This window comes from Methanohalophilus euhalobius (genome assembly GCF_900215215.1).
Lineage (GTDB): Archaea > Halobacteriota > Methanosarcinia > Methanosarcinales > Methanosarcinaceae > Methanohalophilus > Methanohalophilus euhalobius.
This window is the reverse complement of record NZ_OBDR01000002.1, coordinates 1-57,523: the sequence shown is the minus strand read 5'-3', so window position 1 is coordinate 57,523 and position 57,523 is coordinate 1. Positions and strand designations below refer to the sequence as shown.

60 protein-coding genes, 2 pseudogenes and 1 CRISPR repeat array (1 of these 63 cut by a window edge) are annotated in these 57,523 nt (G+C 40.0%); of the genes and pseudogenes, 29 read left to right on the top strand and 33 right to left on the bottom strand.

Going from position 1 to position 57,523, the window contains the following annotated elements; genetic code table 11:
• From CP947_RS02495 to CP947_RS10480, 3 genes are all read right to left on the bottom strand, one after another.
• On the bottom strand, positions 1–635 hold the 5' portion of the coding sequence (locus CP947_RS02495; RefSeq protein WP_096711676.1) for an archaeosine biosynthesis radical SAM protein RaSEA. 406 nt of this gene lie to the left of the window's left edge; the window shows 635 of its 1,041 coding nt (coding positions 1–635); it begins with the start codon at positions 633–635; the stop codon falls past the left edge of the window.
• Positions 632–1,546, bottom strand: coding sequence for a glutamine-hydrolyzing GMP synthase (gene guaA, locus CP947_RS02490; RefSeq protein WP_096711675.1), 915 nt, complete (start codon positions 1,544–1,546; stop codon positions 632–634). The genes CP947_RS02495 and guaA overlap by 4 nt, the downstream gene beginning before the upstream one ends.
• A gap of 643 nt (positions 1,547–2,189) precedes the next feature.
• Positions 2,190–2,348 carry a hypothetical protein gene (locus CP947_RS10480; protein ID WP_165868997.1) on the bottom strand — a complete coding sequence of 53 codons (159 nt, stop codon included), beginning with the start codon at positions 2,346–2,348 and terminating at the stop codon, positions 2,190–2,192.
• A gap of 131 nt (positions 2,349–2,479) precedes the next feature.
• Here CP947_RS10480 and recQ point away from each other — a divergent pair, with 131 nt between their 5' ends.
• Positions 2,480–4,279: a DNA helicase RecQ gene (gene recQ, locus CP947_RS02480; protein WP_096711673.1), complete on the top strand. Its 1,800-nt coding sequence runs from the start codon at positions 2,480–2,482 to the stop codon at positions 4,277–4,279.
• Positions 4,280–4,290: 11 nt separating this feature from the next.
• Here the strand turns inward: recQ and CP947_RS02475 are convergent, their stop codons facing one another.
• Positions 4,291–5,058: an A24 family peptidase C-terminal domain-containing protein gene (locus CP947_RS02475; RefSeq protein ID WP_096711910.1), complete on the bottom strand. Its 768-nt coding sequence runs from the start codon at positions 5,056–5,058 to the stop codon at positions 4,291–4,293.
• Positions 5,055–6,326 carry a 3-hexulose-6-phosphate synthase gene (hxlA, locus tag CP947_RS02470; RefSeq protein ID WP_342764919.1) on the bottom strand — a complete coding sequence of 424 codons (1,272 nt, stop codon included), beginning with the start codon at positions 6,324–6,326 and terminating at the stop codon, positions 5,055–5,057. The genes CP947_RS02475 and hxlA overlap by 4 nt, the downstream gene beginning before the upstream one ends.
• A 291-nt stretch (positions 6,327–6,617) precedes the next feature.
• Here hxlA and pyrB point away from each other — a divergent pair, with 291 nt between their 5' ends.
• Entirely contained in the window at positions 6,618–7,544 is a 927-nt protein-coding gene (gene pyrB, locus CP947_RS02465; RefSeq protein WP_096711671.1) for an aspartate carbamoyltransferase, read from the top strand.
• Positions 7,541–8,014, top strand: coding sequence for an aspartate carbamoyltransferase regulatory subunit (pyrI, locus tag CP947_RS02460; RefSeq protein WP_096711670.1), 474 nt, complete (start codon positions 7,541–7,543; stop codon positions 8,012–8,014). The genes pyrB and pyrI overlap by 4 nt, the downstream gene beginning before the upstream one ends.
• Before the next feature lies 1 nt (position 8,015).
• Here pyrI and dapB read toward each other — a convergent pair whose 3' ends face one another.
• The 4 genes from dapB to CP947_RS02440 all read right to left on the bottom strand — a co-directional run bounded on the left by dapB (position 8,016) and on the right by CP947_RS02440 (position 10,288).
• On the bottom strand, positions 8,016–8,807 hold the full coding sequence (dapB, locus tag CP947_RS02455) for a 4-hydroxy-tetrahydrodipicolinate reductase (protein ID WP_096711669.1): 792 nt from the start codon (positions 8,805–8,807) through the stop codon (positions 8,016–8,018).
• Entirely contained in the window at positions 8,804–9,679 is an 876-nt protein-coding gene (gene dapA, locus CP947_RS02450) for a 4-hydroxy-tetrahydrodipicolinate synthase (RefSeq protein ID WP_096711909.1), read from the bottom strand. Before dapA ends, dapB begins: the two co-directional genes overlap by 4 nt.
• Before the next feature lie 19 nt (positions 9,680–9,698).
• Complete coding sequence (locus CP947_RS02445) at positions 9,699–9,893, bottom strand: 30S ribosomal protein S17e (protein WP_013037663.1); 195 nt, start codon at positions 9,891–9,893, stop codon at positions 9,699–9,701.
• Between the two features lie 101 nt (positions 9,894–9,994).
• Entirely contained in the window at positions 9,995–10,288 is a 294-nt protein-coding gene (locus CP947_RS02440; RefSeq protein ID WP_096711668.1) for a hypothetical protein, read from the bottom strand.
• Between the two features lie 137 nt (positions 10,289–10,425).
• Between CP947_RS02440 and CP947_RS02435 the strand changes: the two genes are divergently transcribed.
• The 10 genes from CP947_RS02435 (at position 10,426) to ftsY (ending at position 16,215) form a co-directional block, all read left to right on the top strand.
• A complete protein-coding gene (locus CP947_RS02435; protein ID WP_096711908.1) occupies positions 10,426–11,697 on the top strand; it encodes an adenylosuccinate synthase in 1,272 nt (423 codons plus the stop codon).
• A gap of 147 nt (positions 11,698–11,844) precedes the next feature.
• Positions 11,845–12,294 (top strand): 30S ribosomal protein S19e, encoded by a 450-nt coding sequence (locus CP947_RS02430; protein ID WP_096711667.1) that lies wholly within the window; start codon positions 11,845–11,847, stop codon positions 12,292–12,294.
• 58 nt (positions 12,295–12,352) lie between these two features.
• A complete protein-coding gene (locus CP947_RS02425) occupies positions 12,353–12,703 on the top strand; it encodes a DNA-binding protein (RefSeq protein WP_096711666.1) in 351 nt (116 codons plus the stop codon).
• 6 nt (positions 12,704–12,709) lie between these two features.
• Entirely contained in the window at positions 12,710–13,321 is a 612-nt protein-coding gene (locus CP947_RS02420) for a DUF7411 family protein (RefSeq protein ID WP_096711665.1), read from the top strand.
• Positions 13,322–13,385: 64 nt separating this feature from the next.
• Complete coding sequence (locus tag CP947_RS02415; protein ID WP_048902271.1) at positions 13,386–13,541, top strand: 50S ribosomal protein L39e; 156 nt, start codon at positions 13,386–13,388, stop codon at positions 13,539–13,541.
• A gap of 10 nt (positions 13,542–13,551) precedes the next feature.
• Positions 13,552–13,818, top strand: coding sequence for a 50S ribosomal protein L31e (locus tag CP947_RS02410; RefSeq protein ID WP_096711907.1), 267 nt, complete (start codon positions 13,552–13,554; stop codon positions 13,816–13,818).
• Positions 13,819–13,855: 37 nt separating this feature from the next.
• On the top strand, positions 13,856–14,506 hold the full coding sequence (locus CP947_RS02405) for a translation initiation factor IF-6 (RefSeq protein ID WP_096711664.1): 651 nt from the start codon (positions 13,856–13,858) through the stop codon (positions 14,504–14,506).
• A gap of 25 nt (positions 14,507–14,531) precedes the next feature.
• Entirely contained in the window at positions 14,532–14,708 is a 177-nt protein-coding gene (gene rpl18a / locus CP947_RS02400) for a 50S ribosomal protein L18Ae (protein ID WP_013037654.1), read from the top strand.
• Between the two features lie 4 nt (positions 14,709–14,712).
• Positions 14,713–15,138, top strand: a complete 426-nt coding sequence (gene pfdA, locus CP947_RS02395) for a prefoldin subunit alpha (RefSeq protein ID WP_096711663.1) — start codon at positions 14,713–14,715, stop codon at positions 15,136–15,138.
• Between the two features lie 18 nt (positions 15,139–15,156).
• Positions 15,157–16,215, top strand: a complete 1,059-nt coding sequence (ftsY, locus tag CP947_RS02390) for a signal recognition particle-docking protein FtsY (protein WP_096711662.1) — start codon at positions 15,157–15,159, stop codon at positions 16,213–16,215.
• Between the two features lie 4 nt (positions 16,216–16,219).
• Here the strand turns inward: ftsY and trpA are convergent, their stop codons facing one another.
• From trpA to CP947_RS02375, 3 genes are read right to left on the bottom strand one after another with little or no spacing between them, the layout of a single operon-like run.
• Positions 16,220–16,993 carry a tryptophan synthase subunit alpha gene (gene trpA, locus CP947_RS02385; protein ID WP_096711661.1) on the bottom strand — a complete coding sequence of 258 codons (774 nt, stop codon included), beginning with the start codon at positions 16,991–16,993 and terminating at the stop codon, positions 16,220–16,222.
• A 2-nt stretch (positions 16,994–16,995) separates the two neighbouring features.
• Positions 16,996–18,168: a tryptophan synthase subunit beta gene (trpB, locus tag CP947_RS02380; protein ID WP_096711660.1), complete on the bottom strand. Its 1,173-nt coding sequence runs from the start codon at positions 18,166–18,168 to the stop codon at positions 16,996–16,998.
• A complete protein-coding gene (locus CP947_RS02375; protein WP_096711659.1) occupies positions 18,165–18,965 on the bottom strand; it encodes an indole-3-glycerol-phosphate synthase in 801 nt (266 codons plus the stop codon). The genes trpB and CP947_RS02375 overlap by 4 nt, the downstream gene beginning before the upstream one ends.
• Before the next feature lie 244 nt (positions 18,966–19,209).
• Here CP947_RS02375 and CP947_RS02370 point away from each other — a divergent pair, with 244 nt between their 5' ends.
• The 5 genes from CP947_RS02370 (at position 19,210) to CP947_RS02350 (ending at position 23,771) form a co-directional block, all read left to right on the top strand.
• The gene (locus tag CP947_RS02370; protein WP_096711658.1) at positions 19,210–19,452 is read left to right on the top strand and encodes a thioredoxin family protein; all 243 of its coding nucleotides are present in this window, start codon (positions 19,210–19,212) and stop codon (positions 19,450–19,452) included.
• A gap of 21 nt (positions 19,453–19,473) precedes the next feature.
• Positions 19,474–20,376: a thioredoxin-disulfide reductase gene (trxB, locus tag CP947_RS02365; protein WP_096711657.1), complete on the top strand. Its 903-nt coding sequence runs from the start codon at positions 19,474–19,476 to the stop codon at positions 20,374–20,376.
• Between the two features lie 70 nt (positions 20,377–20,446).
• Positions 20,447–20,839 (top strand): DUF2111 domain-containing protein, encoded by a 393-nt coding sequence (locus CP947_RS02360; RefSeq protein WP_096711656.1) that lies wholly within the window; start codon positions 20,447–20,449, stop codon positions 20,837–20,839.
• A gap of 23 nt (positions 20,840–20,862) precedes the next feature.
• A complete protein-coding gene (locus CP947_RS02355) occupies positions 20,863–21,768 on the top strand; it encodes a serine/threonine-protein kinase RIO2 (RefSeq protein ID WP_096711655.1) in 906 nt (301 codons plus the stop codon).
• Between the two features lie 20 nt (positions 21,769–21,788).
• Complete coding sequence (locus CP947_RS02350; protein WP_096711654.1) at positions 21,789–23,771, top strand: DUF460 domain-containing protein; 1,983 nt, start codon at positions 21,789–21,791, stop codon at positions 23,769–23,771.
• Positions 23,772–23,774: 3 nt separating this feature from the next.
• Here CP947_RS02350 and CP947_RS02345 read toward each other — a convergent pair whose 3' ends face one another.
• Positions 23,775–24,326: a ferredoxin domain-containing protein gene (locus CP947_RS02345; protein WP_096711653.1), complete on the bottom strand. Its 552-nt coding sequence runs from the start codon at positions 24,324–24,326 to the stop codon at positions 23,775–23,777.
• A gap of 42 nt (positions 24,327–24,368) precedes the next feature.
• On the opposite strand from CP947_RS02345, the gene mobA reads away from it, so the two are divergent.
• Positions 24,369–25,028 (top strand): molybdenum cofactor guanylyltransferase, encoded by a 660-nt coding sequence (gene mobA / locus CP947_RS02340; RefSeq protein ID WP_096711652.1) that lies wholly within the window; start codon positions 24,369–24,371, stop codon positions 25,026–25,028.
• Here mobA and CP947_RS02335 read toward each other — a convergent pair.
• The 5 genes from CP947_RS02335 to CP947_RS02315 form a co-directional block, all read right to left on the bottom strand.
• A complete protein-coding gene (locus tag CP947_RS02335; RefSeq protein ID WP_096711906.1) occupies positions 25,015–26,256 on the bottom strand; it encodes an MBL fold metallo-hydrolase in 1,242 nt (413 codons plus the stop codon). The two genes, mobA and CP947_RS02335, sit on opposite strands and share 14 nt — an antisense overlap.
• Before the next feature lie 13 nt (positions 26,257–26,269).
• Positions 26,270–28,483, bottom strand: coding sequence for a DNA topoisomerase I (locus CP947_RS02330; RefSeq protein WP_096711651.1), 2,214 nt, complete (start codon positions 28,481–28,483; stop codon positions 26,270–26,272).
• Between the two features lie 104 nt (positions 28,484–28,587).
• Positions 28,588–29,040, bottom strand: coding sequence for a TIGR00725 family protein (locus CP947_RS02325; RefSeq protein WP_096711650.1), 453 nt, complete (start codon positions 29,038–29,040; stop codon positions 28,588–28,590).
• A 14-nt stretch (positions 29,041–29,054) separates the two neighbouring features.
• Positions 29,055–29,561: a DUF367 family protein gene (locus CP947_RS02320; protein WP_096711649.1), complete on the bottom strand. Its 507-nt coding sequence runs from the start codon at positions 29,559–29,561 to the stop codon at positions 29,055–29,057.
• A gap of 286 nt (positions 29,562–29,847) precedes the next feature.
• Positions 29,848–30,660 (bottom strand): metallophosphoesterase, encoded by an 813-nt coding sequence (locus CP947_RS02315; RefSeq protein ID WP_096711648.1) that lies wholly within the window; start codon positions 30,658–30,660, stop codon positions 29,848–29,850.
• Positions 30,661–30,741: 81 nt separating this feature from the next.
• Here CP947_RS02315 and CP947_RS02310 point away from each other — a divergent pair, with 81 nt between their 5' ends.
• The 4 genes from CP947_RS02310 (at position 30,742) to CP947_RS02295 (ending at position 33,488) form a co-directional block, all read left to right on the top strand.
• Complete coding sequence (locus CP947_RS02310; protein WP_096711647.1) at positions 30,742–31,086, top strand: DUF5518 domain-containing protein; 345 nt, start codon at positions 30,742–30,744, stop codon at positions 31,084–31,086.
• Between the two features lie 26 nt (positions 31,087–31,112).
• Positions 31,113–31,835, top strand: a complete 723-nt coding sequence (sfsA, locus tag CP947_RS02305) for a DNA/RNA nuclease SfsA (protein ID WP_096711905.1) — start codon at positions 31,113–31,115, stop codon at positions 31,833–31,835.
• A gap of 210 nt (positions 31,836–32,045) precedes the next feature.
• A complete protein-coding gene (locus CP947_RS02300; protein WP_096711646.1) occupies positions 32,046–32,678 on the top strand; it encodes an ABC transporter ATP-binding protein in 633 nt (210 codons plus the stop codon).
• Positions 32,679–32,687: 9 nt separating this feature from the next.
• Entirely contained in the window at positions 32,688–33,488 is an 801-nt protein-coding gene (locus CP947_RS02295) for an ABC transporter permease (protein ID WP_096711645.1), read from the top strand.
• Here the strand turns inward: CP947_RS02295 and CP947_RS02290 are convergent.
• Positions 33,452–33,691 (bottom strand): annotated as a pseudogene (locus tag CP947_RS02290) (IS5/IS1182 family transposase); the annotation flags it as partial. The gene CP947_RS02295 and the pseudogene CP947_RS02290 sit on opposite strands and share 37 nt — an antisense overlap.
• Before the next feature lie 413 nt (positions 33,692–34,104).
• On the opposite strand from CP947_RS02290, the gene wrbA reads away from it, so the two are divergent.
• Both wrbA and CP947_RS02280 read left to right on the top strand, forming a co-directional pair.
• On the top strand, positions 34,105–34,722 hold the full coding sequence (wrbA, locus tag CP947_RS02285; RefSeq protein WP_096711904.1) for an NAD(P)H:quinone oxidoreductase: 618 nt from the start codon (positions 34,105–34,107) through the stop codon (positions 34,720–34,722).
• Between the two features lie 188 nt (positions 34,723–34,910).
• Positions 34,911–35,078: a hypothetical protein gene (locus tag CP947_RS02280; protein ID WP_375363017.1), complete on the top strand. Its 168-nt coding sequence runs from the start codon at positions 34,911–34,913 to the stop codon at positions 35,076–35,078.
• Positions 35,079–35,190: 112 nt separating this feature from the next.
• On the opposite strand, the gene CP947_RS10475 is transcribed toward CP947_RS02280, so the two are convergent.
• Positions 35,191–35,328: a hypothetical protein gene (locus CP947_RS10475; RefSeq protein WP_164909054.1), complete on the bottom strand. Its 138-nt coding sequence runs from the start codon at positions 35,326–35,328 to the stop codon at positions 35,191–35,193.
• A 264-nt stretch (positions 35,329–35,592) separates the two neighbouring features.
• Between CP947_RS10475 and CP947_RS02275 the strand changes: the two genes are divergently transcribed.
• On the top strand, positions 35,593–35,910 hold the full coding sequence (locus tag CP947_RS02275) for a PHP domain-containing protein (RefSeq protein WP_096711644.1): 318 nt from the start codon (positions 35,593–35,595) through the stop codon (positions 35,908–35,910).
• Positions 35,911–35,939: 29 nt separating this feature from the next.
• On the opposite strand, the gene CP947_RS02270 is transcribed toward CP947_RS02275, so the two are convergent.
• The 4 genes from CP947_RS02270 to CP947_RS02255 all read right to left on the bottom strand — a co-directional run bounded on the left by CP947_RS02270 (position 35,940) and on the right by CP947_RS02255 (position 39,225).
• The gene (locus tag CP947_RS02270) at positions 35,940–36,452 is read right to left on the bottom strand and encodes a TIGR00295 family protein (protein WP_096711643.1); all 513 of its coding nucleotides are present in this window, start codon (positions 36,450–36,452) and stop codon (positions 35,940–35,942) included.
• Between the two features lie 3 nt (positions 36,453–36,455).
• Positions 36,456–36,950 carry a transcription factor gene (locus CP947_RS02265; RefSeq protein WP_096711642.1) on the bottom strand — a complete coding sequence of 165 codons (495 nt, stop codon included), beginning with the start codon at positions 36,948–36,950 and terminating at the stop codon, positions 36,456–36,458.
• Between the two features lie 83 nt (positions 36,951–37,033).
• Complete coding sequence (locus CP947_RS02260) at positions 37,034–38,173, bottom strand: ATP-grasp domain-containing protein (RefSeq protein ID WP_096711641.1); 1,140 nt, start codon at positions 38,171–38,173, stop codon at positions 37,034–37,036.
• Complete coding sequence (locus CP947_RS02255) at positions 38,170–39,225, bottom strand: 60S ribosomal export protein NMD3 (RefSeq protein WP_164909053.1); 1,056 nt, start codon at positions 39,223–39,225, stop codon at positions 38,170–38,172. Before CP947_RS02255 ends, CP947_RS02260 begins: the two co-directional genes overlap by 4 nt.
• 240 nt (positions 39,226–39,465) lie before the next feature.
• On the opposite strand from CP947_RS02255, the gene CP947_RS02250 reads away from it, so the two are divergent.
• Together CP947_RS02250 and CP947_RS11100 are read left to right on the top strand one after the other, a co-directional pair.
• On the top strand, positions 39,466–40,413 hold the full coding sequence (locus tag CP947_RS02250) for an IS5 family transposase (RefSeq protein ID WP_096711639.1): 948 nt from the start codon (positions 39,466–39,468) through the stop codon (positions 40,411–40,413).
• A 399-nt stretch (positions 40,414–40,812) separates the two neighbouring features.
• Positions 40,813–40,905, top strand: a pseudogene (locus CP947_RS11100) (IS5/IS1182 family transposase); the annotation flags it as partial.
• Positions 40,906–41,013: 108 nt separating this feature from the next.
• Here CP947_RS11100 and cas3 read toward each other — a convergent pair.
• From cas3 to cas6, 9 genes are all read right to left on the bottom strand, one after another.
• On the bottom strand, positions 41,014–42,570 hold the full coding sequence (gene cas3 / locus CP947_RS02240) for a CRISPR-associated helicase Cas3' (protein WP_096711637.1): 1,557 nt from the start codon (positions 42,568–42,570) through the stop codon (positions 41,014–41,016).
• Positions 42,571–42,771: 201 nt separating this feature from the next.
• A complete protein-coding gene (locus CP947_RS02235; RefSeq protein WP_096711636.1) occupies positions 42,772–43,224 on the bottom strand; it encodes a CRISPR-associated endonuclease Cas3'' in 453 nt (150 codons plus the stop codon).
• Positions 43,196–43,849, bottom strand: coding sequence for a type I-B CRISPR-associated protein Cas5b (cas5b, locus tag CP947_RS02230; protein WP_096711635.1), 654 nt, complete (start codon positions 43,847–43,849; stop codon positions 43,196–43,198). The genes CP947_RS02235 and cas5b overlap by 29 nt, the downstream gene beginning before the upstream one ends.
• A gap of 2 nt (positions 43,850–43,851) precedes the next feature.
• Entirely contained in the window at positions 43,852–44,877 is a 1,026-nt protein-coding gene (cas7i, locus tag CP947_RS02225) for a type I-B CRISPR-associated protein Cas7/Cst2/DevR (protein WP_096711634.1), read from the bottom strand.
• On the bottom strand, positions 44,874–46,250 hold the full coding sequence (cas8a1, locus tag CP947_RS02220; protein WP_096711633.1) for a type I-B CRISPR-associated protein Cas8b1/Cst1: 1,377 nt from the start codon (positions 46,248–46,250) through the stop codon (positions 44,874–44,876). The genes cas7i and cas8a1 overlap by 4 nt, the downstream gene beginning before the upstream one ends.
• Before the next feature lie 157 nt (positions 46,251–46,407).
• A CRISPR array of direct repeats spans positions 46,408–54,174; the repeat unit is 30 nt; unit sequence ATTTCAATCCCTCTAAGGTCTGATTATAAC.
• Between the two features lie 213 nt (positions 54,175–54,387).
• Positions 54,388–54,651: a CRISPR-associated endonuclease Cas2 gene (cas2, locus tag CP947_RS02215; RefSeq protein ID WP_096711632.1), complete on the bottom strand. Its 264-nt coding sequence runs from the start codon at positions 54,649–54,651 to the stop codon at positions 54,388–54,390.
• A gap of 1 nt (position 54,652) precedes the next feature.
• On the bottom strand, positions 54,653–55,630 hold the full coding sequence (gene cas1b / locus CP947_RS02210; protein ID WP_279387839.1) for a type I-B CRISPR-associated endonuclease Cas1b: 978 nt from the start codon (positions 55,628–55,630) through the stop codon (positions 54,653–54,655).
• Between the two features lie 33 nt (positions 55,631–55,663).
• Entirely contained in the window at positions 55,664–56,257 is a 594-nt protein-coding gene (gene cas4, locus CP947_RS02205; protein WP_096711903.1) for a CRISPR-associated protein Cas4, read from the bottom strand.
• A 19-nt stretch (positions 56,258–56,276) separates the two neighbouring features.
• Complete coding sequence (gene cas6 / locus CP947_RS02200) at positions 56,277–57,005, bottom strand: CRISPR-associated endoribonuclease Cas6 (RefSeq protein WP_096711630.1); 729 nt, start codon at positions 57,003–57,005, stop codon at positions 56,277–56,279.
• A gap of 114 nt (positions 57,006–57,119) precedes the next feature.
• Here cas6 and CP947_RS02195 point away from each other — a divergent pair.
• Positions 57,120–57,523 (top strand): cupin domain-containing protein (locus CP947_RS02195; protein ID WP_096711902.1); only part of this gene is annotated, 404 nt, incomplete at its 3' end.

Sequence of the window (57,523 nt, the reverse complement as noted above, 5' to 3'; positions counted from 1 at the left end):
TCTGACAAAAAGGGTGGTTTGAGAAGCAGGTATGCCTTAACAGTAACACCTTTCTCATGAGCAAGTTGTGCCGCACGGGAAAAACCTGCATAGGTAAAACCCTTGTTTATGGAACGTTTGCGTATTAAATCACTGCTTGTCTCAAGACCAATAGCGATTTCAAATCCGGTGTTTTTTAGCACTTCTGTGCAGGAAGCAAGGGTATCTTCTGTTACAAATTCGGGCCGGGTTTCTACAATTACTTTCTTGATCCTTTCGTCTGCTTCCATTTTATTCAGTAGGGTTTCTCTGACTTGTGCATCAATTTCCTTTTCATCCAGGAAACTGCCGGATGTGAATATTTTTACTATGAATTCCTGCAATCCGGAAGAACGCTCAAGTGCTTTTTCGTACTGCTGCAATAGGTCTTCAGCTGATGGAGGTGTGGAGGCTCTGTCATAAACAAAACCACACATTGTACACCCTCCTTTTATCCCCCACCAGCATCCACAGGTCTTGAAAATAAGGGTTAGGGTATCTGTTATTTCTCCTTGAAGAAGATCTTTGCCTGTCCAGACAGCAGCAGGCTCATTGTTTGGAGCCTTTTTTATGCGTTGCTGCTGTCTAATTTCCAGTATTCTATCATTAAGATTCATTCGAACTCGATAGTAGCAGGTGGTTTTGGTGTTATGTCATAGACAACTCTTGCTGCTGTGGGGATTTCCCCGGTTATGCGCGAGCTGATTTTTCTGAGGGTATCCCAGGGTAAATCCAGGGCCTCTGCGGTCATACCATCTCTTGAACCTACTGCGCGCACTGCAACGATCCAGCCATGTACCCTTAGGTCGCCTTTTACGCCGGTCCCTTTGCCCAAAACTGCCGCGAATGTTTGCCAGGGGAAGAACTGTTCAAGCAGTTCTTCTTCCACAATCGCATTTGCTTCTCTGACAACTTCGATCTTTTCTCTTGTAACTTCTCCGATTATCCTTACTGAAAGTCCCGGTCCCGGGAAAGGCATTCTTTCACAGATTTCTTCTGGCAGTTCGAGCGCATGAGCGACTTCCCTTACCTCGTCCTTGTAGAGGTCATCAATAGGTTCTATAATATGTTTGAAATTGATATGTTCGGGCAGGCCGCCTACGTTGTGATGAGACTTGATACCACCATCGGATTCAATCTTATCCGGGTATATGGTCCCCTGGATCAGACATTCTGCCTCAACACCGAGTGCTTCTTCTTCAAAGACACGAATGAAAGTCTCACCGACAGCTTTTCTTTTTTCTTCTGGGTCCTTGATTCCCACCAGGCTGTCAAGGAAACGATCCTTTGCATCGATGATTTGGAGATTCATGTCACCGAATATTCCCTTTATTCGTTCGGTTTCACCTTTTCTCATAAGACCCGTGTCTATATAGATCGGTATCAGATTATCACCAATTGCACGGTGTGCAAGGATTGCACATACGGAACTGTCAACACCTCCCGAGAGGGCGATGATCGTTTTGCCCTGCGCTTTGGCTTTTATTTTCTCGATTGCTTTTGGAATGAATTTTTCGGTTTTTACCATGAAAGGAAACTCCATATGGTTTATGATGATTTGTGCTTACTAGGGATTTGTATGACTTAATCGTACCGATGCAATTTTTAATTTATATAGATATGTTTTCCGGTCGGTAACTTGGTACTGTTCAGTAAAAGCATCTTTCCCATTGATAAGGCGTATATGAGTTTAGATTTTGATAATTTCTGATGTAATTATGATTAAACATCTGTATCCAGTTATTAATATGCTGAACAAGTCCCTCTTTATGTGGGAAATATTTATCGAACATCTTAATCCTCCTTTTAAAAGATTTGACCATCGCTCGATATAATTTCTGATATCCCCGGATATTACAGTTCTCTGAATCCCGGGTTTCGCTGTAGCAGTGTACCATGGCCCCCATCCACAACTGCCCTCTTTGGCATTTCTCCATATATTCGTTTCAAATCCTTAAAGAAAGATTTTGTAGTTAGGTAGTTCCTTGTAGGGTATATCTTGGCATAGATTATTCTTTTAGAATCGGGATTTATAGCCGCGTATAAGAACCAGTACTGGCTTGCAAACTGTACTTTCAACTACTATGGTGTCTGGTAATTTACCAGCATAAAGCTGTACGCACCGGCTGAATTTCTGTACCCGGTAATGTACTCCCCTGTAACTTATCGATTCACCAGGATATGATAATAGTTCTGAGGTTTTTCTCAAACTTAAGTCCCTGCTGGTACACAAGTATGGATAATGCTATGGTTTTTAAATCCCTTCTTTTCCTTTGCACGAAAGATTTAAGGTCTACCGGTATTAGATTTAATAATGCATTCTGTTCCATTTTCATCTCCTTTAAATAGGGGATGAATCCCCCTATTTATTTCTTAACTGTAACAGTGCCGGTAACTTTTAACATAATACTTTCAACCCGCTATTTACAGCTTTATATGCATTCAGCACCATCTATGTAACATGCGGCAAACCCTCTATGACTATTTCGGTTATGAAAATTTTCGTCCCCTTCAGGAAAATATTATTCAGGATGTGCTGGACAAGAAAGATGTATTTGTATTGATGCCAACCGGGGGTGGGAAATCTTTGTGTTACCAGTTGCCTTCCCTGCTTATGGAGGGTGTTACTGTTGTTGTGTCCCCTTTGATATCCCTCATGAAAGATCAGGTGGACAGATTGCTTTCACGTGGCATTGCCGCTGCCTATATGAACAGTACACTTGACAATTCCGAAATGAGCCATGTTAAGGATTCTCTAATAAGGGGAAAACTCGATCTTCTATATGTGGCCCCCGAAAGACTGGCTATGCCGTCTACTCTTAAATTGCTTGCAAAAGCAAATGTCAACCTTTTTGCCGTTGATGAAGCACATTGTATATCCCAGTGGGGGCATGATTTCAGACCTGAATACAGGAAATTAGGTGCCCTGCGCTCTGGTTTCCCAGATATTCCTCTAATAGCACTTACAGCTACTGCTACCCCTGCAGTTGCCCGTGATATAACAAAACAACTCAATATGGTCAGTTCTGAGAAGTATGTAGCAAGTTTTAATCGGACCAACCTTTATTATGAGGTTAAATCCGGGGAGAATGCAGACCAACAGATCACATCATACCTGCGCTCTCATCCTGATTCATGTGGAATTATTTATTGCCAGACACGAAAATCCGTAGAAGGACTTGCTGGCAGACTGAAAAAATTAGGAGTCAATGCGGCATTCTATCATGCCGGGATGTCAGATGAACTGAGACACCGTGCTCAGGAAAAGTTCCTGAATGGTACTATAAGGGTAATTGTGGCAACAGTTGCATTTGGGATGGGGATTGATAAGTCCAATGTACGTTTTGTTATGCATTATGACCTGCCAGCGGATCTGGAAAGTTACTATCAACAAACCGGCAGGGGTGGCAGGGACGGGCAACCATGTGATTGTATTCTTTTTTTCAAAAGAGGAGATTGGTATAAACATCAATACTTCATTGAACAGATGTCTTCTAAAAAAGAACGTGAAATTGCTCATTCCAAGTTACGCCACATGATGGATTACTGTGAAACAGTCACCTGTAGAAGGAAAATTTTACTCGAATACTTCGGAGAATCTACCGAAAAAGATTGTGGACATTGTGACGTTTGCCTTAACCCGCCACAGCAGATGGATATTACAGAAGATGCGTTAATTATTTTTAAGTGCATAAAGGAGTTGAACCAGAAATTCGGGGCAACCCATGTTGCATCGGTAATTGCAGGTTCAAAGGCTAAAAAAATTGTGTCATGTGGTCACCACCGACTACATTGCCATGGTAATGGTTCCCACAATCCGCAAGATTACTGGAAAGACCTTTCTCATCGGCTTTCCTCTCTGGGATTCCTGGAAGTGAAAGGCGGAAGATATCCGGTCTTAAAGTTAAATGAGAAAAGCCGGGCGGCTCTCAATGATGGTGCTAATGTAATTATACCTCAATTATCTGCTGCAACAGCTTCAAAGAAAAAATTATCCGGGCAAAGCAAAGTTTCTTCGAAGTCATCTTCTGTTGATTGTGAATATTCTAAGTTATTTGAAAAACTGCGCAGACTCCGGTTGCAATTTGCAAAAAGGGATAATGTGCCACCTTACATTGTCTTTGCAGATACCAGTTTGAAGCAGATGGCCTCCAGTAAACCGCAAACTGCAAACCAGATGCTCACCATAACAGGAGTCGGGAAATGCAAACTTGAAAAATATGGTGATGCATTTTTGTCAGAGATCAAAAGTTTTTGTTGAATGCTTGTTTTTCAGGCCATGAAGTATAAGGTGAGTTTAAAGACCAGGTCACCGTAAAATACAGCCGCTAAAAAACCGGCGGTTATAGGGACTATAAAAGGCAAACCCGGGGTAACCCACACCATATTGTCGATAATTCCCTTCTTTGAATATGCTTTTAATTCCTCAAGGGTTTCCCTGTCTATTTCTTTGCCATTTCTCCTGAAATAGGTCCGAATGATGCCATTTTTATCTTTTTCGTACTGCTGCATAAGTTTTACATGCCTGTTTTCAAGCTTTCCTATCGGTGCCCTGTAGCCTATAAACATAAAATAGGGTTTTTTGAGGGTAGTTTTAACGTCAGGCCGGCTCAGGTTATAGATAAAAAGCCCTAGGGGTACAATTATTGTCAGCAGTATTGAATTACCAAATACTGTAAAAGTAAAAAAGTTCATGATCGGAACACCTTCTGTGGGGAAATAGGTCCCTCCCATAGTAAATGCCGGGTAGAAAGGAAACACAATGGACATTACCATCAACAATTTGGCGTCTGCACCTCCGAATGCTCCCAGATAGAACAGGACGTAGGAAAAAACAAAAATTAATCCAAAGGAGATAGCTATTTGCATAATATATGTAACCGGGCTGGATGAAGTTGCAAGTTCATAAATTATAAAGGGGGAAAAGGCTGCCAGCATAATTAGCCATACGCTGTTGCCTACCCTGCGCTCCTTCATGTCCCTATAGGAGGCATAGGAGAGAAATGCCAGGCATAGCATTATTTTGGCAATAACTATCATTTTTGCTTCTCCCATTTTTTGAGTTTAAGGATTTCGGAAAGTGTTCCTCCCCTGCGGATTTCATCAAATAATCTCTCTTCAGTTTTTTGTACTTCCTTTGCTCGCCTTGCAATCTCGTATGCTCTTTCTGCAGGTACTACAACAACCCCGTTTTCATCACCGATTATGTAATCGCCGGGTTTGACCTTTTGCCCTCCACAGTTAATCAGTGCATTAACTTCCCCAAAACCCTTGGGATCGCCTGCATTTGGTACATTGGAAGTGGCAAATATCGGAAGTCCGATTTTGCGTATCTCTTCTATGTCTCTTACCGCTCCATCGACCACAACGCCTGCGATACCACGGTTTAGGCTGCTCAGGGTTGCCAGTCCTCCCCACGGTGCGATATGAGAACTTCCGTTATAAATTACTATTACATTGCCTTCCTTTGCTTTGTCTATCGCTTCCACAGTTTTGGCCCAATCGCCCTCGAATGTCTGCACCGTTATAGCCGGTCCTACCATTTTGGTATCATTTAGCATGGGTTTGATGTTTTTCATTGCACCCTGCCGGTGCATGGCATCTGAAATATTAGGGGTGGAAATTTCCATGAACAATTTGCGCATCTCCTCGTCCATATCGAGTTTTTTTGCCTGATTCAATTGTGGATTATCTACACTACGGCGAATTTTTTTGGTAGCTTCTGTTACATTATCCGTGTGAATTATATTACCGCCCACAATGACAATATCAGCACCTGCTTCTACAGACCGGGCTGCAGTTTGCTCATCCAGTCCACCTGCTACAGCAATATCAGCCCTGATTTTGGAAGCAATCTCAAAAACAAGATCTACCGGTGTTTTCCCGGTCATCTGCTGGTCTATTCCCATGTGGATATTGATGATGTCCACACCTATCCTGTCCAATTCTACAGCCCTTTGAACAGGTTTTGGGGTGCTAATGAGATCTGCCATGAGCCGAACTCCATATTTTTGCGCAGCCTGGAGCGCATCTTTAATCGTTGAATCATCGGCTGTTGCCATAACCATAACAATATCTGCACCGGCTTTTGCAGCCATTTCAACTTCAAGGCTGCCGGTATCTGCAATTTTCATATCTGCCACGATGGTGTGTTCAGGAAAGTTTTCTCTGAGAGTACGAATGGCGTCCATGCCCTCACTTTTTATGAAGGGAGTTCCGATTTCTATCCAGTCGATACCTCCCTCAACTGCTTCCTTTGCAATCTGCACAGCTCTATCGATCTCCAGTATATCAAGAGCAAGCTGAATTATGGTTTTAATAGGATCACCCTGCTAATTCTTATTTGTAATTATCGATTATGATTTCTCCAGGCTGAAGGATAGAAGTGAACCACTATAAAGTTTTCCAGATTAATCTTTGATGCTGCCTTGAGCACTATATCATGAGGTCATCGGAAAGAGTCAATTATAAAAGAACATAGTAATTGGCAATAAGTTTATACGCTATCCGCAAATAATCGCATAGGAATAAAAAACGCCTGCGGTTGATTATTATGAAACTAATCCCTAAAGCTTTAATCTGCAAGGAGCTGTATTTTGATGTCATTTGAGCATATGCATATCATTTCTATGAAGGAATTCACACGTGATATGATTGACCATGTTCTGGAAGTCGCCGAAGAAATGGAACCAATTGCCAGGTCAAAGTCAGGTTCAGACCTCTTAAAAGGCAAGGTGCTTGGTGTCCTGTTCTTTGAGCCCAGTACCCGTACAAGGATGTCTTTTGAGGCTGCCATGATGAGACTTGGGGGAGAAGTGTTAAGTCTCGGTTCGGTTGATGCAAGTTCTGTTGCAAAGGGTGAAACCCTTGCTGATACCATAAGGGTTGTAGCCGGTTACAGTAATGCCATTGTCCTTCGCCATCCTATGGAAGGTGCTGCTCGGCTGGCTTCGGAATTTTCGACAGTGCCTATACTCAATGCAGGCGATGGTGCTGGCCATCATCCTACACAGACCTTTCTCGATCTCTACACTATCAAGCGCGAAAGCCATCTTGAAGGCTTAAAAATAGCTCTTGCAGGCGATCTCAAATATGGCAGAACTGTACATTCGCTTTGCTATGCCCTTTCCTTTTATGGTGCCGAGATAACCCTGGTGTCCCCACCGGAACTTTCAATGCCTTCAGAGATTATAGAGGATCTTAAAAAGAAAAATATTAAAGTAATAGAGGCTGATTCCATTGAAGATGCCATACAGTATGTGGAGGTACTTTATATGACGCGGATACAGAAAGAACGTTTTCCTGATCCGGCAGAATATCAGAAAGTCGCTAATCGCCTCCAGATTACACCGGAAGTATTGAAAAATGCAAAGGAAAACCTGCGGATTATGCACCCTCTTCCCCGGACCAATGAAATCACCCCTCGAGTGGACGAGACTCCCCATGCTTCATACTTCGACCAATCATTTTATGGTGTTCCAATAAGGATGGCTTTGCTTTGTCTTGTTATGGGGGTGTTTGAATGAGTGAGGTAGCAAAAAAAGAAATTCGTGTTCAACCCATATGTTCAGGCACAGTCATTGACCATATTACAGCCGGTCAGGCTCTCAATGTTCTCAAGATTCTGGGTATAACCGGCACTTCCTGGGGAATTGTCAGTATCCTGATTAATGCGCCCAGTTCATATGGAAAAAAAGATGTGGTCAAGATAGAAGGACGTGAACTTGTGAGCAGTGAAGTGGATAAAATATCTCTCATTTCTCCTGGTGCCACCATCAATATAATCCGGGATTATGATGTGCAGGAAAAGAATCAGGTGGGTATCCCCTCGCATGTAGAAGGTGTTGTAAAATGTATCAATCCAAATTGCATTTCCAACAGCAATGAACCCATAGAATCTAAATTTGATGTGAATACCCGGGAAGGCAAAATCGAATTACGCTGTGGTTATTGTGAAAGAGTGATCTGTGAAAATATTGCAGATCATCTCCTTTAATTTATAGTCCCAGGATATCTTCCATGGAATAAATGCCGGATTTTTTATCTTTTAACCAAATTGCGGCTTTTACAGCACCTGCGGCGAATGCATCGCGAGAATGCGCCTGGTGTTTAATTTCAATCCTTTCGCCTTCTCCGGCAAAAAGAATCGTGTGGTCACCGGCAATATCTCCTCCACGGATTGCATGAATACCAATCTCATTTTTACGAGGTGCGTTGCCCTGGCGGCCAAATATGTATTCTTCACGCCCAACAGCTTTACCGATAACCTCTGCAGCCCTCATTGCAGTTCCACTGGGTGCGTCCTGTTTCCGGTTATGGTGTGCTTCAATAACCTCTATGTCGTAATCGGGAAGGTATTTGGCCGCTTCCTCAATAATCTTGAAAAATACATTGACTCCAACCGCATAATTTGGAGCAATAACGGCTGATACACCGTTTTTTAGGATACTCTCTTCGATTGCTTCCCTTTGTTCTTCACTAAAACCGGTAGTCCCGATAATAAGGTTTACACCACTTGCAGCGACGATTGGTGCATTGGAAGCAGTTGCTCCTGCAATGGTAAAATCAATTAGGACGTCGGTTTTGCTTTCTTTGAGAACTTTTCCAAGGTCTTCTACACTGGTAATTGATACATCGAGCTTTCCTGCACCGGCCACATCTCCCGCATCTTCACCGATTTTATTCAGGTCAAATGCAGAGGACAGTTCAATACCTTCGCTTCTGGTGATGCTCTGTATTATCAGGCCACCCATTTTCCCGGAGGCTCCGATCACTCCTGCCCGTATCATTTGAGACACCCGATCCCTTTTAATGCCTCTTCAAGTATCCTTTCATTCTCCGGCATGATAGGCGCCAGGGGTGCTCTCAGCGGACCTGCGGGCATACCTATCATTTCCATTGCACGCTTGACAGGTATAGGATTGGTTTCAGTAAACAGGGCGCGTGTGAGGGGTGCAAGTTCATAATGCTTTTTCCTGGCAGCTGCCATATCGCCTTTAAGAGCAGCTTCTACCATATCGGACACTGTCTTTGGAACTACATTTGCAACAACGGAAATTACTCCTACTCCGCCCAGGGCAACAACAGGGAATGTAAGGTCATCCTCTCCAGAAATCACGCTGAAATCTTCATCCGTCGTGTTTTCAATTATTTCTGAGATTTTTGGGATACTTCCGCTTGCTTCCTTGATCGCAACTATGTTGTCAATCATGGCAAGTTCGACAATTACTTCCAGTGGGATGTCCTGTCCGGTTCTGGAAGGTACATTGTATAATATGATGGGAATGTCTGCTGCTTCTGCGACTGCGGTGAAGTGGCGGATCAGTCCTGCATTATTGGGCTTGTTGTAGTATGGGGATATAATGAGTGCTCCCCCTGCTCCGGCATCAGCAGCATGTTTTGTAAGTTCTACGGCTTCAACTGTATTGTTTGATCCGGTACCCGCAATCACCGGCACATTGGCACATTCCACCGCGGTATTGATCACTTTTTTGTGTTCAACTGTAGAAAGGGTGGCGGATTCACCTGTAGTTCCACAAGCTACAACTCCACTGACACCTCCCTCTTCAGCGTATCTTATATTTCGTTTAAGACCACTGATGTCAATGGTATTGTCTTTTGTGAAAGGGGTTATAAGAGCCGGTAGAACTCCTTCAAACATAAAAAAACCAGCTCCGGTTTCACTCATGTCTCTTGTGATTGATCTTTCTTGTCACGTAGCCTGCAACACGATTTCTTATTACTTTACTCTCGATTGTGGTGTATTTCGCAACAAGAAGCTTGTTATCATCGAAATTAGATGTGAATACATTTCCGTGGTTGGTAAGCAGGCGTGAGGTTATGTTCTTAATATTGTTCTGTCTAATATTTCCCATAATTGATAACTCCATATAATTGGATAGGTAGTAGTTAATTCTTCTTTTTTGAACCAGCTTTAGGTATTTATAACTTTTGGATATTGTAGTGTGTTATAAGTTCACTGCTGCAGGTCGGTTTTACCCAGCATTCTTTCGGTTGCATTTGCATCATTGAACACTTTTTCCCTTGTACCTTTCTTATTCAGGAACATGCCAACAAGCACTAACAAAAGCCCTGCATTTGGATTTAAGGGTGTGATAACAGCTCCTATCAATACGATAGTGGATGCGACAATTCCTTTCATAGCTCCTTTTCGGTATGATTGGAAGCGAGTGCGGCGATAGATTCTTATGTCCCGCAATGTCAGGAATAATACCACGAAATATGCTGCAATTGCAATATATACATACATGTGGTACATAGATTGTATTTTTTGATTATAAATCTTCTTAAAAGGATTGATTTGCTTTTGTTCTGCATTTATACATTTTCTATTACATGGCTTCCCAGACAAAACATTATTATGGATATAATACAATCCTGTCAACCATGTTCACGATTATTACCGGTGCCCAATTCGGTGATGAGGGTAAAGGCAAGGTAGTAGACCTGATGGCAGGTGACTATGACATTGTTGCCAGGTTTCAAGGCGGCGATAATGCAGGTCACACTGTCAAGGTTAAGGATGAGATATATAAATTACATCTAATCCCCTCTGGCTTTCTTCTTGACAGCCGGGTGCTCATTGGGCCGGGTACGGTCCTGAATCCGGAAGTTATGGTAGAAGAGATACGGATGCTGGAAGAGGCCGGTGTAAAAGTATCTGCTGAAAAACTGGGTATTGATGGCAAGACAAGCATAATCATGCCTTATCACATAGAACTCGATGGTCTCAGGGAAGCTACCCGCTCGGAAAAGATCGGTACCACGAAAAGGGGTATTGGATTTGCCTATATTGATAAGATTGCAAGGGATGAAGTTAATTTTTCCGACCTGATCGATGAAAAACGCCTTCAGCAACGTCTTTCAAATCTTGCTTCCCAGAAGGAAGGGGAAATTAAGGCAATGGGTGGTGATCCTTCCATTGTAACTGAAAGTTCTCTTGTGGACAGGTATATTTCCCTGGGCAGGGAACTAGCTCCTTATCTTGCCGATGTTTCCTATGAGATTAATACTGCGCTGGATGAAGGTAAAAATGTACTTGCTGAAGGGGCACAGGGTAGTCATCTGGATGTAATTCACGGCACTCAAAAATTTGTAACTTCTTCAAGTACCATTGCGGGATCCGCATGTGCCAATCTTGGTGTAGGTCCGACTCGTGTGAATGAAGTACTTGCCATCGTTAAATCTTATATTACACGTGTGGGAGCAGGTCCGCTTCCTACTGAACAGGAAGGTGACGCAGGCCAGCACCTGCATGATGTAGGCCATGAATTTGGTACCACTACAGGCAGATCAAGGCGGTGTGGCTGGTTTGATATGCCTCTTGCCAAAAAGTCAGTCTACCTTAATGGTTATACTTCCTTAGCTCTTACAAAATTGGATGTACTGACAGGTCTTGACCCTGTAAAAATAGGTGTTGGCTATGAATTGGATGGAAACGTAATTGATTATCCGCCGGAAGATACTTCAAAACTTGCAAGATGTGTGCCTGTTTATGAAGATATGGAAGGCTGGGATACAGATTTAACCTCTGTATCTGGTTATGAGGACCTGCCCAAAAAAGCCCGGAAATATGTCGAACGCCTTGAAGAATTGATGGGAATCCCGGTCAAATATATCTCTGTGGGGCCGGGAAGGGAACAAACTTTCATGAAATGAAGGTTTGCAACGCTTTCGATCCAAAAACCATATATATGAACCGGTAGATTTAAGAGTCTTATTCCAGTGCATATACAGACGCGTTTCAAAGTGAATGTCAGTCGTAAACGTTATGCCTGATGCTATCTTTATTTGAAGGAGGATAGAATGACTACAGCATATGATGTCCCTGCTAATGATATTATCAAAAAGACAGCAGAGAAACTTAAAGAAAATGAGAAGATCCAACCTCCGGAATGGGCAGCCTATGTGAAGACCGGTGCACACAGAGAACTTCCTCCAGTGGAAGATGACTGGTGGTATACTCGCTGTGCTGCGGTCCTCAGAAGGATATATACTGACGGTCCGGTAGGTATACAGAGGCTTCGTTCCATATACGGAGGAAAGAAAGCAAAGCGTGTAACCCCTGCAAAGAAAGCAAAGGGTAGCGGTGCAGTTGCCCGTACAATAGCCCAACAGCTTGAAGATGCCGGTTTTGTAAAGAAACAGAAGGCAGGTAGGGTTGCATCTCCAGCAGGAAAGTCTTTGCTTGACAATACAGCTAATGAAATCAAGAAGGAACTGGTTTCTGAAATTCCCGAGATGCAAAAATATTAAATGTAATTAATCCGGGTTGGCTAATAAAGCCAGTCTTCCTTAAAAGGGGTTTTATACCATGGCAGATGATCTCGAAGCAATCCGCAGGAAAAGGCTTGAAGAAATGCAGAGGCAGCAAGCCGCCCAGCAAGACAACAATCCACAGGCTGCATACCAGCAGGAACAGGCACAGGCAGAAAGGGAAGCAAAGATTCATGCTGTCCTTCGCCAGGTCACGACACCCGATGCAAGAGAACGCCTTACAAGGTTGAAAATGTCTCGCAAAGAACTGGCAGAACAGGTCGAATCCCAGATTGTGGGACTAGCTCAGAGTGGCCGGTTGCAATCTACCATTGACGATGAGAAAATGAAAGCCTTGCTTACCCGGATGCAACCCAAAAAACATGACCCCAAGATCACAAGACTGTAATCGGATATGAAAGCAAGGGTGATGTTTAGTGGCGGGAAGGATAGTGCCCTATCCGCCATTTTACTGGAACCATATTTTGACGTTGAACTTGTAACGTGCACTTTTTCCCTCGTCGATGTAGGAAACATTGCACGTAAAGTGGCTGATGAATTGGGTTTTGCTCATTCGGTTGTAGAACTTGAGCGTTCAGTTCTGGATGATGCCCTTGAGATGGCAGTTGAAGACAATTTCCCAAATAATGCGATAAATCATATTCATTCACATGCCCTCGAAAAAATAGCGGCATGTGGTAGTGTTGATATGATCGTTGATGGGATAAGACGTGATGACCGGGTGCCCAGGATGGATATATCCAGACTACGCAGCATTGAGGATCGGTATGGGGTGCATTGTGCGTCCCCTCTGCAAGGATTTGGCCGTGCTGCGGTTGATTTAATGGTTTGTGAACATCTTGAAGTTGAAGAAGGATTGAGTGACAGAATTTCCAAGGCGGATTATGAAACTGAATTAAGGTATTTGATTCGACAGGAATATGATGATGAAAAGGTCCTTTCCATATTTCCCGAACACGTTCAATCGAGAGTGTTGAGGAAAATTAAGGAAAAGGCTACCAATTAAAATTTTATATCATTAATTGATTTATAAATATAAATTTGAGAGCAACGTGGATCAGGTGAGACAAGTGAGCCATAACACGAAAGGACAGAAAATGAGATTGGCAAAGGCCCACGTCCAGAACCAGAGGGTTCCTACATGGGCAATTATCAAGTCAAACAGAAAGGTTGTCAGTCATCCCAAGAGAAGGCACTGGAGAAGGAACAGCCTTAAAGTGAAATGAGGTAATGGCAATGGTAGATGATATCGTAAAAGAACAGGTTTATACCATTCCGCTCAGGGATGCAAAACTGGCCCCTAAATGGAAACGTACAACTCGTGCGATGACCCTGGTAAAGAAATACCTGGTCAGGCACATGAGGGCGTCTCCTGAACAGGTCAAAATTGATAGCAGTATCAATGAATTGGTCTGGAATCGCGGAGCCGAGAAGCCACCTTCCTCAATCCGGATACGGGCAGCAATGTTCGAAGATGGTGAGGTTCAGGCAGAATTGGCATAATTTGAATGCCGATACAATTCCAAGTTCGAAATAATTTATGATCCGAACCCTAAACATATATGAAAATCCCGTAATAGGGGTATTTGCAACCTGTACAGAGGATTTCGCCCTTGTGCCTCCGGGTACGAACGATAAGACATCTGGTATGCTGGAAGATATACTTGAGGTGGAAGTAGTTTCCACTCTTGTAAATGGGAGTGTAGTCGTGGGTTCCCTCTCAAAAGGGAATTCCTCAGGATTCCTTGTGCCGAAAGGCTCAGGTCCCCTTCCTAAAAAAATAGACCTTCCAGTAGCCGAGGTTCCAGATAATCTATCGGCAATAGGAAACATAGTGCTTGCCAATGATTCAGCAGCTCTTGTCCATCCGGATATCTCTGACAAAGCAATTGAGATAATCGAAAAGACTCTTTCAGTTGATGTCAGAAGAGGCACGATTGCCGGTATCAAAACTGTGGGAATGGCGGGTGTGGTTACCAATCATGGATTGCTTGCCCATCCAATGATAAAACAGGAAGAAGTTTCCATTCTTGAGAATCTTTTTGGACTTAATGTGGAAATAGGTACTGTAAATTACGGATCCCAGGTAGTAGGTTCCGGTGTGCTTGCTAATTCTTCTGGATATGTTGCAGGTTCGGAAACCACAGGTCATGAACTTGGAAGAATTGAAGATGCATTGATGTTTGATTGATTTAACATATTATGCGGGTGATTTTATGAGCGACTTTGTTGTAAAAGGCACATTCAAAGCGGGTCATATCTGGGAAAAATTCACAAAAAATGTGGAAAGCCAGAATGAAAAGAACGCAGTTGAGAAAGTTTATTCCCTTTTTGGAAGCAAGAACGGTATCAAGCGCTACTTGATAAAGATAGACAGTGTCGAAGAGGCATGATTATATGGCAGAAGAAGGTCAGCAGAATATCCAGAACCTGGCCCTTCAGCACAGGGAGCTCCAGAAACGTGCCCAGACCATACAGCAGCAGACAAATATGTTGCAGATGTCCATTGATGACTGTGGGCGGGCAATAACGACTCTTGAGGATCTCCAATCATTTTCCAAAAATCCCGATACTCTTGTTCCTATAGGTGCGGGTTCGTTTATAAATGCACATATAGCCAATGACAACAAAGTTGTTGTTGAGGTCGGTGCCGGGATTAGTGTCGAAAAGGATGTTGATGGAGCCAAAATCACTCTTAATAAGCGCAAAGAAGATTTGCAGAAGGTACTGGAACAGATGAATCAGAACCTTGAACAGATCAATCAGCGCATCCAGTCCATCGAGTCTATGGCAAAACAACAGCAACAACAGCCACAGCAATAATTTTTATGGAGCATAACCTTGTTTAATAAGCTTAAGAACAAACTTTCAGGATTTAAGCAAAATTTCAGTTCCAAAATTGAAGATAAAGCCACTCCGGTGGAAGAATCATCCGCTACTGAGCCTGAAGCTGCAGCAGAAGGTGGTAGATTTGAGGAAAAAGAGGCTGTAACTGGGACTAAGGATGAAAATAAAACAGGGTTTGCACATAAAGCCAAAGCTTTGGTTTTTGAAAGGGAGTTTATTCTTGACGAAGCGGACGTCGAAGATATCCTCTGGGAATTGGAGATGTCTCTTCTGGAAAGTGATATTGCAATTTCGGTTTCTGAAAAGATTGTTACTGATGTAAAACAAGAACTTGTAGGCAGCCGTAAGAAGATAGGTGGCAACACAAGCAAGATCGTAGAAGATGCATTGAAAAAGTCAATCAATGATGTCATGTCTGCTAATGTATTCGATTTTGATGAATTCATCGATAATCATGAGAAACCTGTAAATATTGTTTTTGTTGGTATTAATGGAACAGGGAAGACGACTTCTATTGCCAAGATTGCTCATCGCCTTAAAGCCATGAATAAGTCTGTCGTAATTGCAGCAGGGGATACATTCCGTGCAGGGGCTATTGACCAGATTGCGGTACATGCTGAGCGCATCGGTGTAAAACTGATTAAACATCAGGAAGGAGGCGATCCTGCAGCTGTTGTTTATGATGCTGTACAGTATGCAAAAGCTCATGATAGTGATGTAGTTTTGTCTGATACTGCAGGCAGGATGCATACCAATGTAAATCTGATGGCACAGCTCCAGAAGATATGCCGTGTAAGTGCTCCGGATCTTGTGCTTTTTGTAGACGAGGCGGTTGCAGGTAATGATGCTGTCGAAAGGGCTGAACAGTTCAATGAGGCAGTGCCAGTTGATGGCTCCATCCTTACTAAAACAGATGCCGATTCAAAAGGCGGAGCTGCAATTTCCATTGCATACGTAACCGGTAAACCCATTGTATTCCTCGGTATGGGACAGGATTATGAGGACCTGATAAAATTCGATCCTCACTGGTTTGTTGACCAAATTTTCAGTTAAAATCTTATCGGCACCCTTCTTTCAAATCCTTTGTTATTTCCTTTAAGCGGGATATTACATTATCTTTGCTGGCTATTATATTTACAAAGGCAGAACCCACGATTACCGCATCAGCTCCTGCAGCGACCATTTCTTCTACATGTTTTCTGTTTGATATTCCAAAACCTACGGCTTTTGGAAGGTCTGAATTGATTTTATCCAGAAGGCCTGCTACATTGGACGAGATGTTTTTTCCTTCTCCGGTAACCCCTAGTTTGGATACTATATATATAAAACCCGAACTTTTGCTGCTAATTGCATCCAGTCTCTGATCGCTTGTATTTGGTGCGACAAGAAATATATTATCAATTCCTTCCTCTTTGCATATCTCGATCAGTTCATCTGCTTCATGCAATGGCAGATCGGGTATAATCAATCCTGAAATTCCCGCATCAGCGCACTTCTTCACGAAATTTTCACTACCCTGGCGATATATGAGGTTGTAATAGGTCATACAAATGAGAGGAACATTTACTTCCAGGCCTTTTATCATCTCAAAATAGCTCTCTGTGTTCATGCCGGCCTCAATTGCACGGCAGGTTGCGGCCTGTATGGTTGGCCCGTCTGCTACAGGATCGGAGAAAGGCAGACCCAGTTCTATTATATCCGCGCCGGCTTCAACAAGCGCATTTACAATAGAAGGTGTGGTATCCGGATCGGGGTCCCCTGCACAGACATAGGCGATCAGTGCTTTTTCATTTTTGTCCTTAAGTTCTTCAAATTTTTGACTGATGCGCATATTCACTCCTCCATATCCATAATAGTCTGGAGATCTTTATCGCCCCTTCCGGAGAGATTTATAACTACTGTATCACCCAGTATGCCATGATCTGCCATTTTCCTTACATATGCAATGGCATGTGCAGATTCCAGTGCAGGGATTATTCCTTCCAGCCTGCTAAGCTCATGGAATGCCTCAAGGGCTTCCATGTCAGTTATGTAACAGGGTTTCACCCGGCCGGTTTCTGAGAGCCGGGCAAGTTCGGGTCCCACGCCTGCATAATCCAGGCCGGCTGCTACTGATGTGGATTCCAGTATCTGTCCATCCCTGTTCTGCAGGACCTTAGTTCTGGCACCATGCAGTATACCTTCCTTCCCTGTTGCCAGGGATGCTGAATGATAGGCGATTTTATCGTCTTCCCTGAGTTTTTCACCGCCTGCTTCTACTGCAAAAAGATTCACTTCATCATCCAGGAAGGGGTAGAAAATACCCATTGCATTACTTCCGCCGCCTGCACAGGCCACGATAGAATCCGGGTATCTTCCCTCCACTTTCATGACTTGCTCCTTTACTTCCCTGCCGATAACACTCTGGAAATCCCTCACAATCTTCGGGAACGGGTGTGGGCCGACTACCGATCCAATGAGGTAGTGTGTATCCCCGACATTTGTTACCCAGTCCCTTAATGCTTCATTTATTGCATCTTTCATTGTCTTTGAACCGGTATCAACTGATACTACCTCAGTACCCATCAGTTTCATACGGTAGACATTTGGAAGCTGTCTCTTTACATCTTTTGATCCCATGTATACCATGGTTTCAAATCCCAGTTTTGCTCCCACCATGGCAGTTGCGGTGCCGTGCTGGCCGGCTCCTGTCTCTGCGATTAACCTTTTTTTGCCCATGAATTTTGCAAGAAGGGCCTGTCCCAGGGTATTGTTGAGTTTATGTGCTCCTCCATGTACGAGGTCTTCCCGCTTGAGGTAGATTTTTATGCCGTATTTAGCACTCATGTTCTTTGCATAATATAGGGGCGTACTTCTTCCGGCATAATTTTCAAGGTAGTCATTAAGCTGGGAGGTAAACTCCGGGTCTGCCTTGTATTGCTCATACGCTTCTTCAAGTTCTTGAAGTGGCGGCATCAATATTTCCGGTACGTATTGTCCACCGTAGTCTCCATAATAATGGTTCATACTATCTCCTGATTCTTATTTGCTTCAATAAGTTGTTTCATTTTTTCTTTAAGATTGCCTTCCATAAGGTAGGTTCCAACAAGCAAAGCGTCAGCCCCTGCCTTGATCATCCTTGCCGCATCATCTGTGCTCTTGACTCCACTTTCCCCTATTATCAGGTGTTGCTGGTTGTATTTACGGTCATGTTCTTTCACGAGGGGAATGAGTTTTTCAGCTGTTTCCAGATCGATTTCAAGGGTTTCAAAACTGCGGTTATTTATCCCTATGAGGATTGTGTCACATTCAAGTGCATAATCAAGCTCTTTTTTATTGTGTACTTCTACAAGAGGCTCGATGTTCCTTCTCCGGGCGATTTCTATGAATTCCGGTAGCCTTTTACCCAATATCCCTGCAATCAGCAATATAACATCACTGCTTGCTTCATGCATCTGGTTTTTGTCCACAATAAAATCTTTGCGCAAAACAGGTATGGAAGTATGTTTCCTTGCACTTTCAAGGTTTTCTATACTTCCCTCAAAGTAACAGGGTTCCGTAAGGACAGATAAGGCTACAGCTCCCGCATTTTCCATGTCACAGGCAATTTGTGAGGCCATTTCCGGGTTTACATCAGCAAATTTTCCTGTTGGTGAAGCAGGTTTTACTTCGGCAATTATGGGTATGTGTCCTCTGCTACGGGCAAGCCCGATTGATTCGAAAATATCCCTTATATCATTATGTCTGGTGTATGTGTTACTTTCAGAAAGTGCGTCTGCCCTTTCTTTTGATTTTTGGATTATTTGTTCGATCTTCGGATGCATCTGGACACCTATGTACTTTGATGTATTTGTATGTACATTAATGTCATCACATTTAAATTTATTGTCAGGGCATACGATCTATCATTGCCAGTGTCTTCTTTGCTTTGAAATAAAATTCCGTTCTATTAATGGAGATAATCAGCTGCTATAACTCTTCCTTGATATCTGAAAATTCATTAAACCTCAATTAAATTGATATATTCTGAAACCAACCTTAATCAGTGAATAAATTAAGAGGGATTATATGACAAAAGTAATTCTTTTATATGCAAGCTGGTGTCACAATTGTCCAAAGGCTGAAAAGATCTGGAGAGACCTCAAAGAGGAACATGATTTTGAATATGAAGAGATCGATGTAGAATCTGATGAGGGGCAAAAGATAGCTCAGGAATATTCTGTGATGGCTGTGCCAACGACTGTGATCGATGGAGAGGTGGCCTTTATAGGTATTCCTTCCAAAGATGAAGCTCTTGAAAGTATCAAGTAATCTTTAAATGTCGGGATATTGATGTATGATTTAATAATTCTGGGTGCCGGACCCGCAGGAGTTACGGCTGCAATCTATGCAGTCAGATATGGACTGGATACTTTGCTTGTTGATAAGGACAGCATGAGTGGTTTGATAAGCACTGCAAAAACGATCGAAAACTATACAGGTTTTCCCTCGATCGGTGGAATGGAACTGATGGGAAAATTCCTTGACCATGCAGAACAGGCCGGGGTCACTTTTAAAGTCATGGAACTCAACTCCGTGACTGAAGAAGGTGGACATTTTATTGTTTCTTCCAGTGAGGAAGAAATAAAAAGTAAATCACTCATTGTCGCAACAGGTTCTTCTCCCAGGGAACTGGATGTACCGGGTGAAAAGGAATTCCTGGGCAGAGGTGTTTCTTACTGTGCCACCTGTGACGGTCCCTTTTTCTCCGGCAAAGAAGTAGCGGTGATCGGTGGCGGGGAATCGGCTATTGAAGATGCTATATTCCTTTCAGATATTGCTTCAAAGGTGTACGTAGTTCATCATCGCGATAAATTGAGAGCATCACAAATCCTGCAGGACAGGGCATTTGACCGTCCAAATATTGAACTTGTATGGGATAGTGTTGTGGATGCAATAGAAGGAAAAGATATTGTTGAATCCCTGCAGGTACATAATGTAATTACTGAAGAAACAAAAAAACTTCCTGTAAACGGTGCTTTTATCCATATAGGCCTGAATCCCAACACCGATCTTGTTAATGTTAAAAAGAACGATAAAGGTTTCATAATCACTGATGAATCGATGGCAACATCTGCCAGAGGCATATTTGCCGCCGGTGATTGCAGGCAATCTCCCCTTTACCAAGTAATTACTGCAGCCTCGGACGGAGCCATTGCGGCTTATTCTGCTTTCAAGTACATCGAAGGCATCTAAAGAGATGTTTTTCTTTGTTTTTCGATAAGTATTATATTTTTTGAAGCCTATTAGTATGTAAGGTGGAATTATGATATGCTTGAAAATATGTAAAGACTCTACTGCAGAGGACCTGGAGCCAATTGCATCTGCGGTTCACTCTCTTCTGGGCATACCGACTACCATGCGCAGTGTAAACTGTAAGGGTATCCGAATGGAAAGGGGGGAAGTTGTAGATTGGGATTATACAGGTCCTGTACTTGAAAAAGTCCTGGAGGACAAGGCCACCATCCGCACAGTTCCCAAAGAAGGTGTGTATAAAGGGAAGGCGGTTGCAGTGACTCCGATAATGACCCCTGACGGAGAATTAGTTGGTTCAATAGGGGTTGTGGACCTTGTGGCAGCTCTGGATATACTTTCTGTTTTCCGGGAATATCCCGATATAATAGATGAAGTGGAAGAGGCCAAAAAGAGGCACTCTTAATTATCCTTTTATTCTGTGATACAATGATTGCCGATGTACTCAGGTTATTTCCTGGTATAACCTCCAGGGACTTTCGTATTCTAACAGGTATTGAAGTAGGCATGCAAGACCATGAATGGGTGCCTTTTGATGAACTTGTGAAATATACACGTATAGACCATCAGAATCTGGCTTATCTGTTAGGTGAATTGATCGAAAAAGAGCTTGTTGTGGCAACAACAAGACCTTATGAAGGCTACAGGCTGTATTTCAATGGTTATGATGCTCTGGCTATCAATGCACTGGTAAAACGGGGTAGTATCTGTGCCCTTGGGGATGAAATCGGTGTGGGCAAGGAATCGGTTGTTCATGAAGGTATGAAAGAACCTGAATTGCCCATAGGTGATCCGGAAACGGTGATAGTCAAATTCCACAGGGAAGGGCGCACCAGTTTCAGGGATGTCAAAAGGGTCCGTGGACACCTTGTTAATAAAGAACATTTCTCCTGGATATATGCCGCCCGGCTTGCGGCGGGTCGTGAATATGAAATAATGTCCCGTCTGTATCCTGATATAAGCATTCCCAAACCTATTGACCGTAACAGGCATGCTATAGTAATGGAACCTGCCAAAGGAGAACTTTTGTTCAAGGTCAGACTGGAAGATCCCGAAATCTTTTTTGATATGATAATGGAGCAGGTCGAAAATATCTATTGCCATAATGTAATTCATGCCGATCTGAGTGAGTACAATATTTTTGTCAATCCCAAAGGTGTGCAGATTATCGATTGGCCTCAGTATGTAACTCCGTCTCATCCTCATGCAGAGGAGCTCCTAATGCGTGATATTTCGAACATAGCTGCTCATTTCAAGAAAAAATATAATCTGAAAAGAGATGTCGACGCATTATATGGACAGATAGTATCCAGTACCGATAATATTAAAGATTAATACAAACAAAAATACAGATAATGACATCAAATGCCATTTATGGTATAGACGTTGCCGGGGGGTCGCCGCGTTCCGGTCAGGTTCCACGTTATGCAGTTGCTATTCTGAAAGACGGTTCGGTTTACAGGCATTCGATGTTGAAAATACATCGTATTTTCAGGATGATAAAAGATGATCATCCAATGATAATAGCTGTAGATAATATCTATGAACTGGCAAAAGATAAGAAGGAATTGATTCATTTCCTGGAAAAACTCCCTTCTGGTGTGAAACTCGTACAGGTCACAGGTGGATTGAAGCAGGTTTCCCTGCCCTTTCTTGCCCACAAGTATGATATTTCAATAAATCCCCGTGATCCCGGGGATGAAGCAGAAGCCTGTGCAAGACTGGCTGAAATGGGAGTAGGGGTGGAAGTATCCCTTTTTGAGGATAAAACAAAAATAAAGGTAAGCAGGGCACGTTCTCTTGGCAGGGGAGGTTGGAGTCAGAATCGTTATTGTCGTAAGGTTCACGGAGCTGTGAAAGTCAAAAGCCGTGAGATTGAATCGATACTTAAAGGAGCGGCAAAGGAGCGCAACTTCAATTACACAAGCAAAGTCGTCAAGGGCTTTGGAGGATATGTCAGGTGTGAATTTACCGTTAATGCACGCAAGTGCGATGTACCCATCCATCCCTCATCCGGTTCGGATGTGCAGGTAAATGTCAGGAGTTTTGTGAGGGATAAGATACAGTATATACCTTTGAAAAGCAAAGAACGCAGGCCTACTATTGTGGGTGTTGATCCGGGCACGACTGTTGGCCTCTCCATACTTTCTCTTGAAGGTGATGTTCTACATTGCGCCAGTTATCGGGGTATTTCCCATGATGAAGTGGTGAAACTTATTTCTGAATACGGCAAACCTGCAATAGTGGCGACCGATGTATACCCGATGCCTGCAGCAGTGGAAAAAATCAGGCGTAGTTTCAGTGCTGTCAGTTATTCCCCCGGTGGTCCCATTCCATCGGATGAAAAGATTGAACTGGCTAAACCCCATGGCTATTCCAATGACCATGAAAGGGATTCCCTTTCCGCTGCCATATCAGCTTATAAAAAATACAGACAGCTTTTCCTGAAGATTGAAAGCAAGTATCCTCCTTACATGGATATCGATAAAATAAAAGTCGAAGTCATCAAAGGTTCATCCATAGAAGAGGCCATTAATTCTTTGAAAGAACACAAGCAAGCAACTAAGGCCCAAAAAAGTGTAGCAGAAACTTCTGGCTCTTCTTCTGATGATATTGATGATGAAACCTACCGTAAAATGACAGAAAAACTTAAACGCAGGGATTTGGAGATCGCTGAATTACAGGAATATGTGAAAGAGCTCGTTGGTCAACGCAGGTCAAGGGATAGTACAATCTCCAACCTGGAATCAAAAATTCGGCAAATGCGTGAAACTGAACGCATTAAACTGCAGAAGGAAAAAGAGATTTCAATTCGTAATAAGAAAATTGCGAACCTTAAAAGGGATATCAAACGTCTGAATAAGAGGCTTCATAATTCCAGGGCTCAGGTAAATCGCCTTAAACGTATAAAAAAGATGGAAAGCAGGGGGGAAGGCATTCCTGTAAAGGTCATTTCCTCTTTTAGCCGTGAAGCCATCCTGAATGTAGCAGATGTATATGGCTTAAAAAAAGGTGATGTCGTTTATTTCCAGGACCCCAGTGGAGGAAGCGCTTCAACTGCTGGCCTGCTTGCAGATTATTCACCAAAAGCACTGATCGTACCTGCAGAAATATCTTATGCGGCAAAAGAGGTATTTTTCGAGAAAAGCATTCCTGTAATTGAAGGTCTGGAAATACAAAAGGAGGGTGATTTTGCAGTTGTATCTCCTAAAACTTTGAAAATTGCAATTGAAAACTGGTTTGGCAAAGCTGATCACTGGAAAAAAGAAAAAGAGCAAGAGAAATTAAAATCCCTTGTGGATGAATATAGAAGTGAGCGCCGTCGTGGTATAACCTGATATTCAGGGCCATTTCCTGTCAAAGAAAGGGCTTTTTCCTGAAACGCTTAATGGAATTCCCATAACGACATCCGCTTCAACCAAACCCAGTGAACGTGCGGCGTTTCCTGCTGAGTACATTATGCGGTTATCTATGCACAGGTCTTTTGCTTTAGCCACAGCAGATCCAATAGCAATTCCGAGATCTATGTTCTTGAAAGCACAGTTAGGACCCGCATAATCTCCTTCTATTATTTTTTGAGCTTTCATTTCTGTACATGTTGCAAAGCCGCAGGCAGCACAGTTCAATTTAAGCGGCTCGGCATGCTTGACTCCTATAGCTATAAAGGCATCCGCCTGCCTGACATTTGCTGCATCCCTTTTCAGGAACTGGAATCCATCACTCTTTTCATCAGCGATATTTTCCATCTCGGTTGCGATATCTTCCATATCTTTTCTATCGGCCAGGGCAGTTACTATATCATCAATTCCTTTACCCTTTGGAGCAGTTCTGGCTGCTGCTAATACGATCCTCGCCATTTCTGCTACTTCTTTTTTTTCAGGATTTTGTTCCATGCATAACGGATTGATAATACTGGTCTTTAATTGTTTCGGATATTGTGCGAAAGTGTAATATTTAATGTCGGGATTGTTGGCACTATGCCACGTTCGGCCCTGATACTTGCAGGAGGAAAAGGAAAACGTTTTGGTTATAAAGAAAAGGCCCTGATAGAGATAGAAGGGATGCCTGTAATCAGTCGGATAATCAGCACACTTGAGCCGCTTGTGGATGAAATAATAATATCCCTGCGGGATAAACACCAATATGATTTACTTGCTCCAGTTACGGGAGAATTACCAACGGCTTTTGACGAGTATGAAGGGGTAGGTCCCCTTGCGGGCATATTGGCAGGATTGAAAGCTGCCTCCTATGAATATATTTTTGTCACAGCCTGTGATATGCCTTTTCCTGACCCGAAAATAGTTGAGTTGCTCTTCTCAAAAGCAAAAGGCCATAATTGCGCTCTCATAAAAAGAAAAAATGACAGTTATGAGCCTCTCTGTGCAGTTTACAGGGTTTGCCTGCTGATTCCCCTCATTGAAAAGTCGATACGGGATAACAGGTATTTCATTCTGTCACCCGTATTTGAAATGAATGACATGGTTGAAGTGGACATAGCGGAAATAGAAAAAATGGATCCACTCCTTGCATGCCTCCAAAATATTAATACTCTGGATGACCTCAGGTCAGTCAGGAATGATTTCATCGGGTCATAAGGGTTTCACCGGTTGCAGGAGCATAGGCCTCAACACCGATTTCATCCATTATCCATTGTGCGAACCCCTCCGCATCATCCCCGTGCATTGTGTACACGGTTTCAGTTCCCCTGTCGCAAAAGTCCCTTACAAGTTCTTTCAACTCTTTATCCCCGCAATGGGCCGAAAAATCGTATTGCTCCAGTTTGCACCTCAGATGTTGTATTCGGTCATTTATTTCGAGAAAACCACTGTCAAGAGCAAGTCTGCCGTTTGTTCCTTCGACCTGATATCCTGTAAGCATTACTTTTGTTTTCGGATCGTCAGCTTTCTTATCCAGATAATAGAGTACAGGGCCTCCATTAAGCATTCCCGCAGTTGTTACTATGACCGAACCTTCCAGAGGAATTCTATTTCTCTTGTTTCCTTTTACAGTAGTAGCAAAACCAAATGCCTTTTCCAGTTTTTTTGGATATTTTAGGTATTCTGGATGATTCAGCATCTCATCTGTCATTGCCACTCCCATGCCATCCACAAAACAGGGAATCTTTTCTGAATGGAGTAACATCATAATTTCCTGTGTCCGTCCAATGGCAAAAGCAGGGATAATGACCGTACCACCGATATCAATTGTATCAATAACAGACTCAATAAATGCTTTCTCGGTTTCCTTTCGGGGTGGGTGGTCTTCTCCAAAGTATGTGCTTTCTGTAATCAATACATCTACATCAGGCAATGTGTCAGCTTTTGATACAAGCCTGGAATCACTGGTACTTATATCACCGGTATAAAGCAGGCTTTCCCCTTTATTGTCCTCGAGGTATATCGATGATGCACCCGGTATGTGCCCTGCACTATATATCCTGGCAAGATAGTCGTTTGTCCTGACCTCTTCTCCAAAGTGCTTTCTTCTTGTAATCTGGGAAAGTTTCTGCAAATCTTCTTCATCATACGGTTCTGGTAATCCTCTTCTTTCTGATATTTTGAGTGTGTCCCTGCCCAGGATTTCAGTAAACCTGGAGGTCATATGTGTCATGTACACCTCTGGACTCAGGTCCATGAGGTTGGGAACCGCTCCGCAATGGTCAAGATGGCCGTGGGAAACAAAAATGCTTTTCGGAAAAATACCATCAACTGGATAGTCGGGTCGGTCTCCCGGCTTGATGCCGTAATCTATCAGAATCTCTTCATTCACCAGAATTGCAGATCGCCCTACCTCCCTGCAACCCCCTTTAAAATCAATACGCATAGTTTTCTCCCTCTTAATATGCAACTGCTTCCTGCCATCGGATTATTTTACCCAGAGGTATATTTGTAGTTTTTGAAATTTCGTTTGCATCTGAATTTTCAAGTTCATCGACAGTTGAAATGCCTGCAGAATTTAGTTTTTCTTCGGTAACTTTCCCGATACCCGGAATATCACTGATCTTTTCCGGTCGCGGAGTTGCAGCTTTTTCTTTCTTTTGTTCTTCTTTCCATTCAAGGTAGTTACAATAAGGACACCCCAGATCCCATGCTCTTTTCTTCTGCCCCTTTACTTTTATGTGGTACAGGCTGTGTTTGTCACATGTCTTGTCGGTAACAAGTATATGTCCGCTTTTTGGAAGGGGCAGGGAAAATGTGCAGTCAGGGTATCCTTCGCATCCGATAAATCTTGACCCCCGGCGTGAGCGGCGTACGATCAGGTCACAACCACAATCCGGGCATTTGCCTATGATCTTATCTTTTCTCAGGCCTTCCCTGAGGGATTCGGATATTTTCTCACGGTTCTCTTCCAGTTCCTTAAAGACATCTTTCAGCATGTCCCTGGATTGCTGCAGTACCTTTTCTTCAGATATATTACCCTCTGCAATGCGGTCCATGTCTTCTTCGAGAGTACTGGTCATGTCTGGTCTGGTAATTGTGGGGGCATAATTTTCCAGCCCTTCTACCACCGCATATGCAGTCTGGGTAGGCTGGAGGGGATTGCCATGCACGTATGCTCTTGAGTAAAGTTTGCTTATAATTTCATGACGTGTGGCTTTTGTTCCCAGCGCCATGTCTTCCATCATTTTGATGAGTCTTCCCTGACCATATCTGCCCGGGGGGTTCGTTTCCTTATCAAGCATTTCTTTATCATTAACAGGAAGTATCTCCCCTTCTTCCAAAGCAGGGAACAATCGATCTTCCGGAGCATTGTAGGGGTAATACCATCTCCATCCTGGCTTTACAAGCCGGGAACCATTTGCCCTGAATTCCTCTTCATTGATGTCAAAACTGACCTTCATGGTTTCCCATTCTGCATTTTCGGCAAAAGTGGCAAAGAACCGCCTGACTACAAGTTCATACACTTTCCATTCATCTTCCTTAAGCTGGGATTTCTTCGCAACTGATGCAGGAAAGATTGGCGGATGGTCTGTAGTTTCTTTCTTTCCCTTTGTGGGTTTGAGCTCTTTTTTTGCCAACAGTTTTTTTGCATATTCACTGAAATGGCCTTTAGAGAACATTTCTATCTGTTCTCTCAGGTCAATTGTTGAGGGATAGACAGTATTGTCGGTTCTGGGGTATGAAATATAACCGTTGGTATAGAGGGATTCTGCTATTCTCATGGCATTGGCCGGGGTAAATCCAATCGAGTTGGCAGCCCTTATGAATTCGGTTGTATTGAACGGCATGGGTGTCTTGTCTTCTTTAGTGGAAGTTTCCAGGGAGGAAACCAGTGCTTCATCACCAATAACTCCAAATACCCTGTCTGCTTCTTCCTTTTCCCAGAAGCGGGTTTTCTTATGCCTGATCTTGAAATTTTCTCCGTTTTTAACCAGGTCTACATATATTTCCCAGTAAGGCGCAGGTACAAAAACCTCTCTCTCTTTTTCCCTGTCCACAATAAGGGCAAGGGTTGGTGATTGTACACGTCCGACCGATAGGAATTGCTTTCCAAGTCTTCTGGAGGCCAGGGAAATAAAACGTGTGAGACTGGCACCCCATACCAGATCAATTACCTGTCTGGAATGTCCTGCATCTGCGAGATTGAAATCGATTTTTGTAGTGTTTTCGAATGCTTCCTTGATAGCTGCAGGTGTGATTGCACTGTATACTGCCCTTTCATACTCGATGTTTTCGTTTACTCCTTTTACGATATTGAGAGCTTCAACACCAATAAGTTCACCTTCCCTGTCGTAGTCAGTGGCAATAGTAACCTTTGTTGCCTTTTTACCGAGTTTTTTCAGGGCGCTCACAATTTTTGCGTGGGTAGGTGTAATAATAAGTTCGGCGTCTACGAGTTCTTTTGCTTCAACCTTCTGCCAGTTATTGTATGCGGGAGGGAAATCGAGCTGGACTATATGTCCGCTAAGCCCGATAACTATGGTTTTCTCATCGTTCCCAAACTCATAGGAGTCAATACCGCTAATCCTTTTTTTCTGCGGCTTTTTTGGACTGAGAATAGATGCAATTCGTCTTGCTGCAATTTGTTTTTCGGCTATTATCAGATGCATTGAGGATCACGTTATAAGTTGTTTTTTCTATTTTCTATAAATATTTCTGTCAAAAGAGTCATTGCATATAAATGTATCTTTCAGCAAATATCAATAATGTAGTCTCAATTTATTTTTTTGAATACCATATCTACCGCTTCTTTTGCCGAATGGGCAGGGATTGTTCCTTCAATATCCCACTTTGAACAAAGTCTGATGGCTGGTTTGCCGTTTTTAATAGACAATGCAATCTCTGATAATGTACCATATTCCCCACCAACTGCTATAGCCGCATCGCATGAAGCCGCAATGATTGCATTTCTTGCGTGTCCCATGTCCGTTACTATGGCGATGTCAACATAAGGGTTTGCTTGTTTTGCAGAAGACCCGGGAAGTATTCCAACAGTTTTGCCACCTTCTTTTTTACATCCCCTGCAGGCAGCTTCCATAACACCTTCCATGCCACCACAAAGAAGGTATGCTCCCCTTTTTGCAATCTCTCTTCCCACCTCTTCTGCAAGGCTGTCGATTTCACTGTCGCAGGACCCGGCCCCGATAACTCCAATTTGTATCTCCATATTTTACCTCCTACTCAGATGTATTCATTTTGGATTTGTATAATGTCCTCACTATTGTTCGCTTTACTATAATCTTCCAGAGGTTGTCTGTTAAGTTCCAGAAAAGTATGTCCCCATCTAAACTTTGACAGGATTTTTTCTGCCTGCTCTTTATTTCCCAGAATATACAAAGCTGCGGCAAAAGCTTCTACAGAATTCAATTTAAAAGGTTTGCCAAAATTCACCGGATTTGAAGCTAGCAGATAGGGCAATGCACGATGCTGTAACTTGCGGCGCAACAGTTTAGGAAAAATTTCTTCCACGGTATTCCAGGAACAATCAAGGACAATAATGTTTGAAATCTCACTGTCTGCAGGCGAAAGGGCTTTTTCTGCCAGTGGGTCCAGTAAGATGGATCCCTTTGGGAGTGAATGTATTTTTTCATGCAGTCGGACCAGATCAAATTTTTTGAGTCTTTTACCTGTGCATTTTTTAGGATCACATTGCCGGGCATGATAAATATGGAGTCTGAAGTCTTTCATTCAGGCTATATTATTCATTAATAATACATATTGTTTGTTCAAAAAAGCTTGTGATCCGGCCGGTTTCGTGCCGGCCAGAATCAACAAAGGTGGTTGTATGATATTTGCTCCCGGACTGTGCGGGGGCCGGGCAGACTTGCTAATCTGTCCCACTATAAAATGAGGGTTGTTCTACTATTTAAATGTTAACGGCGAATACTTTGTATAATTCCATTTCCTTTTTTGCATATTTGGGATGTCTGTCTAATATAATTAGGACTTTTTCGGATGCCAGGGTATTTTACAATCAAAGATCATGCCTGGTTTTGTCAATAATCCTTGCACCATCTCCCGTTTTTCCATATGTGTATATGTCCAGTTGATCCTTTTTTATAAGGCATACAGCACCCTTTACGGGTGTCCCATGCTTATTCAGCGTGGAATGTATTGATAGCAATTTATTTCCAAACCACCATTTATATCCTGTATCCAGTGAACTATGGGCACGAATAATCATTTGGAGGTCATTAAGGCGCAGGAATCCTTCCACAATATCGGGGCCAAAGGTCCGTATGCTTCTTCCTCTTATGGAGAAGTTCAGGCCCGGTATCTCTGAGGGGTCATTCCAGAGATAATTAAATGAATCTTGTTTTGTGATCGTTGTTGTTTTTCTGATATCCTCGATACCGCCGTGGACACAGAATATTTTTTTATTTATTACAGCTGCTACAGGCATTTCTTCAAACACGATATTAGCAAAATTGAACAGCTCACTATCTTTCAGCTCATCAAAGAATCCCCTTTTCTCGTTCATCTGCTTTGTTTCATGATTCCCTCTCAGGAGGAAGACATTTTTCGGTGAGGCAATCTTTAATTTCAATAATCTTGAAAGGACTTCTGCAGAATTTCTTCCCCGGTCTACATAATCTCCCAGGAATATTATATTTGCAGGTTCTAACTCTTCTTTAATTGAAATTACCATGTTCAGGGCTTCAAGGTCTCCATGCAAATCCCCGATTATCATTGTGGGAAGTTCTTTTATTCTTATTACTGCATCTTCTTCCCTGAACAAGATTCTCGCATCTGCTAGATTGGCCTGAAATTGTTCGTTTTGGTTCATATCCACTCTCTTTGAGACTTCTGTATAGGAATATTTAAATTAATTATGGTTGATATGGGCTTATATTGATGGAGGCGAAAAATGGGTTTGATCAAAGGTGCCGTTATAGGCTTGATAGTTACATTTGTACTTTATTTAGTTCCGTTTGTAAACATGCTTTCTCCATTTATAGGTGGCTTTGCAGGAGCCTATTCCGAGGTGCGTTCTGCATGGGATGGCTTCTTAGTAGGCACATTAATGTTCATATTGATGGTGATTCCCGGTTTTATTCTGGCAGGCTTTGTGGGTTCCCTTTTTCACAATATACCGGGTTTGATGGCAATTGTTACAGGACTGGGTGCAGGCATGTTCGTCCTGATTATGTTGCATACCGGCATAATTGGTATTATTGGAGCAGTTCTCGGTGGACTGCTGGCTCATGATTAAAAGGATGTCAGATTATTGGTATGTATATGGCTGAATCAGAAAAACGGGTAATGCATATTGGATGGGATGCTGAAGCCGTCTTCATTAGCCGTCCCAACCGATTTGTTGCGATTGTAGATATTCTGTCATCTGGTAAGCAAAATGTGGCTGTCCATGTTCATGACCCCGGAAGGCTGGTTGATCTGCTTTACAGGGGAAACGGGTTACTACTGAAAAAGGCGACAAATCCCCATCGTAAAACAAAATGGGACCTCATTGCTGCAAAAAAGGATGCTGAATGGATACTTGTAAATTCTGCATATCATCGCAAGATTGCTGAGTGGGTATTATCGTGTCCTGACATTAGTCCCCTGGGGCGGGTGGATTCAATTTTGCCTGAGCAAAAACTTGGTGACAGCAGACTGGATTTTCTTGTTTTCAAAGGGGACAAACGTATCTGGGTAGAGATTAAAGGGTGTACCCTTGTTAGGGATGAAGTAGCCCTTTTTCCCGATGCTCCTACAATAAGGGGCAAACGTCACCTTGATGAACTTATACTGGCAAAGAAAAACGGGGACAATGCAGCGGTTCTATTTCTGGTTTTCAGGGCTGATGTAAAATATTTTTCCCCTAATCGGCTAATGGACCCGGGTTTCTATTGGTCATATCAAAAGGCTAGGGAGGCAGGAGTGGATTTTTATCCGCTTCTGTTTACCTTCCGGCAAGGAAATATTTATTTTAATAAGATACTTCCTTCACATGAAATTTGAATTGGCTACATGCCATATTGGATAAAAATTGGTAATGTGCAAGTTGTATGTTCTTTTCAACACACTCAAGAATAAGCATATACAGAACCAATTACTTATTTGAGGTTGATTATGTATATGCCAATAATGAGTATATATTTTATGTATAACAAACCATAAATATGGTGTTTACTTTTCTACTTTCTGCTATATGGGAATCTGTTGGTGTATATGGGTAAAAATATTATTGAATACAGGGACCTTAGCATTATTCATTCGCATCAGAAGGTTCTGGAGAATTTCAACCTTATAATTAAAGAAGGTGAAAAAGTTCTAATCCGGGGGAAATCCGGGACCGGTAAATCCACCCTTTTTTTGTGTTTGCTGGGATTGATGCGCCCTTCAAAGGGGGATGTTTATTTTAAGGATTTGCCGGTTAATGGTAATTCTGTTTCTGTTGTGCGTACAAAAATAGCCTATGTTCCCCAGGATGTTGATGTTGGAAGAGATAGTGTAAATGAGTTCTTTGACACTATATTCTCCTATAATGCCGTTGGGTTTACTCCGGATTTTGAAAAAATCCAAAGATTGCTTGAATGGTTTGAACTTGATGATTCCATTCTCAAAAAAGAATTCAAATCTCTCTCTGGAGGGGAAAAACAACGTATTATACTCATTTTGTCTCTACTTCTGGAAAGAAATGTATTTTTGCTTGATGAACCCACTTCTTCCCTCGATTCTTCATTAAAATCAAAGGTAGTTGACTATTTTGTCAATGACCCTTCATTAACAGTAGTTGTCATTTCACACGATCCCCAGTGGGAAAGAGAAGGTTTGCGTGTTGTGGATATTCCGAACAAATGAGGTGCATAGATGGCAGAAATTAACTTAATTCAAAATATCGGGGTCTCCGGATTTATATTCTGCGCCTTGTTGCTTATTCTTCCCTTTATGGTAAGTTATTATTTCAAATTGGGTATCATAAAGAAAAGTGTCATTATCGTATCGCGGATGTCTTTCCAGTTATTCCTGACAGGGCTTCTGCTTACCGTAGTTTTTGATATTAATAACCCGCTTATTAACGTTTTATGGGTATTTGTAATGCTGTTCTTTGCAACATATACCATACTCGAAGGAACGGATTTCAAGACAGGACCTTTTCTTCCCACAATGCTAATCCTTTTTTCCATTGCAAACATACTGGTTCTGTTTTATTTTACCGGTTTTATCATAAAACTTGATGATATCTTTGAGGCTCGCTATCTCATACCCATTGCAGGTATGCTTATGGGCAACTCATTGCGTGCAAATATTGTTGCATTGAATGATTTTTATCAAGATGTAAAGAACAATGAACAACGTTACCTGTACAGGCTTTGTGTTGGTGCATCCAAGAAAGAAGCCTTATTTCCCTACATGCAAAGGAGTATGCTATCTTCTCTCAAACCAACTCTTGCCAACATGGCAACTATGGGTATAGTATTCCTGCCGGGCATGATGACCGGTCAGATATTGGGGGGAGTGGATCCCATACTGGCTATCAAATACCAGATAACCATAATGGTAGCGATTTTTGTAACTACTGTGCTGGGTGTCCTGATTTGTGTAATTGTAGTCGTGGAAAAAGGCTTTGATGATTATGACCTGATGGTCGAAGATATTAAAAAAGTATAATTCCTCATTTGAATAATTACTGAAATAGAAGTTGTCCTGTCTCTATTATAACTTAATAATTTGAACTTGACCACTTTCACCTGATTTCTGTATTTTGTTGCCTTCAGTTCTTCCCCATATCTCCTTTTTAAAACAGAAAACATCGTCTCTACCAGCTTTCTGTAATGATAGATGTCTTCAGCAAATTCATTTCTCATTTCTCGACCGCATACCATAAAGTCACAGATTTAATGGGAGTTCCAGTTCTCAATCTGTAACAAAACACATTCATCTCCATTGTGCTTTTTATAGCCACAATCACATTGGGGACTTCTTATAAAAATGATAATGTACTAGTGGAATTTAAAGGGAAGGTTTTCTACAGACCCCCTCATTCATTGTTGTATTGTATTGAGTGTTTGGTATATAGGAGGACTGATTGTGGCAAAATACAGGAAAATTGTGGCTTCATGGAATAAGGAAAGGAGAAAACACTTAAAATTTCCTCTGTGAAATCAGTGGTTACATTTGTTCTCTTATGAAAATATTAACAGAACCAAAACTTATTTGTCATTTAAAACGAATCTATCATAGGTTACATATTATTATGGAAATAGAAGCCAAGGTAGTGGGGACAATGAAAATAAACGTTGTATTTTACAGTCTCTACGGGCACGTTTACAGGATTGCGGAAGCAATTGCCGAGGGTGCCCGGGAAGTAGAAGGTGCGGAAGTCGGAATTTATCAGGTAGCGGAGACTCTTAGTCCTGAGATTCTGGAGAAAATGGGGGCGTTAGTGTCCAAAAAGAGTTTCGGGCATATACCTGTTGTAAGTATAGACAATCTTGTGGAAGCTGATGCTATCATCTTCGGGACTCCGACTCGCTATGGGATGATGACTGCCCAGATGCGAACATTCCTTGACAGCACTGGCAGTATCTGGGCGCAAGGTGCACTTATCGGTAAAGTTGGCAGTGTCTTCACATCCAGTGCTACCCAGCATGGGGGTCAGGAATCGACCATACTCAGCTTCCACACAACTTTACTGCATCACGGGATGGTGATTGTGGGTGTTCCTTATTCAGAGGTAAGACAAACAACCCTTGATGAAATATCAGGTGGCAGTCCTTATGGAGCTTCAACTATTGCGGGCAACGGGCCTGATACTAGGCATCCGAGCGAGAATGAGCTTGGAATTGCACGTTTCCAGGGTCGGCATGTGGCAGAGATTACACGAAAGCTTATAGGTGAATGATTTCTGCAAACTCAAAGCTATGCCGGTATTGTGATACTGAAGTCTTTACGTAAAAATATTCGAATTCAACAGCAAGGATGAGTCAGGTAGCATAAGTGAAACTACATGTGAATACTATGGAGATATCTACAAAATTTCCGAAAAACCACTTGAAGTAATAAAGAAGTGCAGACCCGGAATTCTTCGCTCTGCTGGAGAACACCCGTCAGACAGCACTTTCAGATGGCAGCGTCCCGATGAAATACAAATTTCTCATTGCAAGGTCCCTTGGTGCCGCTGCCGGTGCGATCAATGGGGTACAGGGCCTTGTAATAGGGGCAATGAATAAAGGAGCAACAAAAAAAGAAGTCATATAAGCTCTACGTATAACGCAATATACTTCCGGGCTCGGGAGTATAAGCACGGCGGCAAACTCTTTGAAGGATGGATTGTAAATTAATAATCATACGTCAAAAAAGTGAAAGGAAGTTATTTTCCTTTCCTTTTTTCCTTGGCAAGTTTCTTTTTGGCATCTTTGTTGCCGCTGGCTGCTAATTCTTCCAGTTTTGCCAGTTTTTCTCTCTTTGCACCTTTTTTTCTGTCTATATCTTTTTTCGACATTGCCATAATCAAATACCTTCGTTGTATTTCCCTTATGCAGCAGTATAATTCGGTTTAAACACTATTTATGAGTTTCTAAAAAATTGGCTTTGTAGAAAATCTATACTATGTGGTTACATTTGTATTCTCATGAGTATTTCTACAAAGCCAATGAATATTAAGTATATATTAAACGTCTTATATATACAATTCTGGCATAAATTATATATGGATTATGAGTTTATCTGAGGTCCGGGTATATTTGATTCTATAAGGGGCAAAATAAGATTATTGACATGCATACACATTCTTTCTATTCCGAGGGGTACACTTTCACCTGACGGACTGGTTAAGGAAGCTTCTGAAGTGGGACTGAAATCTATATGTCTTATGGATCATGATACACTGGATAGTGTTCTTTCTGTTGGTGACACTACGTCAAGATATGGCGTTGAATTTATACTGGGTATGGGTATTGATGTTGGGAATGCTAAACTAAAAACTGTGCTTGCAAAGATGCCAGGTGAAAGGTTTGAGAGGGCAAAAGAGATATCTTCTCTTATGGATTTAGTTATGATCAGGAGAAAGTGTTGCAGAGTTTCCAGATAAGATCATTGCTTTCCTGCATCCCATAAAATTTAAAGTTGCCAAATTCCAAGTTCTTCTGCAAGGGCACGAACTCTTTCGATGGCCTTTTTCCCGATACCTTTTTTCTTCATAAGGTTGATGCGCTCCTCTGTGGATATGCGTTTTGTTCCTTTCACAAGGTTATCCGCATGAGCAACTATTTTCTCTTCCATGGAGAGGGGCATATAATCCTGTGGTGGAAGTCCCATTTCTTTTGCTTCATCTTTAGGGATACCTGCACCAATATGGTTCCTTATAATATCTATTAGTTTTTCGTCAAGGCCCAGTTCAGTAGCACGCCGGCTACCAGCATCTGCATGCATAATGCCGTGTGTGGTACCTCTTCCGATATCATGTAAAAGCCCGCCGATTCTGACGAGTTCTATATCAACATCGTAGCCCCTTCTTTGAAGCCTTTCTGCAATCTCTTCGGATGCCCTTGATACTTCAATGCAGTGCTGGATTACTTTTTCAGAACACCCTTCGTTTTTGAGTAGCAGTATTGCATCCCTGTAAGAGATCATTGCTCAACTTTCCTGCAGGGCAGTAAGTCTTTCTTTTAGTGTCTCAACCATTTCCGTATTTTCCTGGAAGGTCAGGTCTTCACCACATACCGGACAAAGAAAATGGCACTCAGCTGCATTGTTGAACAGAATCCTTATGCATCCTTCCGGGCAGACATAAAATACGTTATCCTCTTCAAAATCCAGACGTGCCTGAAGGTTCTTAACGAGTTTTTTCTTCTCTTTTGTCAGCTGGGTATCTATGTCATCCATGTCAAGTTGCCAGAGGTATGTCAACCAGCCGCTGCTTGAATCCCTTTCCCGGCGACATACAGCAAGTTTATTCTCGTTCATTATGAATAGGTTTCTTCGAACAATATTCAATAACACACCCGTAGCTTCTGCTATTTCCTCGTCGGTGACTTCACCTTCGGGCATATTCTCAATCATTGTGATTCCTTCTTCTCCAAGCAGCTGTATCAGGTATCCTCGTACTACAGGGTCATTTAAATCTATCAATTGATCGCCTCATGGAAAGGAATTAGTAATAAGTAGAGTTTACGCTTTCTACCTTTCATGCTATTTATAGTTATGGGGTTGCATTACATTATCTTATGCAGCATTTTCGCCTGTTCTTTCATATATCCAATTACATCGCTTCTGGAATTACCCTCTGCCAGTATAGAAACAACCGGCTCATCCGGGAATGCCTCATATCCGGATTTCGGGATGTCTGCAAAACGCCCCCTTCCAAAGACTTCAGATATTTGTTTGCGGACAGTAACCGGTTTTTCAGAAGCATACAGTATAGTTCTCCCACCCCACCGCTGGTATTTCGGTTTTTCTGGCAACATCCCCTTAAATGCATCTACATGAGCCTGAAACAGATTGATTCCTGTTGCAATTTCCACACTATCCAGGCTTCCCTGGAACCTGGCATTTATTTCCAGTATCAATGGCCCCTTCTCTGTAATTATGAAATCCATTCCATTGGAGCCTTTCAGTTCGAAGTGTTTACATAATTTTTTGCAGATTTCAATCATTTCCTTTTCATGGGCTGTCTGCATGGGAGTGATATTTCCACAATAGGCAAACGGCATGTTAGTAAGCCAGGCAATTCCAATAAGTTGCTCATTAACAGCAATTGTAGTAGCCTGTTTTCCATCACTTATCATGGAAACACTTGCTGCAGTGCCGGGTATGACTTCCTGCAGAATAAGTTCATCCGGTTTGAAATTTCCGGCTTTGCATATATTGTCAATCTGATATTCCAGTTCATCTGCACTGGTTACTATTTTATTGAAAATTCCTCCGCCCCCGATTGCTGGTTTGAGTATCATAGGGGTGTTTATTTGAGGCGGATTAGTAGCTACGTGGGTTTCAGGATGGGGGATCCCAAGTTTTTGTAATTCTTCTGCAAAACATTTTTTATCCGATACAGTTCTCATTTGTCTCACAGAATTATTCAGGACTGGGCAGTCAAAGATTTCCCTCTCAAGATTTTCAAACCCCGAACCCAGGACTACTCCGTCAAAATCCGTTTCGAAATTATCCATTATCCGGACAATTTCTTCCCGATCCACTTTATGGATGTCTTCTTCCATCAAAGCATGGCATTTGCAGGTATTATATTCCAGATCCCGGTCACAAAAAGCATCAATTGCATATACATTATATCCTGCATCCATGGCAGAACAGGCAATATTCCTGCTGCTGTACCCGATTATCAGGATATTTTTCATGCTTCTATCTCTTCGGGGATGGGTATTATTCCATATTCGGTTTTAAGTACCGGAATTTCCTCTCCCTCTCTGGCAGTCAGGAAAAAGGGTTTTTTGAGGGTCACTGTCTGGTAGTTTGTGGGATCAAGGACCATTATGGCATTGTCTTCAATTGCCACCAGCACAGCCAGTATTGAATCATTGTATACACCCAGGAATTCGGCCTTTTCGATATCTTCTATGGATGCAATAACTTTCTTGCCGGTTTGCAGGTCTATACATTTGGCTTTTTTATCACAATTTTTTATTTGCAATACCTGATTATTAAAATAGAGAATATTTCCGGGAACATATTTTGGCAGGCGTACGGCATATGATACTCGATAGAGCTCCTTACCATCTCGCTGGCTGAACAGGGACGGGGATTCCTGATGTTCTCCTCCAAGTTTGGATGTTATAATTTTACAGATCTGCCTGCAGGCTCCGGATGAGCCAATATAGTAATCTGTCCCTTCCTTTGATGAAGACATGTTTGAAATAAAAGCCAGTCTGTCCCCTTTTTTCTCCATCCTGCTCAGGGTATCGCGGACCAGGTGGTCACATTTTTTCTTTTCTTCATCTGTAGGATTCCTGTTACTTGCCCTAAGCTGGATGATTCCTTCATAGTAACCGGCAGCTATCCTGCTGCATGCATCACAGACACTGCGCTGGACACGGACCTCAGTTGTAAGTTTTTCTTCCAGAGGCATGCCGTAGATTTCTGCCTGAATGTAAATATTAACAATATACTGGTAGGGAGTCAGTTTTTGAGGTTCAAATCCAAGTTCAATTATGTCTGCATTTTCATGAAGCAACAGTTCGCTTTCAACTTTCTCAAGTACTGTATTTGTATCGTGTTTTGTATCTGTCCACTGCCCCCTTTCGTACTTGGAGCCACATCTGGCACAGATCTGGGTGCTTATGACCGGGTCTAATTCGGCAAGTTTAAACTGCTTTAAAAAACAGTTCTTGCACACATTTTCATAAAGATTGTGAGTAGGATTGCCACATTTAGGGCATATGAGTTCTTTCATTAGACGCTGCATTTGATATTGTGTTGTATATTAGTCTTTTGGACATATTGTTGGGATTTCTGTTTCAATACGTCCTTGATAATCCATTTTTATATTAATTGCCTCAAGACCAGTTTCTTTTTCCAATCTATGTTACCCAAATGGGTTACACATGTTATTCTATAGAGATTTCTGATTAACTCCTCTTCTCACCCAAACTAAACAACAATATTTATATCTAATCAAGATAAATTTAGTTATATGAGTACTTTCATTAATTTCACCCTGAAACAGGAATATGACCGTTTGATAGCTGCTGGTGACAAACTATCTGAAATAGACAAGCTAATCGACTGGAAACCATTTCGTCCCATACTGGAATCAATGTATATCAACAGGACAGACAAAGGTGGTCGACCTGAAAATGATGTTGTAATGATGTTCAAAATGCTTGTATTACAACAATGGCATGGTCTTTCAGATCCAGAACTTGAACGACAATGTATTGATCGTATTTCATTCAGAAAATTCCTGGGGTTTCCAAAGCGAATACCTGATGACACAACTGTATGGTCATTCAGGGAGAGGATTGCAAAATTGGGACTGGAAGAACAAATATGGGGAGAACTACAAAGACAGATTGATTGTAGAGGATTGGAAATTAAAAAGGGAATGATTCAGGATGCAACCTTTATTGTTGCAGAACCTGGACATGCCAATCAGGAGAAAATGAGAGGTGATGAGGCAAAAACAAGAAGAAGCAGGGATGGAAATTGGTCAAAAAAAGGTGGCAAATCATATTTTGGGTACAAACTGCATACGATTATTGATAAGGAGAATGAGTTGATTCGAAGGTTTAAAACGACTGTGGCATCAGTACATGATTCACAGGTGGATCTGTCAAAAAAAGGAGAAGTGGTGTATAGGGATAAGGGATATTTTGGAGTGGAGGCAAAGGGATTTGCGGCAACGATGCAAAGAGCGGTAAGAGGAAAGCCACTAAATATCAAACAGATTATGCGTAATGACAGGATTAGTGTACAGAGGATGCCCTGTGAAAGGGTGTATGCGGTGACAAAAGGCGTATTCAAAGCGGGAAAGGTGATGGTTACGACGGTTAAAAGAGTAAATCTAAAAATGATGGTTACGGCGTTTTGTTTCAATTTGCATCAAATGAGGACGTTAAAAAGAAAAGGGGTGATGGCCTGAGAGCGGAAGCTATCTATAAATAAGCAGATATTTCAGAATAATTGCCTGGGAAACAGGCAAATGGAACAATAATAAGAACAATTTTTATAGAAGTTCTGGAAGAGGAACGTTAATCTGAATCCTCTTTTATTATCCCTACTGTATCCCTGTATAGTACAGCTTATTTTCAAATGTTGCTATTGAAGGTGGTTATATGGAAGGCTTGACATCAGTTATGAGAAAAAGGGCTCTGTAGAAATCCTTCCCTCTACCTTCCATTAATAAATTATCATTTTTAGATGAAAGGTCCCCAATGTGATTCTGGATAGGCAAAAACACATTGGTGATGAATGTGTTTTGTTCCAGATTGAAAATCTGGAACTCTCATTAAATCTGTAATTTAGTGGTATACCGTCGTAAAAATACAGAAATCAGGTCAAAGAGGTCAAGTTCAAATATATAGACAGGGCAACTTCTATTTCAGTAATTTTCCAAATGAGGATTTCTACAGAGCCTTTATTTCTTACAGATTCAGGGCACACGATAATATGTCTATATAACTTCAAAAATCACAATAATTCCATTTATTGCAAAATATGCAGGATAAACGCAATTAATCAATCACAAAATATTATTTTCAAAATATGGTTCGTCGATCAACAAACCCATTACACGCAAATATTTGGCGTCAATAAATAATTGCCTGCAATCAACATCATAATCAACTCTATCCTCACCTAGTAACCTGTAATATTGTCCGGTAGTTAATTGAAGGGTATATTGCATTGAATCAAAAATTCTTCCTTCATTAATGCATTTTTGGTATTCTGATTTGAAATTAGATGGAACGGCCTCTATAGAATTAAATAGATTATAAAAATCAGACTCCTTGAAATGAGAACCTTTAAAAGGAGCGATATTATCGATTATTTCTTTAAACCTTTCTTTTGTTTCGTCGAACAATTTTTGATTTTTCCCGAAACCATTGCCATAAACATCATTGACTATGTTATGGAGCATTGTTTCATGCATTAAATCTACTGAAGCCAATGAATCCAATGTTTTTTTCACTAAATTTTGGTCATATATGTAATGGTCACTTTCAGAACCTTCAGAAAAGATGTATACATCACATATACCTTTTAGTGGATAACCTTCACTATTCTTTTTTCTATTAACCCTGCCAAATCTTTGTATAAGAGCATCTATTGGAGCTGGTTCAGTAAAACAAACATCATAATCCATATCTAGAGATACTTCAATTACCTGGGTCCCTACCAGCAAATCGAGATTTTGTAGATTTTTTTCTATTAATTCTCTGTCACGCAACACAAATTTACCATGAAGAAGAGCAGACTTTTTTGTAAAACCTTGAAGATGATTATACACATTTTGAGCTTGCTTGACAGTATTACAAACAACCAATACTTTCTCATTGGCTTGAATTCGTTCAGCGATTAAACTCATGTTGTCAAATATATTTCCATCAAGTATATTGCATCGATGACGAAGATATTTGTTGGATTCACCTTCATTCATCTTTATTGCTTCATCAACATCCAGCATATCCTGAAATAAATCTTTTAAAAAATCTGGAAGGGTTGCTGACATTACCATTACCTTAGCGTCCATTTCATTAACTAAATGAGAACACATTGAGTAAATCAGGCCGGCAGTTCTGGTATCGTATGCATGGATTTCATCAAATATGAACAGGCCACGGTACATTTCAAGAATACCCATCTCATAGCCTTTGAGGGAGAAGAAGTGTTTTATGGACTGAAATGGGGTCATTATCTTATATGGACTATAGATTTTCTTTGTAATATTTTTTACTTCTTTGTATTGTTCCTGATCATATTGCTTATACAGAAAATAAGTTGCTTTCCCATGCAACAAGGAAACATATCCATTTGTAGAGTAATATGGAGAGAAGTCATATAAGAGTCGATTATACATTGCATTTATACTTGCAGTATATGGCAAGGTGTAAAATATGCGATTTCCGGAATTTTTGTCTAAATTAGCAGAGCTCCAAAAGAGGGAAGCTTCTGTTTTTCCTGAACCTGTTGGGGATATAACGATGGAGTTGCCTCGTGTACTCAAACATTTATTTTGAACATCTGTAAGTTTTTCGAAATTATAAACAGAATACATATCAGAAATTGGTTTAAGCACATGGTCAATTCCACTTGAAGCAAGATGGTCGCATGAATTTACAAATCCTTTCCCAAAGAGTCCCAGATAAGGAGGAAAATTGTCCTTATTTGTTATTTTGAGAAAAATGCGTTGCCATTCATTTTTATCCTTTGGAATTTCAGTGATTGGATCAAGGGTAAGATTTTCTGGGTTTTTGTTCTTACAACCAAAGTAGTCAGTCTAAAATTGGGGGTACTTTGCAATTAGTTGGTTTAAGCTAGACAAATTGTTTCTGATTTCTTCCATCTTGTATTCAAAATTGTTGCCAATAGAATATTCATCTTCAAAATAGTCCCAAAGTTCATCAATATTCTTGTGATGGGTCAAAACCATAGCTTTTGTGAAATCTAAATCATGATTGTTTAGGCAATCCACAAAATTTACAGATAGAATCTCATGCCTGTACTTCCATCTGCTTTTTTTTGATTCAAGTGCTTCTTGAAATCCATTTGCAGCTTTTCCAAAATCATGAAAAAAAAGTGCATTGAATATATCAGTATAAAAATAAGGATACTTAGTGAATTGATCTAATTCACTGTATATTTCTTTTAAATTAGAAAAAACAGAAAGACATTTGGAAGTATGTTCTTCAAGTGTTTCTCCATTACTCTTTGCCTTTATTGTCGAATTCATGTAGGCATACACCTTTATTTAATTCACTATCAAAATACCCAATGTCTATCTGTTGTTCGGATTCAACAATACAATAGGGACGCACTTCAATGGGTTTTCTTTGTGGTTCATCTGTGAAATCAGATGGTAAAGAAACAATCTGTCCTGGAACTTTGCCGTCAAATGGTATCATTGTGTTTTTGACAGATACATTATTCTTTTTTTCAAGATTGATTTCTTCAATTCGAGTTACCATTGCAAGGTCTGTTTGTCTACCTAGCAATAATGTATAATAGGGCTTTTCAAAATACTTTTTAAAATCAAGGTCTGAAATATAAAGGTTCAATGTGCAGTTGTACAAAAACTGTCTTTGCACAATGTTACTTCCCTGATATGAAACGGGTTTTGTCTTTTTTTCACCACCATATTCCAGAATACGTTCCAAATCCACTCCTTCACCTTCATGGGAAAAATCGTAGCCTATGGCAAGGTCCCATACATGCACCTTTTCTCCTTTTGCAGCAGATAAAAGGCCGTAGATGGTTGAGAGAGGAGGCACTTTGTATGTTGGCTGGTAGGATACTGCAAACATCGGATAGCGAAAAGATGCAGTCATTGCCTTTAATTCGACCCTGAGGGCTTTCATGATCATTCGCCTTTTATTACATTATCTTCTAATTCGGAAGTAAACATTTCAACTGCTTTGACAGGTGTAGTTATTTCAACCTGTACGCCTTCAGGAGGTTTGAAATGGAATATTTCCTTATCTTTATCAGTTTCAAAACCTGATAAAATTCCAATATAGACCATTGTTAGCAAATCATCTTTGTAGTCATCTAGTACCTCATAAAGAGCATCGATGTTTACCAAGCCGTTTTCATAATTTTTGTGTGGCATTATATTCATGAAAATATTGTTTCCACCGTTTAATGCAGCCAAGATTATAAGTTTAGGAGTTACATCAGTATGATGCAATGCTTGCATAGCCCCACCATTCAAGTAATTGATTGCTTTTAATGTATCAGTCACTCTCTTTTTCTTGATTTCTAAGGGGGCTTCATAGACATTTTCCCCTGATTTTAATCCCTTGGAGTCATATTCTTCAGCCAAAGCTGGAGATAGATTTTTACTCCCGGATTTATTTATCATGGTATATTTTCCAACCGAATCCAGATCAATCGAAAAAATTCCTTTCAGTATATTACTATAGAACTGGTGTGCAAAAAGGATTGGATCTGATTCCGTTTTCCTTGAGAGTACTCCAAAATCAGAAGTAGGCCTGATGGGATAGCCGATTAAAGGAGAGCATTTTAGTGGGGATACACGTGTTACTGTCACATTTTCTAGTTTCTTTTTTCCTGGAACTTCCTCTTTCCTGGCACTCATATAACCAAACATATCGTCATCATCATATTCAAGTGGGTTGCCTTTTGTGACTGCCTGGTTCTTTCCAACTACTTCTACAGGTGAGCAGTTCCATCCATACTTTTCTTCTAGAACATTTCTCCACCAATATCTCAAAGCCTGGCCAGAAACATATGGTCTTACACCTTCTGGAGAATAGATAGATTTAGTAGAGACCTCATTTTCGTTACCCCCACGTGAGTCTATTCCTTTATTGTTCAATGCTGAAAAAGGAGCATCTATCAGATATGTGCCAATTACTGTTTTCATATTTGTTCACCTTCGGCTCTTTCTTCATCTATATCGGTCATTTCTTCATCTGTATTTGCAAGGATTGGATGCAATTCTTCATATAGCCTTATAGTTATTAGATTTTGAACATCTCTCCAGTTGGAATAATCATCTGGCATGATAGAATAGACATAATCATCAAATGTGATCAAAGGCTCTTGTTTACCAAGGGTTTGCCAATCTTTTCCAATCATACGTAGTTGATTTTTAAAAGTTGGAAAGTCTTTTGCAGATATTAAATCATTGATGCGCTTTGTTTTCTTAGATTCAGTTATACATTGCGCAATCCTATCAGCATAATCTTTTATTGCATTAATCCGGTTCTGATTCACATTCTTCACCCTCTGCATATAATTTTCAACTAATATCCACGGAACAGTGGTTTTTTTGTTGACATCGTCTCTGAAAAATCTTAAAATACTTCTGTTTTTCAAAAGATAATCATGAATTTGATTATAGTTGGTTTTCCATATTGGTAAGCCGCTTTTTTTGTCTTTTTTACCCCTATAGTGCTTTGATAAAAGAGAGTACCATACATCTTTTAATTCGGGTGAATGCATAACTGATGCAACAAAACTGAATACATTATTAGGTAGTTTGTAAATGGAAACCCCTGCAGGGTTTTGATTATAGTTATCCATCAAGTAAAGGACGATTTCTTCTTTATCAATCGCTTCTTCTTCTCTTTCATAATTTATGAATTTATAAGCAAGGTTAAATAATGCATTCTGTGGATTTTTGAAACCTTCATCGAGTATTCCTGAAGTTTCTTTTGAATTAAAAGATCCCGCAGCATGTTTTTGCGTGATGTATTCAATACATTCTTGTCCAAATTTTTCTAAAACAAGAAGATTATTACAACTTATACAGCAAGGTTTGCCTCCTGATTTATAGTACAAAAGTGGAGAAAATTGAATAGCAAGAGCACATTTTGCACATAAGTCCATGCCATTTTTGAAAGAGGGGAAAAAGTTAGTAAAATCAGAAGATCCAATTAGTGGAACCTGCGTTTTTACAAATGGCTTGCCATCATTTCTTTGATGTGCAGGACTGCCGCAAAATACGCAATACTCATCATTATTGTTTTCAGAATTTAAGCCCTCTATAAGCTCATACAAGAATTCTATCGATTTGCCTTTCTTATCATAATTTTTTGCACTTTGAATGTAAGTACTATTGGGAAAAATAGATTGTAACTCCTTTGACCAAGCAGGAGTTAGATATAATTCTACAAGTTGTTCACTTGCCTGCTTCAATTTATCTTCAGGGCATTCGCTAATACTGAAACCTGTGTTCAATTTAATCGCAAGTAAGCCGGAAGTTATGATGGGATCTCCCACAAACCCGTCCATTTTCTAATGACCTCATATTTAGAGTTCTGGCCATATTAATAAATGTTTTTATCGTTATAAATCTACTTCAAAACTGTATATACAGTTCCGATATTAAATCAGAAAGTTTAATTTTACTTTGTATTGATTAGTTTATTAAAATAGCGTCTAAATAATAATTTCAATCCCTCTAAGGTCTGATTATAACCAGTCAGGTTGCCGGAAATACTGAAATTACACTCAATCATTTCAATCCCTCTAAGGTCTGATTATAACTATATACTCTATTATAGATGTTTTTATACATATAAATTTCAATCCCTCTAAGGTCTGATTATAACACCGTTCAAGACGAAACATACAAACATGATAATTGCATTTCAATCCCTCTAAGGTCTGATTATAACTGAGCCACCACAAAAACAACAAATTCAAATTATTGAATTTCAATCCCTCTAAGGTCTGATTATAACAATGAAAGTATAAAAGAATATAAAAAACATATAAGAAAATTTCAATCCCTCTAAGGTCTGATTATAACAGGTGCAGATTCAGCAGATACAAACATAGGAACGAAATTTCAATCCCTCTAAGGTCTGATTATAACAAAAGTATGATGATGAATTCACCGCCAAAGAAGCGCATTTCAATCCCTCTAAGGTCTGATTATAACGCAATCGTCACCGAGTGATATATATTTTGATCCGTTTACGCATTTATTTCAATCCCTCTAAGGTCTGATTATAACACGGATCGATACACAAAGATCCGTACAACAACAAGCAGATATTTCAATCCCTCTAAGGTCTGATTATAACATCCAGTCATAAATAGTTCGTTATCAGTACATGAAATTTCAATCCCTCTAAGGTCTGATTATAACAGGGACCGAAAGAATGTTCCTATTATCTATGGCTGTTTATTTCAATCCCTCTAAGGTCTGATTATAACGTCAAGATGATTACGTTCTTCATGTTCACCCGCTCGTTTATTTCAATCCCTCTAAGGTCTGATTATAACTTTTGGTTACTCGTGTTACCATTACCTTTTGTTGTAACAATTTCAATCCCTCTAAGGTCTGATTATAACATGATGTCTACTGATTCCATATTTTATATTGTGTATTTCAATCCCTCTAAGGTCTGATTATAACATCATACTCATTTTCATTCCATGTATTTTCAATCACATCATCATTTCAATCCCTCTAAGGTCTGATTATAACCTGCTGTAGAGAACAGACCAAAAGCATTTCCAAAGAGATTTCAATCCCTCTAAGGTCTGATTATAACCTGGGTACCGTAACAAGTTCGGCTGCAACACTGAAATTTCAATCCCTCTAAGGTCTGATTATAACGAAGACAAAGGAACGGGTACAGGACAAGATGGCATCAAATTTCAATCCCTCTAAGGTCTGATTATAACAAAATCAAGAATGGGCGCGCAAGGCTCCTATGCAGAATTTCAATCCCTCTAAGGTCTGATTATAACAGTATATAAATCGTGTACTTGCACGGTTTTATAAGTATTTCAATCCCTCTAAGGTCTGATTATAACGAAATATGACCCTCATGAAATCAAGCATGCCAAGATATTTCAATCCCTCTAAGGTCTGATTATAACAAAAAATTATGGAAAAGTATGGAATTGATAGAGGAGAATTTCAATCCCTCTAAGGTCTGATTATAACTCCAACCTTGAACTATACTTCTATAGTTCATGTTATATTTCAATCCCTCTAAGGTCTGATTATAACTTGAATCTCGATCATCTACAAGGAATACAGACATAATTTCAATCCCTCTAAGGTCTGATTATAACCAAATATCGGCGGAGACACATTCACGATCCAGAATGTATTTCAATCCCTCTAAGGTCTGATTATAACCAACGTCTCCAGTCACGGGTTGTTTTCCCGTTGCACTTTGAAGTTTGAAATATTTCAATCCCTCTAAGGTCTGATTATAACACATCATTTTCAGTTACAAATGTGTTTGTTGCTGAATTTCAATCCCTCTAAGGTCTGATTATAACAGCCTTTTAAACTTAGACAACCTATTACTAATTAGAGACTTAAAAATTTCAATCCCTCTAAGGTCTGATTATAACTGGCACTATATCCGTCTATGAATAATCAATGTTATGATTTCAATCCCTCTAAGGTCTGATTATAACTCACAATTAAATAAACCTTTAAAGAATAAAAGAGTAATTTCAATCCCTCTAAGGTCTGATTATAACATCCACGCCTACCGAATTAGAGCAAATGAATAATCATATTTCAATCCCTCTAAGGTCTGATTATAACCCAACGGCTGCGAGACCTGCTACTAACGGGAGGGCAAATTTCAATCCCTCTAAGGTCTGATTATAACTTTGGTTACAATGCTCCAATGAGTGTGGTAGAAGTCATTTCAATCCCTCTAAGGTCTGATTATAACAGTTAAGTTAGATTAATCTGTTTTATTAATCATTTTAATTTCAATCCCTCTAAGGTCTGATTATAACGTGCATGTGCTGTGCATGTGTATCATGAGTCTTTTAGACTCAATTTCAATCCCTCTAAGGTCTGATTATAACAAACAAACAGCGTTCACAGATCGCCCCTCTGACGCAGATTTCAATCCCTCTAAGGTCTGATTATAACCGGTCTATCCATGATATGATTTTAGATACTTACTAATTTCAATCCCTCTAAGGTCTGATTATAACCAATATCTTCGACTTCCTCAGTTGTTAATGTAGTTATTTCAATCCCTCTAAGGTCTGATTATAACAATAGACCAAGAAGCATTCAAAATACTGCAATCCTAATTTCAATCCCTCTAAGGTCTGATTATAACATGATGATAGATATAACTGAATCAGCACTTGTATCTATATTTCAATCCCTCTAAGGTCTGATTATAACGATTTAAGTCATTTAGTGCTACATCCCTTAAAAATAATTTCAATCCCTCTAAGGTCTGATTATAACATCTCAAAATTCAATGTTGTATTAAACGTATGCTCAGTATTTCAATCCCTCTAAGGTCTGATTATAACTATGACTGCTGTAATTTCTCCAGTTTTTTGAAAATATTTCAATCCCTCTAAGGTCTGATTATAACAGTATGCGTTGTATGGTATTTTTGCACTGCTAGGTATATTTCAATCCCTCTAAGGTCTGATTATAACCAATACTCATTTTGTCTCCTCCTTTTCTTCTATCTCCATTTCAATCCCTCTAAGGTCTGATTATAACTTGGCTGACTTGTAGCGTAAGATTTCACATAAGCATCGATTTCAATCCCTCTAAGGTCTGATTATAACCCGTCAAACTCAAATTCCTGTATTGATGTACTGCCATTTCAATCCCTCTAAGGTCTGATTATAACGGCACAAATAGTTACATCTATGTACATTCAAGTACATATTTCAATCCCTCTAAGGTCTGATTATAACATTTTATCCTAATTGTACTATCGTATTGTCTCAAATATTTCAATCCCTCTAAGGTCTGATTATAACCATGTTTGTTCAATCCTTTTTATTGTTTCTGTTTATGATTTCAATCCCTCTAAGGTCTGATTATAACTTGATACGTTATGCACATATCATTTTGAAGATGATGAATTTCAATCCCTCTAAGGTCTGATTATAACTTATTTAGTATTGGTGACTACAATAAGGTGATAAAAATTTCAATCCCTCTAAGGTCTGATTATAACTCAAGCGGTGTACTTACTGCAACTGATTTTGATGACATTTCAATCCCTCTAAGGTCTGATTATAACGTAATCGGGGTGGACTTAAAATTGTAAAAAACAAACATTTCAATCCCTCTAAGGTCTGATTATAACTATTTCCTCAATACCCTCATTTCCACGCATAAAGTTATTTCAATCCCTCTAAGGTCTGATTATAACAGAATTTTCAATAATGGTGCTACAGATATAGCAAGATTTCAATCCCTCTAAGGTCTGATTATAACACGATAGTACAATTAGGATAAAATACGTTAACCTATATTTCAATCCCTCTAAGGTCTGATTATAACAATATCAGGTACACCAGTAATAAATAAAAATAAAAAGGTTATTTCAATCCCTCTAAGGTCTGATTATAACTTTTTTCGGGCATGAGTCTGATTGGGTATATTCTCGATTTCAATCCCTCTAAGGTCTGATTATAACTTGTGTGTTGTCAGCAAGTTCAATTGCCCAATCAATATTTCAATCCCTCTAAGGTCTGATTATAACTCAATGCATCGTTCGTATATCAGGAGTGAGGCATAAATTTCAATCCCTCTAAGGTCTGATTATAACTATGCATAAGGTTCTTCACACTCAAATTTCAAATTGAAATTTCAATCCCTCTAAGGTCTGATTATAACAGAGCGCCCTGCATAACCCATTGTTGAATAACTACATTTCAATCCCTCTAAGGTCTGATTATAACATTCCTTTCATCGCCTGCAGATATCGTAATCTATGGATTTCAATCCCTCTAAGGTCTGATTATAACACAGCATCACGGTAGTTTTTGCCCTTCTTTGATTCCCATTTCAATCCCTCTAAGGTCTGATTATAACTAATCTTGAAGCAGTACTTGAAGAAAAGATTAGAGAATTTCAATCCCTCTAAGGTCTGATTATAACCACCTCGAGACGGAAAACAACAAGAAATATGAGCAGAATTTCAATCCCTCTAAGGTCTGATTATAACTTATTTTTTGTTGCATGTTTCATACATCCTTATTAATTTCAATCCCTCTAAGGTCTGATTATAACGATTTTGCACGACAAAGCATATCGATCCTTTCTGATGTATTTCAATCCCTCTAAGGTCTGATTATAACTATAATCACCTTAAAAAGATTACTGGCCCCTATTATATTTCAATCCCTCTAAGGTCTGATTATAACTATTCCTATGATTACAGGCTCAATGCATCATATATCATTTCAATCCCTCTAAGGTCTGATTATAACCTGGCATTAGAAGACACCTCCACCGACATCATCTTCATTTCAATCCCTCTAAGGTCTGATTATAACTGCTCCACAAATAGAAATGCCCAGTATTGAAAGTCCATTTCAATCCCTCTAAGGTCTGATTATAACTCTGGAGTGGTTGCCCCTAATGGAATTGTGGACGATATTTCAATCCCTCTAAGGTCTGATTATAACATTCTGTACTTTATTCTGTATTTTATCCGTTATTATATTTCAATCCCTCTAAGGTCTGATTATAACCATCATCATACTTTTTTTCATCGACATCCTCGCCGGATTTCAATCCCTCTAAGGTCTGATTATAACGACTATTATGAATGATGACGGTTCACCGTTTGGCTTATTTCAATCCCTCTAAGGTCTGATTATAACCCTGTTGATCCACAGGGGCTTGCTCTGTGGTTTTCATTTCAATCCCTCTAAGGTCTGATTATAACTTTCCCTGGCTCATCGTGGTATGCAGCTCTGTTTTATTTCAATCCCTCTAAGGTCTGATTATAACCATTGCGCTTTTTGGGGAAATACTCTACCACACAGTATTTCAATCCCTCTAAGGTCTGATTATAACCTAGGATTGCTTCCATAAGTAACTTCACCTGTTGCATTTCAATCCCTCTAAGGTCTGATTATAACATGTTCCGTGTAGTCTTCTATTTTTCCCTCCCCTGTATTTCAATCCCTCTAAGGTCTGATTATAACACAAACGTTGTTTTAGAGTGTTCAGTGCCAAACATATTTCAATCCCTCTAAGGTCTGATTATAACGTCTATCGTGGTATCGAAAATCTCTGGGGTAATGTAATTTCAATCCCTCTAAGGTCTGATTATAACAATTGCATAAGTACCTTTGATATGTGCTTAATTGAATTTCAATCCCTCTAAGGTCTGATTATAACCCTACTGGAGTATGTCTGGAGTAGCCATTGATGAGGATTTCAATCCCTCTAAGGTCTGATTATAACAGAATTGCATAAGTACCTTTGATATGTGCTTAATCGAATTTCAATCCCTCTAAGGTCTGATTATAACTTAAACGTACCTCTAACTTCTTTACCACCAATATCATTTCAATCCCTCTAAGGTCTGATTATAACATAGCCATTGTTCATTGTACATGTATGTACATTAATGTATTTCAATCCCTCTAAGGTCTGATTATAACGTGTTGAGTTTGTTACACCTGATAATGATACGTCATATTTCAATCCCTCTAAGGTCTGATTATAACATGTGCTATATCAATGCGGAAATGTGAGCATACTACATTTCAATCCCTCTAAGGTCTGATTATAACTATCAGTATTGTTCCATATAAGGTATGCTTATTTGAATTTCAATCCCTCTAAGGTCTGATTATAACCTTCCATTTCAGCAGTTGTACTAAATCCAATCTGTCATTTCAATCCCTCTAAGGTCTGATTATAACTTTTTCAGTTCATTTATATGCTTATACATATTTAATAATTTCAATCCCTCTAAGGTCTGATTATAACTATAATATTATTTTTGATGAAGACAACAGAATTTCATTTCAATCCCTCTAAGGTCTGATTATAACTACCACAGATTACTTATAATACTGTCGATAGTGCATCATTTCAATCCCTCTAAGGTCTGATTATAACGTGAACCAACATGTATTATTTCCATCGTTGTGTCATCGTCATTTCAATCCCTCTAAGGTCTGATTATAACACATACCTGCTGGTTTCGATACTAAACGCCTTGGTATTTCAATCCCTCTAAGGTCTGATTATAACCAAAGCAACCCGAACAACCTAAGTACAAACTGATTAAATTTCAATCCCTCTAAGGTCTGATTATAACGATTGCAATGTTTTAGATAGTATAAGACTAGGAAAATTTCAATCCCTCTAAGGTCTGATTATAACGGAATACGTCGTTCCATTCCAGAACGAAATAGCATGATTTCAATCCCTCTAAGGTCTGATTATAACTGTCTGGCGTATGCAGTAACAAAAACAGCGATAACATTTCAATCCCTCTAAGGTCTGATTATAACAAGAAAGGTTTGGTAGATAAAAATGAAGCCGAACTTATATTTCAATCCCTCTAAGGTCTGATTATAACTAATTGTATCAATGCATTATCATATCGACATAAACATTTCAATCCCTCTAAGGTCTGATTATAACACGTTTCTTGTAATGTTCTAAATCCTCAAATACTGTATTTCAATCCCTCTAAGGTCTGATTATAACGATGACATGAAAGAAGGTAAGATAGAAGGTAAGACTATTTCAATCCCTCTAAGGTCTGATTATAACTAAATCTTTTATAGTTTCCCAAAAAGAATTAAATGCATTTCAATCCCTCTAAGGTCTGATTATAACAAAAAAAGGAGGAAAGGAAATGCAACCCGGCGCGCTTAATTTCAATCCCTCTAAGGTCTGATTATAACCCTTGACAGGCATCTCGAAAGTGTCGCCTTTTGAGTATTTCAATCCCTCTAAGGTCTGATTATAACGCAGGCTGTGGATCATTAATACGCACCCACGGAACATTTCAATCCCTCTAAGGTCTGATTATAACCGTAGATGAAATATTTATACCATCACAGGAAGTAACATTTCAATCCCTCTAAGGTCTGATTATAACTGGTCTGTTTCATATAAATGATTGTTTGCCAACAATTTCAATCCCTCTAAGGTCTGATTATAACACAATAATATATCCAGCGCAGATGGATATGTGTATTAATTTCAATCCCTCTAAGGTCTGATTATAACTATCAGTGTAACAAGTATTCGAATATGAGGTGAGAGAAATTTCAATCCCTCTAAGGTCTGATTATAACTTGACAATACGCTGCCGTCAAGTTCTGCAAACTGTGATTTCAATCCCTCTAAGGTCTGATTATAACATTGAGAAGGCTGACGTCAATGAACTCTCAAGAGTTCATTTCAATCCCTCTAAGGTCTGATTATAACCAAGATGGATTTCATCTTATTTTAGGCTTATTGAGACGAATATAATTCAACAAAAAAGTGTGTAATTGCGTCTCCAGTTACGTTTATTCAAAAAAAGCAATTCAATGAATAGTCTGCAAATGTAACAAAAATTCAAAATCCAAATTGCTCATTTTCGTGGATCTTTAATTTGGAAGTAGCTTTATAAACATCCACGAAAATGTCATAGAAACATCAGATTATCGTATCAATATTTGTTTTTCTGGTACCCATTTCATCAAAACCAAGATATTTCTTATCCCTGACATGATAAAAAAAGACGCAATCAACATCTTCATCAATGAGTTCTTTTACTTCTGACCTTACCTTTATGTATTCAGCTTTTGTAAGCTCTCCTTCAAAGACACTGTTTTGAACCCAATTGAGGTACTGTTTAAGGAATATACGAACCTTATTCAGACGATCAATCCCCACATCATATACAGCAATCACATACATATTACCACCACATCACTAGTGGCTTATACTCCTCAACTCCGAGGATGTGCTTTGAAAGTTTATAAAGTTCCAGCCTTATAAGCCTTTTATATGAAACTTTACGGTTGAGACCTTTATGCTTGATTGTTGTACCCAACTTATCGTTATACTCCTGCAAAAATATCTTCTTTCCTTTCTCACTAAGAAGCATATCCCCGATCTCGCCTCTGAAGCAATTGTCATCAAGCATATTTTTATTGACTAGTTTCATAATAATCCTGTCGATAATAATTGGTTTGAATATTTCACTTACATCAAGAGAAAGGGAAAAACGCCTTTCAAACGGTTCATGAAGGTAGGAAATTGTCGGGTTCAACTGCGTATTATAGATTTCAGAAAGAACAGTAGTGTACATCAGGGAATTACCAAAGCTTATTAAGGTGTTCATCTTATTTTCCGGAGGCCTGCGGGTTCTTTTAACAATCATATATTCCTCAGGAAGAATCTCATCCAATGCCTGATAATACAGGCCACGCAATCTGCCTTCAACATTCATCATTGAAGATATAGAATCAGTCTCAGGCAGTTTAACAATTTCATCCTCAATACGTCCTATAAAGTCATTGAGTTGCTGATGATATTCATCATTTCTTGAATAATAGCGCAAATTTTTAAGAATATTGCCACATGCACCTTCAATAAACTTACCTGCAAGATACTTCCGCTTTGAATCATCCAGATAATGGGCAGACTGATTGATCACAAGGTCACCGCTTATCAAAGTCTCCCTTGGATACATACTACCCTCATAAAAACCGTAGTAATTAAAGAAATGTATCGGGATTCCATTTTTAGCAAGATATGAAACCACCCCTGAAGAAAAAGATAATTTACCGTATGCATAGATGGAATAAATCTTGTTTATGGGCAGAAGTCTTCTTTCATCCTTATTCTGGAAATAGACAGTGTTTTCTTTTCTTTTCAGATAACCATCCTGCAGGATATAATATTCGCTTTTAATAAAATTCCCCCTTCATTCTTCATACTCACTACCACTAAAACAAAATTCATAATAGGCACATTTGGGACAGATCTTTTTTCTTTTCGGGTTTGGCATCTTCCCAAGCACTATTATCTTTATGTCCTCTATTTCCTGAATAAGAGTTGATTCATTTTCAGGAGTCAGCGTAATATTCTGGGTCTTATTCAGTAGCGGATAATTGATAACACCCGTTGCTTCAATACCTTGTTTCTTAAAATAGTGGATATAGAAAAGCAATTGTGCTTCATGGGATTTTTCCATTTTCTTTGTCTTTTTGACCTCATGAATCCTGATTGTACCCTTTGTTTCCAAGAAATCTATACTCATGGTATTACCTATTGTAACATCCCTTCTTTTCTTCTTATAACGATCTTCATGAAGTTGCTTGCCAATTTGTACATTTGCATTTTCCTGCTCAAGATTAATATTATGAGAAAAAAGCCAGAGTTTTGTATGGCAGATATGATAGTAAGCAACTTTTACACCAGTTATACGCACTGAATCCGACCAAACGGCTGCAAACGAATTTGGGTCCACATCTGGTTGTTCTGACTCTCTCTTCTTTCCGGAATCAGTGTTTTTCATCTGCCCCATATGGTACACCTTACTCCACTATATCTACACATCCAAATCCCATTGCATTCTTTTCTCCAAACCCTGCATTGTATGCAAAAGCAATAAGTTCGGGATTTGCCTCTACTTCAAAAGTCATGATACTGCAACGCCTTTGGGTATTACCAATCGATATGCGTTTGGGTTTAACATTGTAGACGTCCAAAACATCAAAATGGTAATGATCCAACGATTGTTTATAGTATTCCTCATAGCGGTTTACTAAATTTCTATATAAATTATCATAGAATTTAGGTTCCTTGGGATAGAGGTCCACCATAACAAGTTTATCCTGTTTTTTTCTCTGGGTTTTTACATAGATAGGAGAAAGAGTCCTGAAAATACATTTATCTGAAAAGTTAGGTTCTTCGAGCAACTCTATATTTTCAATTGTAAAATTCGCTTTCAGTTCATTTTTTCCCAGAAAGAACTCAGGTTGCATTAATAATCCCTCAACAAAACTTTTGATAAATTTATTGTCAGGAGATGATATGAAAAAATGAGCTTTACTAAAATTCAAACCCTTGTTATTAGGAATTTTATCCTCTGCAATCAAATTGGAAAATGTATAGAACTTGAAACCTTTATATCTATGAATTTCATTTGCAAGTTCTACATTTGCAGTTGTCAAACGCTTATATAATATAGAAGCCAACCCATACTGGTAATCATAATGGATAGGATTAGAAGATAATTTTTTTAAGCTTACTTTACATCGCATATATGACACATGATTAGCATTGTATAAATATTTTTTATGAACATGTCATAGTGATCTCACAATATCCACTAAAGCAAGGGCTTAAAGTACCTTAATACAATTCAGGAGATAACCATGAACAACGCTGATGAAATCATAAAATACCTTGATATGAGCAAGCACCCCGAAGGTGGGTTTTTTAAAGAAACATACAGATCCGGGGAAACCATCAAACACCAATACCTACCGAAAAGATTTACTATAGATCATGCGTTTTCCACGGCAATCTACTTTTTATTAAAACAAGGCGAATTTTCAGCACTTCACACAATAAAACAGGAAGAAATCTGGCATTTTTACAGTGGGGCACCCATTGACATACATATGATACATCCAAATGGTGATTATGAACCAATCCATCTTGGAAACGACATATTAAACGGTGAGATACCACAGGGTATTGTCCCTGCAGGTTCAGTCTTTGGTGCAACAGTGTGTGATAATTCCAAATATGACTATTCACTTGTGGGATGTACGGT

What these genes read in the sequence shown, in the direction of transcription:
- guaA (WP_096711675.1), bottom strand. Translation starts at nt 1,546, where the DNA reads ATGGTAAAAACCGAAAAATTCATTCCAAAAGCAATCGAGAAAATAAAA.
- CP947_RS10480 (WP_165868997.1), bottom strand. Translation starts at nt 2,348, where the DNA reads ATGGAACAGAATGCATTATTAAATCTAATACCGGTAGACCTTAAATCT.
- recQ (WP_096711673.1), top strand. Translation starts at nt 2,480, where the DNA reads ATGCGGCAAACCCTCTATGACTATTTCGGTTATGAAAATTTTCGTCCC.
- CP947_RS02475 (WP_096711910.1), bottom strand. Translation starts at nt 5,058, where the DNA reads ATGATAGTTATTGCCAAAATAATGCTATGCCTGGCATTTCTCTCCTAT.
- pyrB (WP_096711671.1), top strand. Translation starts at nt 6,618, where the DNA reads ATGTCATTTGAGCATATGCATATCATTTCTATGAAGGAATTCACACGT.
- pyrI (WP_096711670.1), top strand. Translation starts at nt 7,541, where the DNA reads ATGAGTGAGGTAGCAAAAAAAGAAATTCGTGTTCAACCCATATGTTCA.
- dapB (WP_096711669.1), bottom strand. Translation starts at nt 8,807, where the DNA reads ATGATACGGGCAGGAGTGATCGGAGCCTCCGGGAAAATGGGTGGCCTG.
- dapA (WP_096711909.1), bottom strand. Translation starts at nt 9,679, where the DNA reads ATGTTTGAAGGAGTTCTACCGGCTCTTATAACCCCTTTCACAAAAGAC.
- CP947_RS02445 (WP_013037663.1), bottom strand. Translation starts at nt 9,893, where the DNA reads ATGGGAAATATTAGACAGAACAATATTAAGAACATAACCTCACGCCTG.
- CP947_RS02440 (WP_096711668.1), bottom strand. Translation starts at nt 10,288, where the DNA reads ATGTATGTATATATTGCAATTGCAGCATATTTCGTGGTATTATTCCTG.
- CP947_RS02435 (WP_096711908.1), top strand. Translation starts at nt 10,426, where the DNA reads ATGTTCACGATTATTACCGGTGCCCAATTCGGTGATGAGGGTAAAGGC.
- CP947_RS02430 (WP_096711667.1), top strand. Translation starts at nt 11,845, where the DNA reads ATGACTACAGCATATGATGTCCCTGCTAATGATATTATCAAAAAGACA.
- CP947_RS02425 (WP_096711666.1), top strand. Translation starts at nt 12,353, where the DNA reads ATGGCAGATGATCTCGAAGCAATCCGCAGGAAAAGGCTTGAAGAAATG.
- CP947_RS02420 (WP_096711665.1), top strand. Translation starts at nt 12,710, where the DNA reads ATGAAAGCAAGGGTGATGTTTAGTGGCGGGAAGGATAGTGCCCTATCC.
- CP947_RS02410 (WP_096711907.1), top strand. Translation starts at nt 13,552, where the DNA reads ATGGTAGATGATATCGTAAAAGAACAGGTTTATACCATTCCGCTCAGG.
- CP947_RS02405 (WP_096711664.1), top strand. Translation starts at nt 13,856, where the DNA reads ATGATCCGAACCCTAAACATATATGAAAATCCCGTAATAGGGGTATTT.
- rpl18a (WP_013037654.1), top strand. Translation starts at nt 14,532, where the DNA reads ATGAGCGACTTTGTTGTAAAAGGCACATTCAAAGCGGGTCATATCTGG.
- pfdA (WP_096711663.1), top strand. Translation starts at nt 14,713, where the DNA reads ATGGCAGAAGAAGGTCAGCAGAATATCCAGAACCTGGCCCTTCAGCAC.
- trpA (WP_096711661.1), bottom strand. Translation starts at nt 16,993, where the DNA reads ATGCGCATCAGTCAAAAATTTGAAGAACTTAAGGACAAAAATGAAAAA.
- trpB (WP_096711660.1), bottom strand. Translation starts at nt 18,168, where the DNA reads ATGAACCATTATTATGGAGACTACGGTGGACAATACGTACCGGAAATA.
- CP947_RS02375 (WP_096711659.1), bottom strand. Translation starts at nt 18,965, where the DNA reads ATGCATCCGAAGATCGAACAAATAATCCAAAAATCAAAAGAAAGGGCA.
- CP947_RS02370 (WP_096711658.1), top strand. Translation starts at nt 19,210, where the DNA reads ATGACAAAAGTAATTCTTTTATATGCAAGCTGGTGTCACAATTGTCCA.
- trxB (WP_096711657.1), top strand. Translation starts at nt 19,474, where the DNA reads ATGTATGATTTAATAATTCTGGGTGCCGGACCCGCAGGAGTTACGGCT.
- CP947_RS02360 (WP_096711656.1), top strand. Translation starts at nt 20,447, where the DNA reads ATGATATGCTTGAAAATATGTAAAGACTCTACTGCAGAGGACCTGGAG.
- CP947_RS02355 (WP_096711655.1), top strand. Translation starts at nt 20,863, where the DNA reads ATGATTGCCGATGTACTCAGGTTATTTCCTGGTATAACCTCCAGGGAC.
- CP947_RS02350 (WP_096711654.1), top strand. Translation starts at nt 21,789, where the DNA reads ATGACATCAAATGCCATTTATGGTATAGACGTTGCCGGGGGGTCGCCG.
- CP947_RS02345 (WP_096711653.1), bottom strand. Translation starts at nt 24,326, where the DNA reads ATGGAACAAAATCCTGAAAAAAAAGAAGTAGCAGAAATGGCGAGGATC.
- CP947_RS02335 (WP_096711906.1), bottom strand. Translation starts at nt 26,256, where the DNA reads ATGCGTATTGATTTTAAAGGGGGTTGCAGGGAGGTAGGGCGATCTGCA.
- CP947_RS02330 (WP_096711651.1), bottom strand. Translation starts at nt 28,483, where the DNA reads ATGCATCTGATAATAGCCGAAAAACAAATTGCAGCAAGACGAATTGCA.
- CP947_RS02325 (WP_096711650.1), bottom strand. Translation starts at nt 29,040, where the DNA reads ATGGAGATACAAATTGGAGTTATCGGGGCCGGGTCCTGCGACAGTGAA.
- CP947_RS02320 (WP_096711649.1), bottom strand. Translation starts at nt 29,561, where the DNA reads ATGAAAGACTTCAGACTCCATATTTATCATGCCCGGCAATGTGATCCT.
- CP947_RS02315 (WP_096711648.1), bottom strand. Translation starts at nt 30,660, where the DNA reads ATGAACCAAAACGAACAATTTCAGGCCAATCTAGCAGATGCGAGAATC.
- CP947_RS02310 (WP_096711647.1), top strand. Translation starts at nt 30,742, where the DNA reads ATGGGTTTGATCAAAGGTGCCGTTATAGGCTTGATAGTTACATTTGTA.
- sfsA (WP_096711905.1), top strand. Translation starts at nt 31,113, where the DNA reads ATGGCTGAATCAGAAAAACGGGTAATGCATATTGGATGGGATGCTGAA.
- CP947_RS02300 (WP_096711646.1), top strand. Translation starts at nt 32,046, where the DNA reads ATGGGTAAAAATATTATTGAATACAGGGACCTTAGCATTATTCATTCG.
- CP947_RS02295 (WP_096711645.1), top strand. Translation starts at nt 32,688, where the DNA reads ATGGCAGAAATTAACTTAATTCAAAATATCGGGGTCTCCGGATTTATA.
- wrbA (WP_096711904.1), top strand. Translation starts at nt 34,105, where the DNA reads ATGAAAATAAACGTTGTATTTTACAGTCTCTACGGGCACGTTTACAGG.
- CP947_RS10475 (WP_164909054.1), bottom strand. Translation starts at nt 35,328, where the DNA reads ATGGCAATGTCGAAAAAAGATATAGACAGAAAAAAAGGTGCAAAGAGA.
- CP947_RS02270 (WP_096711643.1), bottom strand. Translation starts at nt 36,452, where the DNA reads ATGATCTCTTACAGGGATGCAATACTGCTACTCAAAAACGAAGGGTGT.
- CP947_RS02260 (WP_096711641.1), bottom strand. Translation starts at nt 38,173, where the DNA reads ATGAAAAATATCCTGATAATCGGGTACAGCAGCAGGAATATTGCCTGT.
- CP947_RS02255 (WP_164909053.1), bottom strand. Translation starts at nt 39,225, where the DNA reads ATGAAAGAACTCATATGCCCTAAATGTGGCAATCCTACTCACAATCTT.
- CP947_RS02250 (WP_096711639.1), top strand. Translation starts at nt 39,466, where the DNA reads ATGAGTACTTTCATTAATTTCACCCTGAAACAGGAATATGACCGTTTG.
- CP947_RS02235 (WP_096711636.1), bottom strand. Translation starts at nt 43,224, where the DNA reads ATGAATTCGACAATAAAGGCAAAGAGTAATGGAGAAACACTTGAAGAA.
- cas5b (WP_096711635.1), bottom strand. Translation starts at nt 43,849, where the DNA reads ATGAAAGCCCTCAGGGTCGAATTAAAGGCAATGACTGCATCTTTTCGC.
- cas7i (WP_096711634.1), bottom strand. Translation starts at nt 44,877, where the DNA reads ATGAAAACAGTAATTGGCACATATCTGATAGATGCTCCTTTTTCAGCA.
- cas8a1 (WP_096711633.1), bottom strand. Translation starts at nt 46,250, where the DNA reads ATGGACGGGTTTGTGGGAGATCCCATCATAACTTCCGGCTTACTTGCG.
- cas2 (WP_096711632.1), bottom strand. Translation starts at nt 54,651, where the DNA reads ATGTATGTGATTGCTGTATATGATGTGGGGATTGATCGTCTGAATAAG.
- cas4 (WP_096711903.1), bottom strand. Translation starts at nt 56,257, where the DNA reads ATGAAAAACACTGATTCCGGAAAGAAGAGAGAGTCAGAACAACCAGAT.
- cas6 (WP_096711630.1), bottom strand. Translation starts at nt 57,005, where the DNA reads ATGCGATGTAAAGTAAGCTTAAAAAAATTATCTTCTAATCCTATCCAT.